The organism is Legionella nigrisilvae (genome assembly GCF_977063395.2).
In genome coordinates this window covers 1-57,671 of the sequence record NZ_CDRUGZ020000022.1, presented here as the reverse complement: position 1 = coordinate 57,671, position 57,671 = coordinate 1, and the positions used below count along the sequence as shown (strand labels likewise).

The window sequence follows — 57,671 nt, the reverse complement described above, 5'->3', positions numbered from 1 at the left end:
CTACCGCGACAAGACATCTTGCTGATTTGCTTGAAAAAGGGTGTATTGAAAAATTACCCGGAGGAGGCCGGAGCACGAGGTACCAAATTAAAGCAAGCTTTGTGGAGGAAAAGAAGAAAGATAATTACAATAGCGCTGCTTTATCTAAGGAAAGTTAGTTAAATGTTGGAAAGAGATTTCACATGTAAGCCCCGTATTACGGTCCTTGAGGAATAGTGGGGCCGGCTGTAACGTTTTCTTTCACCTCAGGAGCGGATGACGATCTAAGATCCTGAAGTTCCCCTCTGAGATTTTGTTGGTATTGGCTCTTATTCTCAGTATCTTTCAATTCTTCAGATAATTTATCTAATGCTTTAACTGTTTGCTTTAAAGCTTTTTTCGTTTTGCTAAAAATGCCAAACTCATGATTTTTTTTCATTTCATCAATTGTTCGTATTATTTGCATTCGCAACGTATCTATATCCTGTTTATTTTTGGTATCGACAATCGTAATATTCTGAAAAATAATCTTTAAATGCTCTTTTTTTTCTTCTAATTTTTTTACGCCACTGTGCTCTTTCCCATATTTGCTTTCGGCTTTTTTCAGATCCTGTGCAGTTATCAACTGTTGTCGGTTTATTTCTTGTTTAGCTATGGCTAAATCTGTCTCCGCCGAAGAATTTATAAGGGAGCCAAACTTAAATTGTTCAATAAAATCATGAAATGTTGTGGTTTGCGCTTTCCTTTGCGCTTCCGTTAAGAGTAATTGTGCCTTTTCCCACGTATCAAACACTCGTTGTGAAACTAAAACAGCCCCTTTATCATCCGGCTTGGCATCAATCCAGTTGTGTGATCCTGGAGGATCTTCTTTTTTGAGTACTAGATCATTAGTAATAACCATCCTCAAATTGTCTCGGCTATGATTTTTGAACCATTTTTCTGCGAATTTTGAGCCCCATTGCCCGAAAGTAAATCCTTTTTTACCATAGGCTTTGGATTCAGGAATATCAGTGTTATTCAAATTAAGGGAGCGTGACATATCTCCTTCGGGAAAATTTGAAGTTTTCCAGGCTCTTCTACTCCCCATATAAGCAACCACTTTACGGAATAAAGAGGAGTCTTCACCATCTACCCGACAGAATATTGGCTTTGTATCAGGTAATTTTTCAATATCTTTAAGTAATTTGGGACCTTTTGCTGGATTGAGATTAGATGAGAACGTTTCGGGAATGACTACCCCAAGTAATGGTACTTTCTCATCGGATTCTGTGGGAGCGAAAACAGCCTCGCGCATTCTATCTTTTACATCTTCTAAAATACTGCTTTTTGAGTGTAAATCTGAAATTCCCGTATACCCCTTATTATTGGCAGCCTGAATGACTAATTTTCTCATTTGAGAGACTTCGCGAATCACTCCACCGTCAACTGATACCACATCATTTCCCGATGTATCACCTTCTTGCTTAGGAAGAAGTTCAGTTGCTTTCTCTACAGCTGCTTTAGCAGCAAATGATTTTCCGCTTCCGGAAGGTCCTGACACAATAACAACGGGACGTTGTATCCATTTCTCCCCTTTAAAGTGTGTTGTAGAAGCTCGAAAAACTGCATTCATATATGCATGGCTATTCATTTCTTCTTCTAAGGCTAGTTTGTACAATTCAGCACCTTCTTTACCAAGAAAACGCTCCATTGAAATAGTTGCCTTTTCAGGATTTGTTTCCCGAAGCGCTAGATCGCCATGATAGTTGCCTTCTGGTGAAGCATTTTTTTTGGCAACCAGTTCTATTAATTTAGTTCTAAAAAATGTTCTATCATTGAATGTTTTATCGATTAAATCTGTACTATTTCCATGTTTTGCTGCATATTTTTGAACTTTGTCTTCATACTGTAAGTTATATTCAACAACTCCTTTATATAAGTTGCCTGCACCTCCTTTTGATAAGCGTTCACTTACAAAATGACTGTCTATTGCTTTTTGATCAACATTATCTGGCTCTTTTTGCTCTACATTAGAATTTTTTGAGATAGGTCTATAATCCCCAATCTGAGCTCTTAACTGCTCAGGTTGTGTGTGCACATTTGGATCTTTGCTAAAACTCATAATTTTCCGCCCCATTTATCGTGGTTCGATTGTTAATATCTTTTAGTAATTATAGTTTATGAATAACTGATGATCGATTTTTGATCAATTTAAGGCTCACTATTAACAGTTAAATTCTCCTGCATAATTGAATTAATAATGAACAGAACGAGATTAATTTGTCCTATAATAATACTAACTTCATTTAAATTCTTAACCTTATGGACCAAAAATTTTTTAAGATGTACGATTTAACGGCATCTAAAGAAAATACTCTAAAACGATTTTTTAATTATTTTCCCGAAAAAGAATTCTGGCGATTTTTTGTGGAACGCAGTAGATATGATTTTAGAACTGAATTGTATCGAAAATTGTTTGCTAAAATGAATGGGGTATCAGAAGAAAGTGCAAAAATAATTCCAGTTTCTGAAATTGAAGAGTGTGTAAAAGATATCACTGTTGGACAAGTATATGAGCTTGCAGATAAATTGAATGATCATGAGGCTTTAACCGCTCTAAACAATTTATTTCATGCGCAAAATAGAAAAAGTGAGCGAATTACCTCACTTTTTAACCAACATCAAGCATGGCTGGGGTTTGAGGATAATGAACCAGGCTATTTACTTAATGTAACAAAAGGATTCTGCCTTGTTGTTCAACATGTAATGTCTAATGAACCTTTAACATTAGAGTTCATTAAAGAGCTCCATAAAACCAGTACTCAGGAAGTGAAAAATATGCTCGAGCAAAAATCAGGTGAGTTTCGTAGTTATGGAGCCTCATGGCAAATGGATTCTAAATTGGACTCACTTGAAGGATTAACCGAGACCATTGATTATCTAAAATCAGTTGAGAAAAAAATGGGAATCGCGGGTTTAGATATTTCTATACTAAGTAAAGATGGGAATGAAAACATTTCAAGTTTTCTTACTGAAGATACTCATTTGCTAGCTACTAGAATATGGAACCAGCTAAAAGATGGGGCTATTATTTACTATAATTCTCGAGAAAAAACAGCTTTAGATTCCAGTAAGTTTTTACATTCAGTATGTTCAGACCATATTCTAGAATTAGAAGAAGCATTAAAACACTTTGACTCAAAACAGGGTAAACTGACTGCCATATTTACTTATTTAAAGCATGATGTGCTACATCATCCTTTTCAAGATGGGGTCGGACGTACCTATTCCATGCTTCTATTACAAGATTTATTAATGCGGGAAAATTTTTTGCCAGTCTTAATTCTTAATTCCAATATAATTCCAGGTCACTCCGTTAGAGAGCTCGTAGAAGAATATTTACGAGCAGAGAAGGAAATGGAAAAAATATTAGATGTTCCAGACTATATTTCAAGTCATGAGATGGTAAGTCCTAATGTAGATACAGTAGAGATTTTATCCCGCTTAAGTGCTGAGGAGGCTGGCATTTTCAAAGAAGCTTTTACTTTATTTCAGGAAGTAAAGGGACATTATTTAGAGTGGCATAAAACAAAAGAAGAGGGGAATTCGATTTTTAAGCCTCCTCCAACCTAGATAGAGACAGTGGATAGTGTTTTTTAAGGATTATTTTTACTGCTATAATAATCATATTGAGCTCACGGAGGAGGGTATAATATGTTTACTGGTAATCTTACACCTATTATTTCATTGGTTGCTGGAATTTTAATTCTGCTTATACCACGATTATTAAATTACATTGTAGCTATTTATCTGATTATTGCTGGCATTTTAGGTTTGGGTGTTTTGCATTAAGTTGATAGAAGCGTTCTATTTTAGGTCTTAGTTCTATTCAAGTAGACCTTATAAGACTTTTTATATCATCAAAAGATATTTGTTATTACTCTTCGCTTTTATCCAACTTGTGACCATCTAGATGTCGTTCCGCGCGCTCATTTTCTTGTCTCGCAATCTGCTTATCTTTTTTTGTCCTTCCGAATTTAACGCGATTTTCAGAGGCTGTTTTTTCTTTTTCCAAACGAATTTTGGTTTTTCTCTTTTTATTAAGATTAACAACGTTTCCCATAATAGTCTCTATCAAATAAGGTTGTATATACTATAGCGCATAATACGCGCAAATTATCAAAATACAAAATACGCCTAGGATTTGGAAATTATTTTTGGGCAAAGATAGATTCAGATGAATCTCATCAGTCAAGACTGATTAAATCCTACAATTGTTTTAACTACAGCAGGAACTGTCTTTAATTTATCTCCGGACAGTTCCTAACAAGCTATTGTCATAATTTTGCATTTTCTCTCGGATATCCCTCTTCTTCAAGATACTCCACCTCTGCGGACAGGGGTTCTACGGGGTGATAATCTGGTCCTAACAAACCGTTGCGCGTGGTGTAAGTGGCTTTTCTCGTTGGCATGATTCGCAATCCATGAAGATTCATGTCGACCAAGAATTGAGTCAACACTTGTTTTGCGAAGGGATTGGCCGGACAATGTCTTGGCCCTGCGCCGAATGAGAATAAATCCTCATCGCCTTCAAGCCATCTTTCGGGTGAAAACGATCGATTTGGTCCCTGCATAGGTCGAAAAAGGAACATCAACATTTCACCTTTTTGAAATGATACAGTTTCTCCGTTAATATTAACTTGAAAAGGTTTGAGTACCGCTCGAGGAAAATTGGGAATAGGAGTTGCTTGCCATAATGCTTCCTGAACGACTGCGCGCACATAGGGTAACTTTGTCATGTGTTTGTATGTGAATGGTTCTGTCCCCAAAACCCGAGTGATTTCCTCATACATCTTATCTGCCACATCAGGTCTTTGACTGAGTATATCCAACATGTAAAACATCGTCGCACCTATATTCGAGGAGGCGAAAATTGTAAGAGGCCCGTGTTCTCGTATAAATCGATCCTTTTCGATAAGATCCCTCACAATCTTTGCTTGTGGATTGTGTTCATCAAAGTGGGTACATTCATCAAAATTCATCTCCGGATGTAATTGTTCGGCACGAAATATCCCCAAATCCCATATGTAATTATTCCCTTTGCAAATGTTTTCAATATTTGCAAAAAGAAGTTTTTGGGCAATATCAGCCATCGCTCTGCTTGTTACCCGAAAGTCAGCTCGTAAACTTGGATGGGCTAAGCGGCTTAAGGGATCCATACTTGCTTTTGTAATTAGACGGGTTGCATCCATGAAAATTTTGTGAGTATCTGGTGGTAAAGCTGACAGATCATGGGTGCCTACAAAACATGCGGCAATGCAACCTATTGTATGCCATGCCACACAGGCATAAAGGTCTTCAAAGCCTCCATTGGATGCCAGTTGCATCGAGTCAAAGGTACGATTGTTTACTTCTGCGATTTTTTTGAAATTTATGGATCCACGAGCAATGGTGTTCAAAAAAACTTTGCGCGGTTCAGAAGCCGCCACTCCATCTTCCGCGAAAAAAACCCTTCCTACCATATGAGTAAAAGGTTCAAGGATATCTCCCCGGCCAAGCTCTGGATGTTTTGTCAGTAGTTCTTTTGCAATTTTGCCATCAGTTACCATATATACGCATTGGGTTCCAATGTAAATTTTGAAAAACTTTTGTTTTGTACGTGCGGCCATCTCATAAAAGAAAGGCGAAGCTCCCTGATCAAATAAACGCCCTAAGTTACGCCACCCTTGTTGGTGTTGGGGTAACGCTTTAGAAGATGTCTCTGCCTCGGATATTTCGGCCAATGCTTCATGCGGAGATGTTGCTGTATTTTGGGAATAGGGACATGTATTTGTATTTTTCGGGTTAAATAATTTCGCTTTCATTTTTGATTCTTCCTTCAATTATTAAAAAACTAATGTTTTTATTTGGTCGAATCCATAAAGTCTATGATCGATGTTTCTATCGATGATTTATGCTTCTAAAATTAAAAACTTTGTTTTTTAAAGCAGGTAATAACATAAACATACATTATTTTCTATAACCGGCTGATTATTAATTTGATTATGAACTTTCTCTTTATTATTTAAGCTGACTGACTATAAAACTGCACACTATTAAATCATCCTATAGGGTAGATAGATGCATTAAGTTAGTAGTACGACTTCCATTTTGCATTCTTCCGTCTTAATTTTTAGTGACTGTTCGCTATTTTTGCGCTGTGTCGATAGGAAAAAAAATCATAAAAATGATGAATGGAACATTTTTTTGCTGCAAATCTGGATAAAATACTGTACAATATATGACTAATTTTTATCCATTAACTTTAATAAGAGCGCTATGACTGATTTAAACCTTTATAGAAATATTGGTATCTTCGCCCACGTGGATGCCGGAAAAACCACTACGACAGAACGTATCCTTAAGCTCACTGGTAAAATCCACAAGATTGGTGAAGTTCATGATGGTGAATCAACAACCGATTTTATGGTACAGGAAGCGGAGCGGGGTATTACCATCCAATCAGCTGCAGTCAGTTGCTTCTGGAAAGGTCATCGCTTCAATATTATCGATACCCCAGGACACGTGGACTTCACAGTAGAAGTATATCGTTCACTAAAAGTTCTCGATGGTGGTATCGGGGTATTCTGTGGTTCTGGCGGCGTGGAACCTCAGTCTGAAACCAATTGGCGTTATGCGAACAATTCAAAAGTATCTCGTTTGATTTTCGTAAACAAGCTGGACCGAATTGGCGCCAACTTCTTGAAGGTAACCGAGCAAATTAAAAAAGTATTAGGTGCCCATCCACTAATTATGACATTGCCTATTGGCTTCGAAGACAGTTTCGTAGGTGTTGTCGATTTATTAACTCGTCAAGCCTATGTTTGGGATGAATCTGGTCAGCCTGAAAACTACAAAGTTACTGACATACCAGCCGATATGCAGGACGATGTTGAAATGTATCGCGCGCAATTAATTGAAACAGCGCTTGAAATGGATGACGAACTGTTAATGGCTTATCTGGAAGGAGAGGAACCCTCAATTGAAGAAATTAAACGTTGTATCCGTAAAGGTACTCTGGAATTAACATTCTTCCCAACTTATTGCGGTTCGGCCTTTAAAAATAAAGGAATGCAACTATTATTGGATGCAGTAGTTGACTATTTACCAGCTCCACATGAAGTTAATCCACAACCTTTGACTGATGCTGAAGGTAAACCAAATGGCCAATTCGCTATCGTCTCTCCAGATGAGCCATTCCGCGCCTTAGCATTTAAAATTATGGATGATCGTTTTGGTGCTTTAACGTTCGTACGTATTTATTCAGGAAAATTGAATAAAGGGGACACGATTCTTAATTCCTTCACCGGTAAAACGGAACGTGTTGGCCGTATGGTTGAAATGCAAGCTGATGAGCGTATTGAATTGCAAAGCGCTGAAGCAGGGGACATTATAGCGATTGTGGGGATGAAAAACGTTCGAACCGGTCATACTCTTTGCGATCCAAATCACGAGTGTACACTGGAAGCGATGGTTTTCCCTGAGCCCGTTATTTCTATTGCAGTCACGCCAAAAGATAAAGGCGCTACTGAAAAAATGTCTATTGCTATTGGTAAGATGGTTGCAGAAGATCCCACATTTAGAGTGGAAACTGATCAAGATTCCGGTGAAACCATTCTCCGTGGCATGGGTGAATTACATCTTGATATTAAGGTGGATATTCTCAAACGTACCTACGACGTTGAATTGATAGTTGGTCAACCCCAGGTTGCTTACCGCGAAACCATTACTAAAGCAGTTCAAGACAGCTATACCCATAAAAAACAATCAGGTGGTGCGGGTCAATACGGTAAAATCGACTACACAATTAGTCCAGGCGAGCCCAACACTGGATTTACTTTTATCACATCTGTTGTGGGTGGAAACGTTCCCAAAGAATTCTTCCCTGCAATTGAGAAAGGGTTCCGCTCAATGATGGACTCAGGTACTTTAGCAGGTTTCCCTGTATTAGATGTTGTAGTGGACCTGACTGATGGTGCTTACCATGCCGTTGACTCTTCGGCAATTGCATTTGAGATCGCGGCAAAAGGTGCATTTCGACAATCAATACCCAAAGCTGCTCCACAATTACTTGAGCCAATCATGAAGGTTGATGTTTATAGTACGGAAGACGATGTGGGTAACGTGATTGGTGACTTGAACCGTCGTCGAGGTATGATCTCAGGCCAAGAACCGAGTGCAGCTGGCGTCCGCATTAAGGCTGATGTTCCTCTTTCAGAAATGTTTGGTTACATTAGTACATTGCGTACTCTGACCTCTGGTCGTGGCCAATTCTCAATGGAATTCTCTCATTATGCTGCTTGTCCAAACAACGTAGCTGAAGCAGTTATTGCTAAAGAGAAGGAAAAGAAAGCTGCAGCTATGGCGTAATATAGCCTGTATCATTAAAAAAGCTCCATCAGAACAAACTGATGGAGCTTTTTTTTAGTCCAAATAAACGAGTAACCTTTAAGGAGAATCTCAAAGGGGTTACTTTTCAATGTAGCACCTATTTATAAAAATTGTGCGTCTGCGAGCAAATAGTCGAAATGTGACTTAGTTTACCAAACTATAATTTTAGAGATTTAGGAGTTGGTTGCCGAGCTGAGTTCGACTTTGAAGTATTGTTGAAATTTATGTTTTCCAGATCCACTACTAATTTTGAATTTTTATTTCCAATTTGATTTATAAATGGACAGATAATATACTAATTAAAACAAATACCTCAGGTATCTTATATGCAAGAGAAATCGGATTTAGTTTATCCTTCCTGTTATTATCAAATTGATCGAACAGAAGCTGAAAAACGGCTTAAAAATATGCCGTTTAGAACGTTCGTATTACGTCCAAGTAGTCAAAAAGATGCAATTGCGGCAATGAGTATCGTTGTCAGAGGGCGAGATAATCAAATCAAGGTCACCCATTTTTTAGTGAACAAAAATCCAGAGGACAATACCCTTATATTGCAAAATCACCAGGGTTCTTACAAAGATCTGACCACAATGGTAAATAGACTTCTAGTTCGACATTGGATTCCTTTTAATCAAATTGAAGCGGTAAAGGGAAGAGATAAATTACCTGGATGTTCGCTACTATCGCTAAATTGGAAGCAATTGGAGCTTAATGAAGAGCAAATTAAAAATGCCTTAAAGGATAAAAAAATTGGAACATTTGTTTTCTCACTGGGGAAAGAAAATGGCGAATATCCTTGGGTTATGAGTTTAAAAATCAGTACGTTTACTTATCTTGATTTTGGTATTTATATTAAAAAAAATGGTTTCTGTGAAAAACCACTTCTGGATCCCTTGGGAAACAAATCTATAATTGAAATTCCAAAGTCACTAGATGAAATCATCAGCTTAAATGCAGGCAAATACTTTGTAGATGAAGTCACTTATAATTCTGCTAAAGGCGAACTTATAAGTTTACCCATCTTTACAGAGCCCTTTAAACTTAAGAAAACAACAATTCAAAGTTATATTCATTCAACTGAAACAGGTGATTTAGATCAAATAAAGCAACTTTTTGGAACCTTGTCTAAGATTCAAAAAAGGGCACTGTTAAAACTTCCTTTTTACATTAAATTAAACTCAGCTGAACGAGATTTTACCCAAGGCTACACCGCGAAACCGATTGATTTAGCATCACATCAGGAAATAAAAGATTTTTTAACCAAAGAAGAAGAAAAAGTAAATAATTTAACACCCAATGCGCTTATGGGGTTGTTTAAACAATATGCGCTACCAAAAGATTTGGCTAAGCAAATTGCTGAGTACTTGGATTTTAGCGATGGATTGCATCTATCTCAAATAAATAAAGAAGCGCACGAGACAACGAATCCTGGGGTAGAGGAGAATAATAATCCCAAGCATTGAACGAGCTAAGCTAGTTGTTGAGTACACATGATATTCCTTGTATGCACGAGCACTTATAAAAATCAGATTAAGAGCTTTTTCGAGTCGCTGTTTCATTTGAGCCTTTTGAAGCTCTGTAAAGCATATTTGAGTCTTAATCTAGGTCTGGATGCTTGGGAGTGAATATAAGAGCCTATTGTAATACAGATTGGTTCGGAAGGAGATGCTGTCGCAATAAAAAACAGGCGTGTTTGGACAGGCAATAATAAACTCTATAATTAGCATCCAATTTATTTCAATTTTTCTAATAAAATAATATCAGTGCCACGGATTTGTGATATTTTTTTTACGCTAACTGATGTTTGCTGGAGTATGCTTTGTATCTCAGAAAATAAATCCAGCCCATGATGTTTTAATGAGCGTAATAAAAAATATGCCTTCCCTTTGTCAGCGAGCGAATTTTCCAGTGCTCTAATAAAACTCTGAAAAGAACTATCTAAATAAAATCTACAACGATTTTTAAATTGGGAAGGAGAGAGAACTCCGTGTTCTGGGTGGAAATAGGGGGGATTGCTGACGATCAAATCAAATTTTTCTTCCCATTTCTTTTCACATAACTCATCATAATTTAAAAGTTGCCAACGAAATTTCAATTCGGGTCGATTAATGTGGGCCAAGTTATAAAAAAAGTATTCGGTATAAACATCCTGAATCTCAATAAAATCAATCTGCCGGATTGCAGGTAGATGCCATGATAATTCGAACCCAATGACACCGCATCCTGCACAGAGATCTAATACTCGTAGCGAATCAATATCGGTATGAGATTTCAATTGTGCTGCGACAAATTTGGCAAGATAAATTGAATCAAGACTGAAATGATATTCGTCAGGTTGCTTGTAATTATAAGTGAAATCTATATTCAGTTCGTTTTGCATAAATCATTTTGAATTATTTTTCGCAATTATAGCCCTAATGAGCTTTATTTTGTCTATTGTTCCCTACTTATATTCATGTTGATGGCAGATAATGGGTTGTTAAAGATGAATAATGTGACACTGCTTGCGAAGAAGCAATGGCTCAGTGATTATTTGGCATTAGGTAAATTGTAGCTTACTGGTTTCAACATCATATTCATAAATTTTATAAGAACCCACTATACCTATTTTTTTTGAGCAACGTAGCTCTTTAGATTGAGTAACACTATAAATAAAGTTTGCCAACTCATTGATATTTTACTCTTTCCCTTTACCGTACTGTTCCCTTAATGCTAGTTGCTCTTCAGAAATTTGATGCGGCGCTCCATCATTTCCCAACCACCAATCTAAGGAAAAGGTACTATACCAAGATTGGTAAATGATAAATGTTACTGATTCTTCATTAAGTAATTTTTCAATAACAAACGTATGGTAGTCCTTGCCTATTTGGAGTAGAAATAACCTATCGTCGCGTTGATTGTTTATAAGTCGTTCTTGCATTACCTGTTGAATAAAATATAAACTTGTGAATTGCTCTGGCTTTTCAAATCCTTTTTGTTTTCCACATAGATAATTTATCAGCTCACGTGCCAGATCCTTACAATAATGTTTTTTGAGTTTTCCATCCCTTATTCCTTCTTGTACTCGATCTAATGTACTTTTTGCACTTAATTGCTCGTAGGTATTATCTAAAAAAAATCGATGCATGGTTAAAATATTAAGTCTGGTGCTAAACTCTTATCATTTTATATTAATTTTCTAGATTGTAGCGATCAATATGGAGGCAAACTGCTTTAATTTTGGTTGGATAGAAATAAATAAGACGCTACATTCCTTTTATCTAAATAAATCTGGATTGGTTTATACTTGATTAAGAGTACGTCTTAGAGAGATCAATCCCCGGGGATAGGTCTTGCATTGCTGTTTCAAGTTTATCTAATACCGACTCTATACCATATTCTGAAGCCTCAAAGATTAATCCAGAGAAAACTGCTTTTTTTGCCTTAAATAGATTGGTGGCAACTTCATCTCGAATCATTTTGCTCTTTTTTGACTCAAGCGCTTTAAGAGCCTGAAAATATTCTTGCATCTCTATGCTGGGATTAATATATTTTACTCCTTCATTAATAAGATTTTTTGTCGTGAATTGAAACATTTCATAGTTCATTGCTTGTCGATACAGTGGATCGGCAGCAATATTCTGACAACTTTGTAACAATGCCAGGAGGTTATTAGCAGTCAAATGAATATCTTGCTCGATAGTTAACGAGACGAGCGTTGTCACATCCTTACAAAAGGCATTGAGTCCTTCTAATATACTAATATTTCCTTGCTTATCAAAATCCGCCCATTTACTAAATGTTCTTACTTGTTGATGAGCCCCATTGAGGACCTTTTCTATCCATTTAAATTCATAGGCGTCAATTTCCTGTTGTGCACCCGCTCTATCAATAGTCAGTAAGATCTTACTATGTACTCGTTGGTGCTCTCTACCCACTCCTTTGATGGATGTTTCTTTGTGCGTTAGATATGCATTTCTTTCATGGCTAGGTTTTATAAATTGCTCATGTACTACATTTTTATTGGCAATCACATCAATATATAACCCATGGTCATCAAGTAGCTTTTTTTGTAATTTTTTAGCAAATCCTAATCCTTCGCATATACTCATTACCAGTGTCAACCGGGGTATTACATTTGGATTTTTAAAATCTGGATTTGTTAGGAGTTTTCCAAAATAGATAGCAACATCATTTAAATCATATATTTTTGCATCGCCTTGTTGTTTATCAAGAACCATATCGACTAATTCTTCTCTCCCATGAGCCGAAAAATATATTTTACTACGGTTTGTAATCGGTCTAGGAAAGAAATCAGGATTCTGCAACGTTTTAAGATCACACCCATCTGGTAGTTTCACGAGTATTGTCGGGCTTTCATGAATGATAAGTGTATCAATATTTGCCGTAATTTGATCTTGAGTCAAATTGATGTAAATGAGTTTATCATATTTGGTATCCATGACAGAACTCCATAAGTGATTCCGTATATTCTTAGAGTATAGCTTTTATAGAGCTGAGTAGTTTAACGACTGTCTTGGAACAACTCGTTTAAGACAGTCATCTTTGCATTGTCTCTAAGGCTACTTACCAAGGCTGCATTTTGAAAGGAGATGGAGTGAAAATTTTTTGTTCCTTCTCATTCATTTCATACTCCTCTCCTGTAGAGGGGAACGGTTTAAGTTCCATTGAGCGCGGATTAGGGACAGCGCTCTGATCGTTCTTAAGTTTGTCCTTTACCTGTACTTTAGGTAGTAAATTATTCGCTAATCCTCTAATAAATTCATCGTATATGGCCAATGTTGGCATAGTAATACGAAGAGAAGTTATAGTACCTTCTTTGTCTAGAGAAACCTGTGCACAGGCCTCTGCAAGATGATGTTCTTCTGTAAACTTATGGAAGTCTTTTATAATCACTTCGAGGAATTTTTTTAATTCTCTTCTTTGTTCTTCAGTTAATGAATTATACTCACAAAGCAACTTAATAGTTAGCGTTTTTGATTCGCGATCATTGTCAACCAACAATCGACCTTGAATGATTAATTCCTCAATTATTTTCGAGTCAAAACGTTGTTCATCTAAAGGTTCTAAATCAGAATTGCCTATCAATTCATCAGTAGTGATAACTAATTTACGTGGTTTAGTTAAAAAGTTATCTTCACCAGGATTTGCTTTTTTTTCAGATGCCTTAATAGAAGTAGCATCACTATTCTCACTGCTATCACGGTTAGCTCCATGACCCGAGCAAACGCGCTTTGGTGCTATTTCTTTAAAACAAACCCGACAACGTACCTTTGCTGCTTCCTCAGCAGCTTCTTTTTTTTCTGCTTCTTTTCTAAATTGTTGTAAAGCGAATGCTATAGATGATGTTTTAGGTTCATTGGCTATTATGGATTCAGCAACAGGTTGATATATTTGGTTAGTTTTTTTCATGAGAATACTCCGGTACACGTTCATAATGATAATCTGAATAAATATTGATTATTTATTTGTTAGTATACCGATTTAATAAAAATCAATTGTATATAAAATGTACATTCGATATTGGTTTGTTTGCTTCCCTCCGTATATCTATGTAAAACTTACCAAAGAAAAGATTTCAAAAATTCGTTTCAATTTGTTTTATAGAGGCTGAGACAAAACCAATGAAAGATAAATCAATATTGCTTGTGGAAGATAATATTAAGCTCGCCAATTACCTTAAAGAAAGCTTACAAGAAGCCGGTTATGATGTCTCTATCGAAAAACGTGGAGATAAAGCGGTCTATCGCATTATCCGTGAGCAACCTGCTTTAGTACTATTAGATATCATGCTACCTGGAATGAATGGGGATCAAGTATGCCACACCATTAGAGAAGAATATTTAGGAAAAATACTCATGTTAACAGCAGTTCATGATATTGAAAGCGAAGTATCCTCTTTAAACCTTGGAGCAGATGACTATTTAACCAAACCTTTTGCAGACGAAGTTTTAAAAGCAAGGATAGAAGCTTTGTTACGTAGACCTAATTTAGTTAATAATCAAAATCAATTTCAATTTGGAAATTTTTCTATCAATTTTAGTACTAAAAGTGTATCTCTCTTTGGAAAAGAAATTTCAATAAGTACAACTGACTTTGAAGTTCTTGCTTTGTTGGTAAAGAATCATGATAGGCTGCTTAGTAGAGATAGTATTATGTATGCTCTTTCTGGGCACGAATATGATGGGGTTGACAGAAGTATTGATTTAAAAATATCACGTTTAAGAAAAGCATTAAATGATAATAGTAACAAGCCTTATCGTATAAAAACAATTCATAAAAAAGGATATGTTTTTGTATCAGAAGCTTGGGTATAGAGGGTTAATTGCAGTAAAAACAACAGCTGTACAATTTATATACACTTCGCTCAAGAATTCTTGATAAGATTAAAACATCAAATTTATTTTTAAGCGGAATTCGACAATATGGCTACTCCTCCTTTAATGATTGCACTACAGCTGATCGCTCAAATTGGTCATGTTCCATCTGTTAGTTATGGTTGTGTTGAAACTTCAAATCACGATGAGCATGAGTTTATAAGAACCTCAATATCTGTTGGCAAAAAATCTACCGACTCTGGAATGGATGTAGATGATAAAACTAGGTTTCCAGGATCTTCGCTTAGTAAAATTGTTTTTACTTATTTAGTGTTGCAGTTGGTCAAGGATAAACACATCGATTTGGACGAACCATTATATAATATACTCCAATATAAGCGATTCTTAGTGGCTGGAGAGTACCCCACAAAAGCGAAGGAATTAACGGCTCGACATGTATTATCGCATACTACAGGTTTGCCCAATTTTGGAGGAAGTTTATCTTCCACCCTTATTTTTGACCCTAAATCAGAGTTAGGTAAGGGATACTCTTATTCAGGCGAGGCTTTTCTGTACTTGCAAAAAGTCATAGAAACCAAAATGGGTAAAGATTTAGAGATGTTGGCTAAAGAATATGTTTTTGATCCCTTAGAAATGGAGCGTTCTACATTTATACCCCCCCTTAAATCCGACACCAATGTGGTAAGTGTTCATACTGAGCTAGGAAAACCGGTTCCAATTTATGTGGGCGACCCTTCTGTTAACGCCGCTGGATCGTTATTGACCACGGGTGAAGATTTTTCGAAATTCATCGCTGGCTGGTTAGAGAATATAGATGATCCCATCCTAAAGCAGGCATTTGAACCCAGGAGTACGGAGGATCTAATGACTTGTGGCTTGGGCTGGCATCTATATAGACAAAAAGACGAACTAGTAGCCTATCAATTTGGTGAAAACCCTAATACGCGAGCTTTTATTGCGATCAATGTAACCACTAAAAAGGGAGCCGTTTTTTTTACCAATTCAGAAAATGGAATGAGTATTGCAAATCAGGTGTTCAATTCCCAAGCTTTAGTACGAATTGGCACCCTGCAAGAGCTTTATAAACACTTACATTATGCTCAAAGCGACGAACCTGGGTGGCAGGAAACAATTTTAGGAAAAATTGCTGAAGTTGATGGTAAATTTGAAGAGGCGAGAGGTTATTTTGAAAGGGCCGCTGAGGTTGCACCCACAGACGAAACCAAATTACGACGTCTACAATGGTTTAATGCGATACATGATCTTCCATTAGAAAAAGAATTTACTACCTCCTTGAAGGCTTTTGTTGGAAACTATGAGAATCGTTATAACGATGATGTGGAAATGTCCATACGAGAGGGGAGTTTGATCTTCAAGCAATTTGATGAGGAGATTAAATTGATACGAATAACTGAGACTGATTTTTTGCCAGAAAAGGACCAAACGTTCAAAATAAGATTTGATGGAGAAAAAATGAGCATTAGTTACGTGCACGGGGGGTTGGATAAATGTTTATCCAAAAAGGCTTCACCAAAATCTCTATTGACCTATAAGGAGGAAATGCAACAATTGAGAGAATCTCAGCCTGGTTATCTCAGCGCAGAAACAAAATCCCAATTTTATTTATGATATAAGAGGCAAGAAGGTAGCGTACTAAAAATTTAGCTGATAGGAACTGATTCTAAAGTCCCTAATCCTGCATTCATTTCTAATGATTAAACGTTTCGTCTTGGTAGCTCAATTGTAAATCGAGCGCCTTTTAGTATAGGAGAGTGTGTAGCGAAGACTTTTCCTGAATGAAGAGTAAGAATTTTTTTTACAATAGCTAATCCTAAACCAATATGTTTATCGCCAATTTCGATGTTTTCAGCAATGTTGTATTCAGAAAAAATGTCATTCATGCTCTCATTTGATAAGCCAGGACCATCATCATCTATGTGAATATAAATATGATTATTATCCTGCGAGAGGGTCACAGAAATATTTTGTACTGCAAATTTCATGGCGTTTGTAATCAAATTAGTAACCGCATGTTTTAAAATATTTTTATCGATACATGCTTCTAAATAATTTAACTCATTAGTATGTAATGTAATTTTAAATCTGGATAAAGAATAAGGTTCTAATAACTCTCTTAACCAGACTATCATATTTGTGCTAGATGGTTTTAATTTTAATTCGCTGGAATGCATTTTTGAGTAGATCAAGAAGGTGCTGACGATGCGGTTCATATTTGCAATATCTTCCTGGATGCTATGCACCTGTTTATTGAGTAATACATCCTCTGTGTTTTTTCTTTTGATACTATCAGTTGCCATCTGTATGGTTGATAATGGTGTTCTAATTTCATGCGCGACAAATCGACACATTTGTTTGTGTGATTCAATCAGATCCTTTAATCGCTCACCCATATGTATGATATTTATATAAAGACCATACAAAACAGAGGTAGCTCCTATTTTCTGATGAAAGTCGAAATTTCCTTCACTAAATTGCTTTGTAATCTGATATACCTTTTTCATATTTTTCACAAAAAGCAGAGAGAAAAATGTAATAAGACAAAGGGAAAAGAAAAAGAAAGCCCATATAAAATAGTACATTACATCACTAATTCTCGTTGTAACTGGCAGATAGCTAAGTGGGCCAATTTTGAGGATTCCACCATTAAAACCATAATAAAAAATACTAATTTGTGAGGAGTTTTGAGATGTTTCAAATACAAGACGCTCTGTTGATAAAGAATTATTTAGGGTGCTGGGCAAGAGGTTACTATTGGGTTGATAAACATGGAGTGGAAAGCCATATATCTTTTCTAATTTTAATAGTTCTTGATCCCAGTTATTTTTGGGTTTTAATAATAAATATTCCACGATTTGTTTTAAAGTAGGGCTCATGTAATGAAAAATAACTTGGGCTGGATCTGAAAAGTAATAAGATAATGCATAGGATGTATTACCAATTTTTTTTAATGCTGTATGTTGAACAAGAACCAGGTTGAGAAATTGATACGTTGTACCGGATAAGTAAATTATCTGACCTCGATTTAATTGGTTTTTCTGGTTAGAGGTAAGTTTTAGACGGTCGATTGGTATAAGGTGAACATGATTATCAGTCTTGTTCTTTATTATCCCATCCCAGTTTGATTCTGGGGTATTAATAAGTTCATATTCCAAACTAGTTAAAAGTCCTTGTGACATTGTTTTTCCGGCATTAATAACAATATCTGTCTCAACTGACTTTAAATATTTAAAAAAAGCTAAAGCAAAAATTAAAAAAATTCCAAAGAACGCGGTCAAAATTTTAATATATACATTAAATTTCATTACTAAGCACTCTACGTGTTGAACGAGTTGTTTGTGGCGCAAACGCCTCGCCAATAAAATAGAGTGGTCGTTTTTGATTCATTTTTGGTTATATCCAGGTTTATATTATATCAATCTTATAATTAGCCTAATGGTGAATCAAGAATCTATCGATTGTATACAATGATGAGACGATGAATTTGTGGTGCCAGAAACCCAACCGATCTTTTGTTTATTATCGGGAATATGCTCTTCTATGCGTTTAATCATGTAGGGGAAAAACGGATTGGATGAAAGTCGAAGGATGGAATCTAAACTCATGATGAGGACATTTCGTTCACCACGCGAAGCCGTTGTTCCTAATTGGATGCCATATTTTTTTGAATCTGGAAAAAGTCCATATAAACTGTCGGTTACCGGAAAGGGGATGGCAACATGTGACAACGAGTAAACATCGGGAGGATAGGCCAATCCTATAGGTGAGACATGTTCATGTACTGTTCCAGCTTCAGTGACACGCTCGACAGCATCAATACTGTCGAAACTTGCATTGGTGATGATTACAGTGCGAAATTTTCGTGGAGGCGCATTTAAAAGCTTTATCACTGCTGTATCTGCGGAAGGACGTAATAACAGACCTAATTTAGCAGCGCGATTCAAATCAAATAATACTAATTCACTACCATTTGCAGGAAGGTTTGCATAAAAAGCAGTAATTATTGCATGTGTACTCACGGTAAAATCCATTACAGACTGGAACGTCAATACTGGTGGAAGTTCTATAAGTCGATCTTCCTTGGCAAGGCGTACTATTTGTTGTTGTAATGCGGCAGTTAGACGATGAGACTGGCGTGCTCCATTGACCGGAAAAGAGTTGTATTTAAATGGATTGAACTCAGGAAGGATACTGAGCCAAGCGGCTTTTGCAAAAGGAGGTAAGATAGCCGGGAGAGCAGCAAATCCAACGAAGCGAGCGAAGCGCGTGATTCCTATCATAGGTGAAATTAGGATAATTTTATCGGGTCGTGTTAGCTGTTTGTTTTCAAGAGAATCAAGAGCGTACTTTAAAGCCAGTGCGCCGCCATTCGAAAAACCTATGAGATGAAGAGGTTTTGAGGACCCTATGCGTCTTCGTGCTTCTCGTACGGCTAGCCTGGTGGCCGCTAACCAATCTTCCCATTTAACATCTGTGAGCGCAGCAGGTACTGTGCCATGAGCAGGTAGTCTGATAGCAATAACAACATAACCATGAGCTACATATCGTCTGGCAATATGGCGCAGACTATAAGGTGAGTCCGTTAGTCCATGTAAAAATACAGCTGCTCCAATAGCGGTACCCCGGGGTTCAATTATATAGGAGTGATTCCAATCAGTGGAAAATTTTTTCGGATAAACTGGGCTTCCAGAGAAATATCGATTTATTGGAACACGTTCTTTACTCTTTAATTGTTCAGTGACTTCGATCCGTACAGCATCAAAAAGGGCATCTTCTATTCTTATATATTGAGCCCAATTAAGTTTATCCAGTTCTTGGGCATGTTTTTCTTTTGGAACGTAAGTATGCCATAACTCTAGGGCCGGTCCCCGTTGTGAATCGAATATCCTTAACCCAAGCAAAATTAAAAGAGCTAAGCAGACAAACTTAATTACCGACTTAAATAATTTAAATAATCTAGCTCTCATTGATGGGCTCTTTTAATACTCACACTTAAGATTTTTAGGATACCATTTAGTTTTAATAAAGTATCCTCATTAAAATACGACGACACTCTGCTAAAACTCTCTGATGGAGACTCAACTCTCATTCCGTCCTGGAGGTGCATTATCTTCTGAGTACTGCTCCACGACCGCCAACTAACGCATGTATTATTCACTCGGTATGTTCAACTTTCAAAAATTTTATTGGTTTTGACTATACTTAAACGCAGAGAATAAGAACAAACTCCGATTTGTTTGGATTTTAGAGGTTCGAATGAAAGAATATTTGCATCATAACCATTTGTGTCAAATTAATTATGCAGAAGGACCTAATAATGGTATGCCTTTGTTATTGCTACATGGTGCCACCCGTCAGTGGCAAGCGTTTGCGTCCATTACTCTTGAGCTATGTGCTTGTTTTCATATCTACGCTCCGGATTTTCGCGGTCATGGCAAATCACAAAAAATAACCGGTCATTACTTTTTAGAGGATTATTTGACGGATATTCAATTTTTTATTCAAGAAGTGATAAAAGAACCTGCCATAATAATTGGACATTCATTAGGTGCAATGATTGGGGGCATGCTTGCCGCAACCCAACCCTCTCTTGTGAAAGCTCTTGTTCTTATGGATCCTCCTTTAAATTTAAGCGCTCTTCGTCAATTAACCCTAGGCTTTAGGGAGCAAATAAATTTTATTATTCAAGCACTTCGATTAAGCAAACTAGGATTACCCATCGATCAATTTATTCCAGAACAAGTAAGACATTGTGATCCTGAAATGCTTTTAGCAATGATTGATCAATTCGATGAGGTTTTTAAACAATACAAGGTAGAACGTTTGTTTAAACAAATAAAAAATCCAACATTGTTACTGTATGGTAATTCTGCCCATGGAAGTTTAGTAGAACTTGAAGATGTTCGAAAATTACTGGATATTAAACCGGATTTACTTCCTATCCAAATTCCTAACGCAGGGCATTCTCCCATTCGCCAAGATAAAAAAGCTACTTTAAATGCGATCATGCAGTTTATAGAGAAAGAGCGTTTAAAAATTTATTAATATTATTACGGTACAGAGTACGAAAATATTAATTTATATCCAAGTTTAAGAATAAATTCATTTGTAAAATCATAAAGTCCTATTCTGATAATCAAAATTTGTGTTATGGATTCTTAATATACACTTAATTTATATATTGTACTATGTAAGCTCTTTAATTATTCAAAGGGTGTTTAATGTTATCAAGGTATGACGGTCGATTCTTTGTGGCAACAATTGAACTAAAAGAAAGAATAAAATCAAAACAGGAAGTAAGCCCAAATGATTTTACTATAATAGCTTATTCGAGTTCAGGTACCGATGAACAGTCTATCTCGTTATTAGAACAAACAATGGCTGCCTTCCCCAAAGAAATGGTCAGAAATTTAGTATGTTTACATCCCGGACGGCTTATTGAGCATGAGATACTTGCCCAGTTACAAGCAACCATTAAATTGGATAAACATGTTGATGACGAAATGGATACATTCGGACACGCCTTCACCAAAGTGCAAAAAGAAATAGCAGGAGAAGTGTATGACCGAATTGTTTTTAAGATCACTTTAATGCATGATAATCTTCAGATGGATATTATAAATTTATTCAATGACTTAATAAAAGGAAAGTTAAAAGAAACTTATCCTTTTTCGCCTGAGGAATTCGAAAATTTAAAATTTTATTATTCGTCCATTTCAGGAAAAGAGACTTGGGAAAAAGATAAAGAACTACTTAAGGCGATCTACATTCAACGAGCCATGGCATCGATTTATACTCAGAGAGCCCGAGCTATAATAGAACCTATGGTAACAGGAGCTATTAACGAACTTTGTGATCATGGTGATTTTGAACCTTTAGAATATGTTAAAAAAGAACAAGCTATAGCTCTGTTTACAACTGGAGGAGTTGCCTCGGGGAAAGGAAGTTGCCTTAAACTCGTTTCAAAAGTTATTGAAAAATATGAACCACCTATTGAATGGAATCAATTGGTACATCACAATGCGGATAGACTTAAGCCTTTTCTGCAAAAACCAGAAGTCGATCCTCTGAGATACTCTCAATTTACCTACGAAGAAGCCTTATTGGTTAAAGAAAGAGTTATGCAAATTATTGCCAAAAAGAGCAATGAATTGGAAGGAAAAAGATTTCCTTGTTTTCTTCATGATCAAACCAAATTAAAACCGGATGAACTCCGAGAAGCGAATCAGCGATATGGTGAGGTAGATATTGTTGCGATTTCCACTGATGTAGCCGCTGCAATCGGACGAGCACATGGTCGTGGCAAAGACACTCAACGATACGAGCATACAGAGGGTCTTCTCGGATCACATCAAGCAGTTCCTGGGGAAATGATGAAGTCATTAAACCAAGAGGAGTTAATTGGTTCTAATGTATCTGTGGCGATGTTCGATAATAATAGTACTACAAGAGAGTTGACCCTGTTTGCTTCAATTAATATGAGTATGAAAGAGATTATTATTTATAATGATGAGATGATGTACAATTGGATTAAGAAAGAAAATATTAATTCTAAAGCAAAACCAGGGGAATCTTTATATTTAGAAAGGCCAGTTCGTTCAATTGAGGAATATTTCGGTCCATTGATTGAGAAAGGTTTTGAACTGGAGTTCCCAAAGGATGAATCAACTCTGGCTTTTAAAGTATAAGTTACCTATAGCTGACTAAGTCTAATGTCATAATTTATTCACAAGGAGTTAACATGATGTCGAAAAAAGCGAATGGTGCAAAAAAATCTAGTGAGGCACCAAAAAAATGGTCTTTTTTAGATAAGTCCAAACAGGTTTTGGATGAAGAAAAAAACTTAAAGAACTCAGAAAAAGAAACCGTTAAGGATAAAGAGGAAGGCATCAAAAACTCAGATAATATGGTTGAAGCGGAGCCAGATATCAATCAGTTTTTTAAACATACATAAGATTGATTTTAAGTAAAATGGCTGCGTTTTATTTGAAAAAAAATTTGTCCTACTCTTTAGGATAGCTGTATTTACTAATTGAAGATTATTTTGCCGTATTTCAATCTGCATAATATGTTTTCTTATAATCGGGTGCATTTAAGCTTTTGTAAAGCATGATATGTAAAATAATTTGCCAATTTAGTCTAATATTTAAGTGTGCATATGAACACAAAATCAATGGGCTATTAACTGATTAAAGATAGAATTGGTAATGATTATGGTTGAAACTGAAACATCTGATATCGCATTGACTTATGAGGAACTTACAAAGTTCTTAGAATCTATGTTTGAAGGTTCTCACTTAGCCGAGAAAATGGAAGATTTTGGACACTGTAATGGATTTTCGAGCTTATTCATGAATGCTATGCGTCAGGGAGAGAAGGGTAGAACAGATTTTTACCGGCGAGTTGAAATCATTAGAGAATTACTTAAGATAAAGAAGCAAGCCTCCTCAACCACTTCTTTAAATACAGCCTCTAACCACATGCAGGAAGTTATTCAAGAAATTGTATCGTCTCTAGCACAGCCCAACAGCCAACAATCTTCTTTTTTTAAAAATGATGATCTGCCTATCCTTAACGATTTAAGTTCATTTGCCCAGGAACTCGTGGTTTATCATGATCCTGCGTCGTTTCCTGTTTTGTTTGAGGGTTCTCCCAAAGAGCCCGTGGGTCAAGTAGCTGAACTGGTTTATCCTTTAATGTACACTCCAAAGGAATATAAAAAGTGTAGCGTCGAAAAGTTTTCGGTTGGTATTTATAGTAAAACAGAATTTTTTAAATACTTTGAACAACTTCATAATGTATTAGAAATAAAGCCAAAACAAGAAGATGAATTACCTAATCCTGCAGTTTCCTTTTTAATGGGGACTACTACGCATTCAATTAGTATTGGATATGAAACAACAACCAAAAAATGGTTTATATCCAACAGCGAGGACATAAAAAAGGAATACTTATTAGAGGGAACAACTAATACTCAAAAGCTGGCAGAATGGGTTTTCAACGCTTTAGTAAGGAAGGATGTAGATCAATATATTGCTTTCTCCTCCACACTATTTGCGGATACAACACGAGGCGAAGTAATAAAGGAAACCCTTAAAAAAGATCCTGTTTGGCAGGCTATTCATGATCCAACAAGGAAAGATTGCATTAATTACGTTAGTTATAATGACGTAAGATTAATTCATATCCTCGTTGCAGAGGCAGACTTAAGCATTATCGCAAACTATCTTGATTCTGTAAAAAACCAGGCTACAAGCAACCCCCTTTTTTTTAATATGCCCAATTATTTGGAGCAAATACTAAACGCTCAGGATAGATTTGGATACACACCCTTAATGTTCGCTATTGATAAAGCAGATCTCAAGCGAGTTGAATTACTGCTTCAATATAATCCTAATTTAAATATAAAAAATAAAAACAATGAACCTGAAGGCCAAACAGCATTGGAATTAGCTCAACATAATTTAAAGCAATATCTTGAAAGTGGTGGAACCAATAAGCAAGTCATAGAGTCGTACTCAAAAATAATAGACGTTTTAGAAAATCACCTAAAACTTGACACTATAAGCATAAAAAATTGAATCGAAGGTCACTGTTTTAGGAGAGTTACAAGTGGCCACTAACTAAATCATGCTTTAAATGATGCATGGAGCATATCCGCATTGCAAATTGGATTAAACACAGGGGAATATTTTTCATTTTGCAAAAAATCCGTTATCGAAGATTGTATGCTTTTTGGCTGTTCCTTAGTGAGTTGCTCTTTAATGTAGTGTTCGATTTCTTCGTAATTTTCGATTGGCTTTTTTATCCAGGGTTTCACTTTATCTTTGGGTATTACAAAGTTGAGTATGAGCTTATTTCGGCTGGTCTGGGTATCTAAACATATGGTTAAATAATATTTCTTTTGATTAGCTGAATATCTAGCTAGATAGTCACCTGGGTTAGTAAGTAAACGTTTTGCATCTTCCAAATTAATATTGCCGTGATATAACGGAGCTTTCATCTCCTTTTCAATTTCTTTATTTATTTTGAAGAACGATGCTGCTTGGGAATAATTCCAAAACTTGGATTCACTATGTTCACTGGTGCTTTCATTTAAGTGTTGTTTGAGCACATTCCCATAAAATAATAATGCACGGGCAAGCATCATGGCCGTGTAAACTCTAGATAATTGTTCAGAGAATCCTGCACTACAAGCTCCATGCTCAATAATTTCATTTAGCTGAGAACATATAGGGGCTCCTAGGTTTCTCAAATTAACAAAATTAGAATCAGCAAATCTATTTAATGCCTTCATGAGGCTCGACTCTTTGGGAGTAGATACTTGATAGTCTTCTTCCAAGAAGGTGTGAAATAAAAATACTGCAAATTCAAATTCATGAAATTCGGAGGTGTTTTCTGCAAATGCCCATCTGTAGTGAAGGTGAATAGTTTTAGCTTTTGTTAAAATGTTTCTAAACAGATTGCAAAACACTTCATTGAATAATAGGACATCTTTTACGGAAGAACCTAGAGTTTTACTCATTTTATCCATACAACGTTCATATACGTTAGGAAACCTGGAAAATATACGCAGCATTTCATCTTCTGAAAAACATTCAATCCACTGCAAGCTATGCTTTGTAATTTCTTTGCTGCCGATATAGTCATCTAACAAGCCCGTTTCATCAAGACGGGCTAGAAGCATCGCTTCCGAGTAAGTCATATTATCAGAAGTAATGAGGGTTCTAGGGCTCTGCTGCTTTTCTTTTTCCTTTCCAGGATTTTGGCTTTCAATTTTCTTTTTCATATATACTATCGTTTACTTGCAAGGGCGCGAGTCAGATTTTCTGTAAATTTTGACCACTTTTATCTCAAATTAGAAAAATTTTTTATGTATTTAAAGAAACTTGTCTATTGTCTTCAAAGTTCGCATCAGAGTGAGATAATAAGGCTAATTCATTTTTCAAATGGATAAGTTTTATTATGCTTGATTTGGTCTCATAAAATGGCTGGGCTGCTGTCCTAAAAAATCCAGGGTAGGCGGTAAAGGACACTACGTAACCAACAAGATTAAGGGCTGATTTTAAAAAATCCACCGCAAGCTCCCATCCTGTCCTATTATCATTAATTAATTTAATTGCATCATCCACGTTTCTGAAAAAATTAATTAATATATCCTCTGTTTTCTGTTTCGATAGTGTTTGGTCATCACCGAAGAGTTGGAGATGAGCATTTATGAAGGGTTCTAACCCATCAGATATTTCCTTGAACTTGCAGTATATTACTGCCTTTGTTACGACATAATGGGGTAGTTCTGGTTTCTCTGTAAACCGTCCCGAATATACGAGCTCATCAATTAAATCCTGGTTTTTTTGGCATAGCTGCTCCCTGTAGACATTGAGTTCTGCTCTCATCTCATCTAATATTTTTTCCTGCCGCTCGCTTTCGGCAAGAAAACTCCGATCAATTTCTGCTTTCTTTTTTAATAGTTCTATTCTAAACATAGCCATATGTAGTTTCCAAAAATTTAATTCATCTTTAAACCATCATGAGTAACCTCTCATACAGTTCAACTTAAATAACATGCCAATTAAGTAGCTGAATTTGCTAAGGTACTGGATGTTGATTAGCTTCATTGCATATCCTAATCACTTAAAAATTAAAATTAAAATGAATAAATTGTATAGGAGGTATACAATTTTTTTATGAGGTTGGCTAACCAATATGATTGTTAGGTTGAGGAATTAAATTAAAGCAAAAGCTGACATGAAGAGATACCACTTAAATTAAACTTAGATCAGACTCAATTAGATAGAATTGCCACAGTGGAAAAATTATTTAAAGAAGAGAAATAGTTTTATTATTTAGAGCGGATAACAAGATGGATAGCCGGTCATAATGATGTATGTCAAAAGATGGAGGTAGTTTGTTATTCAGGGGTAGGGTAGAGATTTCATTTGCTAGTTCTCCATTTATCACCGTTAATTTTTTCTGGGTGGAATTAATCACGAAACTGGCGTTATATAAGCGAGTTAGCATACGGACTTTGCGTTTTGTCTCTGCTGCTCGAATTAAGATGCGTGCAATTTTTCTAGCGATTCGTTCCTCCAATACTGACTCATCTTCGAGATTTTTCTTTTTTTCGGTAGCCCACCATTTTTGAAAAGAACCCTTTCCATGAATGGCCTCAAATTGTTTTAAGAGTTGATATCCAATAAGAAAAGATGTTCTCATTGTCAATTGTTCCATATCCTTACTCTTTATAGCGTGCATGGCGCAAAAAATTCGCCAGGCGCTTTTTAATTGTACCGGACTAATGTACTCCTCTCGATATTCTATAGCTGCTTGCGTTTTAAGCGCATGAAGTAATTCCATTAATACCATTAAGGAATCATGGGGCTTATAAGGGCCGTTAAAGAACGTATTATCTTTACTTTCTGTAAAGGCTGTGAAGTCGTAATTATAAAAAATAAGTTTTCGGTTGTCTGATTTTAATAAAATATTATAGGGTGGTTCCCATTTTTTTATTTCATCGGACTCGAGTAGTGCCGCTTCTAGTGCAGTGTCACATTCTGTCGTTTCGATATCCCATACTTGGGCTAACATTTCTAGTTTGCGTCGGTCTCTATTTTTAACGCCACGAAAGTACGAATTGACTCGTGCTTTTAAAGAGGTTGCTTTCCCGATGTATAATATTGTTTTGTCTTGGGCAAGCATGTGGTAAATACCAGGTTTGGTGGAAAGGTTAAGTCGCTCTAATCGTTCGATGTTGTATTCATACTGCAATTCACTTTGAGTGGGGTGTTTCATGTTGAGCCAAGCTTCTAAGCTGGCATAACAACCTACATTTGCTGCAAGGAGTTTTGATTGAAGATGTTGCCAGACATGAATGGTCATGGATACGTGAGAATAAATTTCATTTTTAGGAGTATTAGGCCATTTTAAAAAACCCGCCACTGCCTTTAAGTTATGACTTGGAAGGTGTGGTAATAGGCGTTTTGCAATTTTTTGAGAACAGATTAAATTAAAATTTAACTCAGCTTGACCATGGTCTAGATAAAATTGCTTTAAAAAACTTTTTTCAAACTGAGCATAATGCGCAATGATGATGGGCTCCGGCCCTACTTCCCCTAAAACACGCTGCAATGATTCAAACACCAGCTGGGGTTCCGCGCTGTCTTGCAGTTCGCTCTCAGTTAAATGAAGCATCCTTTTAATTTTAGGTGGGATGATCGCTTCGTGTGGAAGCTTTAATGTCCATTTTTCAATGTGAAGATCATTAAATGAGCGAGGATCTACAATGCTCCAACCAATTTGCAAAAGATGACCGGTATTCGGGTGCATACCAGTCGTCTGGCAATCCAGGATAAGAATTTGTTTTTGTGATAATTCAGTCATCAGCGCACAGTTCCTTATGGTTTCCCTGAATGATTTAACGGTCCGATATCTTCATCTCTCCAAAAGGATTGCACCTCTTTAATAATTGATGTTGAGACGAGCTCTTGCGGACTTTGCGCATACCAATCCTTGGGCATGCACTGACTATAGGTGGGTTGTAAAAAGCGATTATCCATTAAGACGATCAAACCTTTATCGGTCTCAGATCGTATGACCCTTCCTGCTGCCTGAATGGCTTTGGCCATTGCAGGATAGGTGTATGCGTATTCTTGGCCTTCTTGATAATGAGTCTCATAATAGTGCTTCATTTGTTCTCGCTCCCAATCAAAGGAGGGAAGAGGAGGACCTATGATAAAGGCTCCTATGGCTAAATCACCCACATAATCAATGCCTTCAGCAAACATTCCTCCTTGTACGGCGAAAAATAAATGATTTTTACCCTTGTGATGCAATTGTTTTAATAGATGTTTTGTTTCTTTGGTCTCCATTCGTCGTTCCTGACGTAAAAGGGTAAATTGCGAAGTGGTGGGCATTTGTGAATAAATTTGCTCTAAAAATTCAAAACTTGGAAAAAACACAAAATAATTGCCAAGTTGTAATTCTGAAAGGCGAAGGATGACCTCAATAATTTTAGGAGTATTTGATTTTCGGTCTCGATATTTAGTCGATACTTGCGGAATGAGTAATAGTTTACGTTTAGTAGATGAAAAAGGAGAAGAAAACTCTTCAGTATGCAAGAATGATTTGTTTAATCCAATAAGTTGGCTGTAATAATCAAAAGGTTTTAATGTAGCTGAAAAACCAATGATTTGATGAAAATGACAGTAATGCTCTTTCAAAAAACTCGATGCATCACAACAACTAATTTTTAATGCATGGCGTTTGGGATTAAACGAAATAAAGAACTCATCACGTCCTTCGTTCACAAATTCCAGTGCTGCAGTAAAATCAGACCAATAATTGACTAATTTTAAGATAGGGTCGTCTGTTTCGATTATTAAATCCGTCTCTAAGTAATCAGTAAGCAACTGGTTCAGTCGTTCCTCTTGTTGTTTAAATAGTTCTTCAGGTACTTTAGTAATATGGGGTTCATACACATTTGGTAAGGCACATCCATCAATGATGGTGACGCATTGATTAATGATATCGGTAAGTTTTTTTTGAAAAGGGTGAGGGTATCTATCCAATGCATTTAAATAATACTCAAAAAATTGTACTTCAAGAGCAGGTGAAAAATAATCCATACCCCGGCTGGGTAAATTGTGCACTTCATCAATGACTAGGTTCGGCTTTTCTTCTTCGCCTAGTTGCAACCCGACTACGCGATCGGGGGTATGAGTAGAAGAAAAAACGTAATTGTAGTCACCAATTACCACATCAGCATAGGGTATACTTCCCATTTGCAGCTCATAAGGACACGCTTGGTAGGTTTTTGCGAGTTCTTTAAAAAAAAGTGAGTCTAGGTTTTGTTGTTTTTTAATTTGCTGCATTAACTTGTGTTCTGTACATTTTGTAAAATGATTTTCTGCAAATTCACACTGCTTACTGGTACAAACAGGCTCATTTTTCATGCATATCTTTTTTTTGGAAGTGAGAATTAATGAGGTGAATGCTGCACCTTTTTCTTGAAGAAGTTCAACTGCATTAAGTGCAATTTGATGCTGTGAGTTTTTAGGTGTGAGATAAAATGTTTTTTGTCCTCGATGTAAAGATTCTTTCAAAGTAGGATATAAAATGGCCATGGATTTACCAAGGCCCGTTGGAGCTTGAATCAACATAGGTTTTTTTGCTTTCATTGAAGAGTCTACTGATTCCATTAACTCTTTTTGATGCGGCCTAGGTTGTTCAAATGGAAAAATAAGTTTAGTGCTCTGCTTTATACGTTGTTTTATCCGTTTTTTCGATTCTTTGATTTCTCGAATCAATTCATCTAATCGGTGATTCAACCACTGTTCAAAAGCATCTTTATTAAAGTCTAAAACAAGAGAAGTGTTTTTTTTGTTTCGCAACGAAAGAATTAATAAATTAAGTTGGGGTGTGTTTTTTGTTTGTAACCAGTGAATGTAGCCATAGACTTGCAGTTGTAGCCAATAAGGGTGGGTAAAATAGTTTTCCGACAGTATATCAATTAACTTCTGAGGCTCAAACGCGGTTTTAATTTCTTCAATTCTTGGATTTTCTTCATGATAAATGCCATCTATTCGCCCGGAAATGTAAAAGCGGTAACGTTTATAAGAAAGCAGGTGCGATATACTTACTTCTGCCGTGTAATTGGGATGTCTCTTTAGTTGTTGAAGTTGAAAATTTTGATGCGCTTTTACTGCAAGTTTGGAGGTCAATCCAAAACCTGAATAGGTATCAATACTTCCCACGCGAGGAGAGGGAAGGGCTAAATCAATAACGGATAAATTGTAAGTCTTCATTACCACATAGGAAATTGATGCACCACCAACAGTGATGAGAGAGCTTAGTCATTAGAGTAAGCGGCATGATAACATAGAGCAAATAAAATGGCTCTTTTTTATACTTTAGATTCATCACTTTCATGTGTGCAGTAAACGCCCATTGCTTTAGCACTTATTTGGAAAGTTTTTTTCCCATAATAATCTATTATTAAAGATATTAAGATAATTTAGTTATTGTTACATCTACTTATATAATTATCAGGGAGCAGCTATGGAAAAATTTGAAGGAAGATTGGCGTGTGTGATTCAGGCGGATGGCACTATTGCACGGGGTTATATGATTGATACATGTGAATTTAACGGTATCAATGAATATATTATAACCTGGAAACTGCCTTTGCAGGGTGGGGGAGTAAAGACAAACTTCTCTGGAACTATAGGTAGCGTTCTTGATGAGCCAGTATCTCCGGGGTTAATTACCGTCTCTTTGATGCAAAATGCATCACAAATGCGGGTAAATACCTTTGAACCTAATGGTAAGCCCGCAGCTCGCCCTTTTCATATTGCATGCTTTCGTGATTAAAATGCCGGCTCTCAAAAATCCACTGGCTATTTTGGTTTGCTTTAAAACCAGTGGATAGAGCTAGGTGAACAACGAATGAATATGCTGATTTGAGCAAGCATCCTTGCACGTATTCCAAGAGCTTCGAAAAGATAAAATCACCCAGTGAACTGAACAAATATGAGAAAAATAGCTATATAGAATAAATAGACTGTTAAATAATGTATTTAAAATAAGGATATTTCATGCAAGATTTTATTAAACCGGCCCTTTTTAATGCTCAATTCATAAGAAATTTAGGCTATACGACCTATCAGGGTGCCGAAGTTGGGGAATGTCTTGCGATAGCAAATCAAATAGTATCTGGCTGTAAGGATAGCTGGTATGACCGTTGGGCCGACTTTGGTGATCGCAATTATAGTATGGGTGAAACTTACCGTAAGCAGGGGTTGCATCTGGATGCGAAATTGGCTTTTCTAAGAGCGTGTACTTATTATCGGGCTGCGTTTTTTTTCCTTGAAGATGAACCTTCCGATCCCAGGATAGAACAAGCATTGCAATACAGTATTAGTGCTTTTCATGAAGCCCTTGAATTTTTCGAAACTCCTGTAGAAAAAGTAAAAATTCCTTTTGAAAATATTACATTACCTGGTTATCTATATCTTAATTCTCTTTCAAATCATCCTAAACCCATCCTCATTGATACAGGCGGAGGTGATAGTACGAAAGAAGAATCATATTTTAGTACGGCAGCAGAAGCATTAAAGCGCGGTTTTCATTGTTTGAGTTTTGAAGGACCAGGACAGGGTAGTATGCTGCGATTTAATAAAATACCGTTTATCCCGGATTGGGAACGAGTTGTTGAAAAAGTTGTTGATTTTGTCATTAAACGTCCTGAAATCGATCACACAAAGATTTTTTTGATTGGTCGAAGCTTTGGTGGTTATCTTGCTGCTCGCGCTGTAACCAAAGAAAAACGAATCGCAGCATGTATTGTAGATCCAGGGATATTTGATGCAAGTGGTCCCCTCGAAACTAAATTTAATTCTGTTAAGGAAAAAATCCCTGGCTTAAAGGATGCCCCTTTAGAACACGTTTTAACGGAACTTATGAAAACAGATGAAAATTTAAAATTCATGATAGAAAGTCGAAAATGGCGATTTGCTGCTAAAACAGTTGGAGAAATGCTCGATAAAACTCGTGCTTATACTCTGCATGGATTAGTAAAGAACATCCAATGCCCCATGCTGGTTTGTGATAATACCTTAGAATATATTACCTTAGGCGAGGCAAAAAAACTTTATGATGAATTACAATGTACAAAGGAATACATTCTTTTCAATGACAAAGAAGGTACTGGCGGCCATTGCGAACCGCTTGCACCGAGAATATTTAGCGCAAAAATCTATTCTTGGTTAAGTACGTTATAAATTTTTTCATGAAGGTACGAAGAATGCATCAAACCAAATTATGATGAGACTGTTTGGTGGGTAGGGTAAAGAAATGGTTATTTTAAGTGTGTGTGCAAAAAGGGTAGGAATTATTCGTTGTGGGAGTAGGGTTGATATTAATACTTTTTCGGTCATTATAATTTGTAAAACAGTATTACAAATATCAAGAAGTTTGATAAAGCCTCAATAAAGGAATGCAAAATGGACTTAATACTGAGAAATTGGCTTGGATTAATATGCGCTTTTTTGTTGGTTACTAATGGTTTTGCGCAGACTTCTGCAACTCCAATTATATGCGATCAAGACTATGCGCTATGTACTTCTGCTCGCTGTATTCCCACCCCAGGGAGCTCGACCAATGCAATTTGCGATTGTGTAGTCGAAAAAGGTAAAAGTGTAGGCTATAAAACATGTAAAGAGAGAAAGCCTGTTCAAGATAAATACAAAGTGACATCACTCATTTCAACATTTTCATTTGAGCAATTTGCAACTAAAAGTTCAATGAATTGCCCAGAAGGTTCACCCTGGACAAATTGTGTTGATATGTTGTGCACAGTTGATCCGCAAAATTCAAAACGTGCTTTATGTAACTGTACGATAGAGTGGACTCAACCGTTTGTTACTTTTGGCGGTGATTGTAATACAAATACCTGCGCTACCGGTTTTTGGTCTGGGGCTACTAAAGCAGATGGCATCATTCTTCGTAAAGCATTAATGCAAAAAGCGCATTCGAAACCAAAGAAAAAACCCATGATTTGCCCTGCTCAATCATCAGAAGCAAATTAATGATAAAATCATGACTACTATAGATATACTAAAAGTTTTGATCAGTCAGCATACATCTGAGGTTTTGAGTCATTTACCTCTGAATGATATTGTAGAACAATTGAGCATAACGTCACGGAAATTCAAAAAACTCGATAATAAATTATTTGATTGGAGTATTTATGAAAACGATTAGTAAAAGAGATCAACATAATATCACCCCAGACCAAGCAATTGATTTGCTGCGAAAGGGTAATCAACGGTTTATTCAAAACTTGCGATTTAATCGAAATTTACTTCAACAAGTTAATGAAACAGCTGATGGGCAATACCCTTTCGCCACAATTTTAAGTTGTATTGATTCACGAACACCAGCAGAATTAATCTTTGACCAAGGACTAGGAGATATTTTTAGTATTCGAATTGCTGGTAATATTGTGAATGATGATATTATTGGTAGTTTAGAATTTGCATGCAAAGCAGCTGGATCTAAATTAATTGTAGTACTAGGCCATACCAATTGTGGTGCAATAAAAGGGGCTTGTGATGAAGCTAATTTGGGGTATTTGACTCAGCTTTTAGAAAAAATAAAACCTGCAATCCACCAGGAAAAAACATTTAAAGAAAATCGAAACGGAAGTAACCTCCCTTATGTCAATGAAGTTGCCAAAATTAATATCAAAAATAGCATTAAAAATATTCTAAATAAAAGTAGTATTATAAAGGAACTAAAGGATCAAAGAACCATTAAAATAATTGGCGGTTTATACGATGTTTCCTCTGGCGAGGTCAAATTTTTTGATGAGTAAAATTGAGTTGGATCCTGCATTTATTTGCTTTTAATAAGAAATGATATTATGTCCCTTAGTCATGACAATTAGTTCATGATTGCTTATCCAAAAAACTTCCATTTTTTGATATCCATTTAGGAGATTTATATGAAAAAGAAACTACTTCCTATTTTAATTTCTGCTCCTCTTATGACTATGGTATCAGCAGGAGCCATAGCTGTTGAGGCTAAACAAAATAATCAAGTTCAAAAAAGTAATCAACAAGCAACTTTGGATCCCTTCGATAATGATCCTTTTTTTCAATCACCAAATGATATTTTGAAACAAATGGAGCAAATGCAACGAGCTATGGATCAATTTATGAAAAGTCAATTTTCACAAATGCAACATAACTTGGCGAATCAATCCAATCAAATTCCATTTGGTAGTACAAATACTATTGAAATTAGAGAAAGTAAAAATGAGATTACTTATAAAATAAAATTACCAAAAGATGCTGATAGTAAAGTCGATGTTTCTGTCAAAGAGGGACAATTGATAGTGAGCTCCAATGTAACGCAAAAAATTACGAGTGAACAAAATAATAGCAAAAGTGTAAGTTATTCTCAGAGTAATTACAGTCAAGCATTTCAATTACCGAAGGGTTATGATCCAACTTCGATGACCACAAAAATGAAAGATTCAAATTTGATTGTTACTTTCAAAAAATCAATTGCGACATCTTCTATACTCTAAAAAATGAATGAGCTGAAACTCTTTAGTAACGCCAGTTTTTGCGGCGTTACTCCAGTCATTTCATTTCTATGAATTTATGAGTAAATTGGTAAGGGTCAATAGAAATTATTTTAGATTTAGTAAAAAAAATTTCTGTGTGATCAGCCTACTGAAAAATAAAAAAGGAACATAATATTGTTCTTGACTATCCCTCATTTCGTGAAGGACTAACAATGTATGGAGAAAAAATTTTGAACAAAACAAACGGAATTAAATTGATTATTTGGATTTTATCTTTTGAATTGATAGGTTTCTTTTTAGGTTTATTAACCCAAGCAAATATTTATTCTTGGTATGACAGGCTCCATAAATCAACTCTAACTCCTCCAGGGTGGGTTTTTTCCGTCGTTTGGTCCATATTATATGCATTTCTTGCCATTGTTGGGTTTAAGTTATGGCAAAATCGCAGCAAACCTCAAATTAAAATAGTAATGCCTCTATACATAATACAACTCATCATGAATTGGCTATGGACCCCAATTTTTTTTCAACTGCATTGGATAGGGTTTAGTTTTTTATGGATACTCGTAATGATTAGTTTGAATGCAATCATTATCTTAAAAATTAAAGATACGGAAAGAGGGAGTGCTCTATTATTGACTCCTTATTTCTTATGGCTTATTTTTGCGAGCTACCTTAATGGAATGATATGGATTCTCAATACACTGGCCTAGACGAGCTGAATTCATATAAGCAAACCTCTTGCGTTTAACCTTTGATTCGCTTAAATCTGCTTTCTTTACATTGCTTTAAAAGCAAGGGTGAGAGATGTTAGAAAAATATACGCATAGTTGTAATTCTATTTATTCTACGGGGGAATAGTTAACGAGAATTTATATACTTTGTACTTCACAAGTAATTTTTGTGCATCCCGACAGTGAGCAGATGCTTCAGTTTTTGCCATTTTTCATCAGCTTTTTTATCGGAATTTACTGGAATTATTGCTTACATTTGTTGTGCAAATCAATGAATGAAGCCCTGTTTTTGCTGCAGCCGCACCCATACTTCAAGACTGCAGTGATAACAAAAAACGAGCAACAATTAAATCTAAAATTGTTTTCATGATTGATTCTTTTCTAAAATAAAAACCAACCTATACACGACCAAGCAAATATAATATTAAAAAAATTATTAAAATAGTCCCTATAATACCTGAGGGTGCATAGCCCCACTCTCTACTATGCCCCCATGTTGGCAAGGCACCAATTAAAATGAGTATTAAAACCACAAGTAATATTGTACTAAGCATTTTGTTTCTCCTTGAAATTTACATGCTTATATCAACTGTAGCATATAAAGGCAGTAAACGCTGCGGAAGGGGGGGATTTTGCTGTATCAGTTAATCTTCAGCCTCAACTTTATTAGAAGCTACTTCAGGTAATATTTCCCTCACTTCTGCAATGTTTGATCGATCTTAGGAAAATACTATCGGTTTTACCTAATGAGGCTAATCTCCACGCAAAGATATGAAGAATCAAATAGTAGTCTAGAATTAATTAAAGCTTGTTTAAGTTAATAACATCAATGCATCGTTAATACTAGGAGTAATAAAATGAAGAAAATGGAATGTTCTAAGATCACCTGTCTCTGGACGCTTCGTTTTGAAGTATTAGGCGTTATTCTATTAGCTATCGCAACTGGTTTAACCATATCTACTCACAGTAGTCTTGGCATAGTCGCATTATTTGCTGCAGGAGTTGTTTTATGTCTGTTTAATAAGCTGTGCTGTTATGTTTGCCCATCAAAACACGTATCTTGTCCAGTTTGTGACATACCTCATTCTTATCACTCAGAAGAATTTGAACAAACACCGGAGGAAGAGAGTGAAGCAAAACAAGCCATGGATAATGAGGGGGGAAATCAAGCTAATAGGGCAAAATAATCTATTCATAGAAAAAAAGGGCTTCGAATTGCAGCGAAATATCTAATTTTTCTAGAGCATAGTGAGAGCGGATCACCTATATCTAGAACACTCTATAGGAAGTATCACCTTTCATTTTGATAAACATGGGTAAATAAATAACACCAACCGACCTAAATGCGAGCAATAATCAGCTATAATTTACTAAGGTGGTTGTAGTTTAATGATTAAATTGAAAATACAGTTTCTGGTTAACAAACAAGGAGTATAAAATGCCTATTGGAATTTTGTTTTGGGTTCTGATGCTCATTTGGTTACTTTTCGGATTATATTGGCATCGAAATGAGTTTTCTGGTGGCAACTATGGTATCGTCGGTGGCAATATAATGTTATTCATTTTATTAGCCATAATAGGTTGGAAAGTTTTTGGCCCCATCCTTCATTAATCTTGCTCCAAGAGTTCAGTGTTGAGATACGACTATAAAATATGCCCCTATCAAAAAGGGTTTTGTAATCCTTAGTGGAGAGGCGTGCTTTTATCTTTCATATTTAAGATACTCCGCAGGTACTCGATAGATTTTTTCGTGACTCTAAAAATCAATGGTACTTCATACTACCTATTTTCGAGTTAGTGTAAATATCTCACTTAATCAGTATTACACTCTCAATAAATTCGCGATAGATTAATTAATCTGCTAGTCTAGAATTATGTGTTGTAACAATATGGAGATAATCATGACTCAGGACCACTCACACAATTGGATGGCAGGTGAACTGCAAAAACCATTTCAAGAAATGCTGGATCTTAATGTTAAAACATTACAAGGTATAAAATATTTAACGTTTGAAGATATGTCCTCTATGAAACAGCCTGGGGAATTACTAGATAAACAGGTTCAACTCATGATTGAAAATAGTCATTTGATTCTAGATTATGTAGGACAATCATTTCAACTTTTAGAGGATGCTCTTTTATCACATTCTAAACAAATTAAAGAAAATACAATTCAATCAATTAAAAGCTCAAGAATTGAGCCGTCAAAAAATCGAAAGTTTAGCTCTGAAATGAAGAAAACGGTGAAACCTTCGGCGCAGAAGAAAACTGCAAATAAAAATAAAATTACTGCTACTAAGAATACTTTGATGAAATCAAAAAATAAAACTGCATCCACCCGTGCACCAGTACCGAATAGAGTGAAGTCGGAACAAAAAGCAACGAAGATTACACCTAAACAGGATGGATCTGCTCCTATGACAGCTTTACCTGAGAACAAGAAAAATATACCCGCGCGCAAAACAATGCTGTCAGAGAGTAAGAAGGATATCTCAATACAAAAACCCATCATTTCGAACGAGAGCCCAAAAGATTTGCCGGTGCTCACTAAGGCTGTTTCTGATAAAAAGGAAGGTAAGCTTAAAAAAAGGATGACTAAATTAGAGCGTAAGATGGGAATGCCAGAACCAAAAACTGGTTTATTAAACCAGATGAGTATACCGGATGACTCAACGATTAATCTACCGGATATACAGCTCAGTACATTTGAGCATCACCCAATCCACTCTGAGCATCCATTAGCTGAACAGGAAGGTAAGGGAAAAAATCCTTTTAAAAAGTAAATGAATAAGACTTCTCACTGGCCTGTGGAAAATAAATGTTAGGGAAGCAGATGTTCATTTGCCTCGGAGAAACCCAACTTTCTACTTCGAGGGTTTCTCCGACGAACTCGCCAATCGATGACGAAACTAAGAAACTGGGTTATGTAGCTATATTATAGTTAAGCCAAAAATGCAGGCTACTCCCCAAAACAACGAAAACATGAAAGACTTCATGATATCCAAAAATTCTAGGAAAGGGATCCGGCCACTTAAAAGCATAGATCAAAGCACCTAGAGTATAGGTAACCCCTCCTATTACTAACAACTGGATATTGGTTGGGTCTAGCGAAGATTTAATTTCGGGAAAATAGAGAACTCCAATCCAACCCATAATAATATAAAGGAACGCTCTAAACCATTTCGGTACGTGAGGCCATAGGGTCGTTATTAACATTCCAAATAGTGCAACCAGCCAAAGTATGGAGAGAAGATGCAATCCTGATGCTTTATTTAACTTAAGTAGACAAATGGGAGTTGCTGTTCCTGCGATTAAAACAAAAATAGCAGCATGATCAATCCGTCTTAGTAATAAATATTTTTGCCGACTCCACAGGCGGGTATGATAAAGTGCGCTCACACCATACTGCCCAATAAGGCTTCCACTATAAATTATACTGGCATAAATGGCGTAGACCCCATTACTGTAAAGGATTAGTATAGTGCATGCATAAAGGGTGATAAAAAATGCTGCTAGATGTATATACCCACGTGCCAGAGGTCTCATACTTAATGGTCTTCAACTTATTTAAATTCTTAAGCAAGGGATTGCCGAATAGAGATTACCCAAACTTTTTCATTTTCATTTGGAATATAGATTATGCCTGCTTTGCTACATAAATGTCTAGGTGGCTAAGATGCTGATACTTCTGCTGTGGATATTTTTCCAATCATAGCCACATTAATTTCTTTTTAATAATTTCTACTAATACTAGATAGAGTAGTGTTGCGCCTGTAAGAAAAAGAAAATTGAAAGAAGGGAAATAATCTACGCCAACACTGAAAATTATTATCGTATTGATAATGCCAGCATTGATCATATTTCCAGTAAAAGCTGATAATAAAGCTGCTACAACCAAAAAATAACTAGAGGGTTAGTCGAATTAGAAATCGATTCAATGATAACTGAGCGGAAAAGTTTGCGACCTAGAACATTTTTACCCTATAAAATTTGTCTTTTCTGGGCATCTACATTGGTGAGACCTTGTGCTGAGTTATCTTATTTAGAACTTGGTCATTATCGAGAGCCACCAAAAGCAACTTGCTTCTGTCCAAAAATGCCCTTTAGTTATTCTTGCCAATAGAAAATTCGTGTTAGAGATTTTTCCTTTCATGACTATTCATTTTAGATGACAAGTTTATTAAGTTTACGGTATAAAATCTCTATTATAAAACATACATCATTAGGGTATCAGATGGACAATATGGCTAAAAAAGCAACTCTTTATCGAATGGTAATGCCTAAACACACATGCCCTTACGGTTTGAAATCGAAGTTCCTACTAAATTCGCAAGGATATAGCGTTGAAGACAATTGGCTGACTAGTCGTGAGCAAGTAGATGCATTTAAAGAAGAGCATCACGTGAAAACCACTCCCCAAACTTTTATCAATGGTAAACGAATTGGTGGATATGATGATTTACGTCGATATTTCGGCAAAAAAGTACAAGATCCTAAGGAGAAGACTTATCGCCCTGTAATGGTTCTTTTCACAGTAACCGCATTAATGTCACTTGCGACAAGTTATACTGTTTTTGGTACTATATTTACAATGCATTCTGTAAGTTGGTTTATTTCCTTCAGCATGACAATTCTTGCGCTTCTGAAGCTTCAAAATGTTGAAGGTTTCTCAACTATGTTTTTGAATTACGACATTTTGGCCAAGCGATGGGTACCTTATAGCTATATTTACCCTTTTGCAGAAGCATTGGCGGGAATATTAATGATTTCAGGTGCCTTATATTGGATTTCAATTCCAGTTGCTTTGTTTATTGGAACAATAGGAGCTATTTCCGTGTTTAAAGCAGTATATATTGAAAAACGGGAATTAAAATGTGCTTGCGTGGGTGGTGACAGTAATGTTCCTTTGGGATTTGTTTCACTAACAGAAAACTTAATGATGATAGGGATGGCTATAGCAATGGGAGGAAGTTTCATAATATAGGAGTAAATATTTTAGTGACATTTTAATACTCAATAGTAGGCCATCCTAGTTTTTTGTAATGTAAAACTGAAATTGAAAAATCAATCCTAAAACACTTTTTGAAATTGTCTCGGTTTTTCCATTGGCTGCACAGGACGTTCAGATGTAATTGCAATAGCCGTGTCTTTAATCACCGTAGGAAAAGACCTAATTTTATTTGACAGGCTAATTTTTTTTCTTTAATTTTTTTCCCCGCATCCTCTTGTGCTTGCTTTTAACTGCTGAGTTTGCAGATTGTTGCTTATGCTTAATTCTATTAACATCTGGTTGATCTTTGACTGTATTTCTATGCTTATGAAATATAAAGGCAATATTAAGAAAAATGATTCTGTTCGTTAAAACAATTGAACTAGACAAAAATTTAGACGATAGTTTCCCTAGCATTGAATAAATTCGAGAAAATCATTTTGTTCTAGAATAATGCGTCATAGATAGTAAATAATAGAAAGAAGAGACATATAACATGAGATACAGTATGGCTCTTCTATGCACACACTAAATTTTATATACGCGGACATAAAATTCTGGGAACACCGTATAAGTGAAGTAGTATAAGTAGGGAATATAGATATTGTGGATACGCATCCTAATAAAAAAATTTTGTGTATGCTATTTCATAAAACTCCGAGGATGATGAATTTATCGACTTTTTGGTCTTTAATGTTTGGCGTTTGTATTTATTTTTTGTCCTATCAGGCTTTTGGAGATAATGAACGCGATTTCAATAATAAATTAGAGCATTTAGTAAGTTGGTTATGGGGTACCCCCGTGCCCTCTCAGGTCAATTTTTTCCCTATAGGGACTCATTTTCTTCATACCAACAGAGTTAATAATAAGCAATGGCTTGTAGGAGGTGTCTATCGAGGTATCGCGGCGGGGACCTTTATAAATTCATTTAATCGGCGCGTTTTTTATCAGGGGTTTAACCGACAAATTTATAGAAATAATCTTTTTAATTTGAGCTACTTGTTCGGTGTTATGGAAGGATATGGTAATGAATTTAAAAATTACTTCGGCCCCATCTTAGGCCATGATCCAGGGCCATTAGTGGCGTTGAAACTCGACTTACGCTTGTCGGAACATTTATCGATTGACATTACAACTTATGGCGTAGGTATTCTCGGTGGGATTAGCTATATTTTTTGAATTATACAATGAATTTTTATATCATCTTAATTAAGAATTTCATGTATATATCAAAAAATCAATTTGCACCCAGGCTTTTTTTGAGCCACACTTTGGCATTTTGGAGATTATTGAATAACGAAATGAAGAAGTTAAGGGATTTAAAATATTTATTAGTAGTATTTTTTTATGTGTTGTTATTACTTGCTTTTTTAAGTATTGATTCAGAGAACCTAATTATAGGATATGATTTTATTTGTTTATTCAGCATTCTCTTTATAGTTGATTTTCTAACGGGTATCGTTCACTTTTTTTTGGATTATTATCCTTTAAAGACAAAGATTATTCCTATTTATAACTATCGTGGTGATAGAAACACAGAGAGATTTAATTACTTAAAAAAAGAAGCTTTTCGAAACTATAATATTATCGATAAGATTTCTTACAATTTTAAAATTCATCATAATAAGCCAATGCATTTGTCGAAGAAAATATATACCCACTTATGCTTTGAAACCATTGTTCCATCATTATTATTAGTGTGTATTGTATTTTTACTGAAACCAAACCAATCAGATCTCAAGTTAATACTATCTTCGGCTGCTTTATTTATTTGCAATATTCAATACATCCACACCTGTGTCCATGGTCGAGATACATTTGTATTTGTACGTTCTCTAATAACGTGGGCACAAAAATACCATATTATTTATCCCTTCAAAATACATGCGGAACATCATAAGTATATTAGTGCCAACTTTTGTTTGTTGACAGGTTGGGGAAATGTTGTACTTAACCCGATAATAAAGATTCTTTTACAAAAAACTAATATTCGTGAGCGTAGTGGGCTCTTTTTAAGTAAATATTAGTCCTGCGGCTAGTGCGTCACGTTTAAAGCATCACGGCTGTACACAGGAACCCAAAGGTTAATCACCCAAAATCTTGCACTCCCTTAGTCAAACCTGCGTCGGTGGAATTCGCGGGTATTGGTAATCGATTAAAGGTTGAAGAGGTAGAAGACACCTCTTAGCCTACTATTATTGAAACACGGGAAAAGCCTACACGAAAAGGCTCTTGTGGGAACAAATTTGGATGCTTGTTGATATTCCCAAATTAATTCTCACCAGGTTCCCCGATGATCCCCGAGATTCAAATCCAGCCTTGTCTTGAAAACAAGCTTTTTAATATCCTATTCTGCACGAGCTAGGCTCGTTCTCTGATATTTGATTCACTTGTGGGAGAGATGCATTATGTACGTTTTCTGACATTAATTGCTCTCGTTGTTCCTGAGTTATGCTACCTGCAAGGGTTGGATTTGTGAAAAATTGTTGCAGTAGATTTTTATCATTAACTCTCGAAAGTACGTCATACACATTCAAATTTGCAGCCTTTAGTTGTAACTTTGCACTGGCTAGAAAATGAGGATAAGAAAGCATAGTGACGACAAACTCCTCAGATGTTTTTGGGGTGCTTACGTATTTAAATTCACGATCTTTTACTGCATTATCTCGATGATTATTTTGAAATTCTTCATATGATTGAACACCTGATTGTCGTTGAATTGCTTCTTTGAAGAGGGGACTTTTAAGCATATGATGAATTATTTTGGGATCATTTACGCTTTTGCAGATTTTCAGCAATTGTCCGGATTGCAGGTTTTGATTATTCATTTTTGCGGGATCCACTAACAGTTCTGCTACGATAACATTTGCAGTAGTGGGATGAATCGTGTTTTGAGGCATATGTAGTAAGCTATGATGTTGTTTCCTAATCTGAGCCTCATTTCGTTCACCACATATGCTGCTCATATATGCAACTAATTGCTCTTTTTGCTGAGAAAAAGATATATTAGGCGAAATAGCACAACACATTTCAGCAGTAATAGCCCCACATGAACCGTTCATCCCTTTAGCTGCTTGTGTGATATTTGCTTGAGGATAAGTAGCTGGTTTAATGACATGGACTGTAGGTTCGCCACCCATATTGAAAAATGATTGCTTAATTCCCCTAACGGCAGCGTTCTCCCAAGCGTCATAACCGTCTAAGGAGTTAATAACCATGATTTCATTTTTGCTAGGATCGTCAAAACTATCAATTCTGAGAGCAACCGTACCTACATGGCCGGCAGTACTACTGTCCATTCCAAAATGATATACAATCGTTACAGGCAATGAATGTGGAGGATTACTGTATTTAAGATTTTGCATTGCCATTTTTGAATGTTCTTGGAGAATGTTTTTAAGACCTTCTGGATTATCTCTGGTTGGATCATAATCACTTGTTCCATTGCTATCTCTAATGATAGGAGGCATAACGCGACAATGAAACTTATTGACCTCTTTAGGAATACTTACATCTAAAACAACAGGTCTTTGATTATTATCAAAGAAAAAAAGTGTTGGTATTTCTTTTTGTTTTTGATCTTCAAGTCCATCCTTTTTACTAATAACCTCCATAACTTCATCGGGATGATAAGCTCTCACGTGTGAATTATTTGGAGACCAAAAATCAGTTTGATGCGTCTGGGGTTGAATAAACTCTTGAACGCGAATAGCAGGTTTCGAATACATTTAACACTCCTGAGGAAAAGCATGTAATCAGTATATAAATTTAAGATTAAATACCTCTTACCAGACCTACGTAAAATGCGCAGATTAAAAAAGAACAGTATCTTTGAATCCTAATCAATTCTTCTGATTCTAGGAAAAGTAACCGTCCTGGACACTTCTAAGATATTGAGAAAAAAGAATAATTTTATATTATTATAAAGAAAACTATTTGCATAAAGCACACACAGTCGATAGCTCTGAATCTTGTTAGAGAGAGGAGAATTGTATTCAATGACAAAAAATATTGGTGAGTCTGTTCGTGCACGTCTAAAAAACATAGCAGTCAGAGAAGGTTCTGATTTTAATGCGGTATTGATTCGTTACAGTCTAGAGCGTAATCAGCATACTCTAATCAGTTTTTGTCGAAAGGTACTTTGAATTCAAACTTCAAGACAAAAAAAATAATTACAGATAAGTTGAGATCAGATTAAATCTGGGTAGAGATAATCAATGAGATGACACCATTGGATGAATAATATTTCAGTTAGGCCCAAAAGTACTTGCTGGTGGTTCAACAGAATTTGTTAAACCTTTTTCAATATGATCTAACACAAATTTTGCTTCAGCCACTAGTTCAATCGATGAACTCTTGCCATACTTTGTAGTAAATGCTGGGAGGGAGTGATTCCGTGAAATGAAATACTTAATCTCATCTGGGATTGACGGAAATTTACCCGGCAATGATGAATTGCTCATTGGATCAATGTACTCAACCAACTGGATTTCACTATTCTTGATATTAACTCTTAATAAAGCCAAATGCTTTTTTCCATTCTCATTGAGATCCATTGGTATAAAATAAGTACCGTTCTCTTTTTCCAATATCTTGCCAACTGAACTCAATAAATCTTTGTAATCTTCTTCTTCTCCAAAAAGAGAATCGCTTAAATTGACACTTACTAAAGGTTCAACATTTTTAGAGTTTAAAGTTCGGATATTATTCATAAGGTCTTCAAATGAACTTTTAGGGTTAGGTTTATGCTCACCAAATACTGAATATGAAGGGACAAAATGATTTTCTGCATTACTTTTTTGTAAATATTCCTTTTTTATTTCTTCAGGAATATAAACACCCCGAATTTCACTCAATAATTCGAAATATTTTTGATTAATTTTAGCCAGTGTTTCTTGCGACTCTCCATCGAAACTTACTTTTATATCACGTAATTCTTCTTGCATTTTAGTCAAGGTCTGAGCTAACTCTTTTGATAATTCATTGATACAATATGAATATTTTCCAGCAACCACATTAAATTCTTTATATATATTCTCATATTGTCTTTCATCTATACCCATTTCTTTGAAAAAAGGGGAAAGGTCTACATTCATGAAATAGAGTAGGGTTAATAAATATAAAGGCCCTTTATACCATGGTATTAATCCGGTTGGTTCAACTTCATGTTTACTTATCTCTTTCATATCACTTGTTAAGAACAAGTTCCAAAATTGTTTTTTATCTACACCACCCAAATTAATATTCTGAACAACGTTATCCCATAGATATTTAATTACTGCTAATTGCTCCTTACTAACGGAGACCGTATCTGATTGAACTATACCTGACTTTCGGGTGCTAGCTACCCCTGTTTCTTTACCTTCTAAAGCAATTTTGGAAACAGCGTCAAACCAGTTATCGATTTTATGGCGTTCTTTTGGGGAAGTCGAAGGGGGAATAAAAAATTTTTTTCTAAACATATTACACCTTACCTCTAGTATTACTTTAGATCAGTATTAAAAACTGTATCCAAATAATATTTTTCAATTACTTTGGTCTTGCTCTTGGAATATTCTATACTTTTTAGTATAGTTACTGCTCAAAATAATTCCAGTTTGACAAAATAATGAATGAGGCTTCCTTATGATAATTGTTTCACCTTGTAAAGGGCCAGGTAATTGCGGTTTTCACATCATCCTCATCTCCCTCCTGTATTTAGTTATCAAATCTAAAACTGAACCTGAATTATTAAAAGAAATTAATAACTCAGAAGTATTAGGAGAAATTTTAAGTCAGCTTCAGGATAAAAGTCTTAAATCTCAAAAAAATGTAGATATTTTAAATGACCAAATTAATCAAATGATAAGCGGAAAAACATCCTGTTTTGATTTTTTTTCAACTATGACTGAAGCGATGAAAAAAAATTTCTTGAAAAGCGATTGGTTAAATAATCTTGTTAAAAATACCCTGTTAGCTGCTGATTGGTATTTTATTCCTAATAATCCATATCTTAATTCTGAAGCTTTACAGAATCTGGCTGATAAAATTAAAAAGTATTTGTTTCTGAGTAGAACTTCAATTTTTGAAATGAATGACGAGGATAGCTTTAAATTAGTTAAAAAATATCTCTCTTCTATAGACAAATCCTTTTTTGATGAGTTAGTAAAAAAAGTTACTTTTGAAATTTACGGTACTCGTTCAGCATGGTTAGATTATGATTTTTTAACTAAAGTTAATGAAGCACTTTTCCCAAATAGCAAAATTTTATTCTCAAAGAAATGGATTAATTTATATAACAATGCTTCAGATGATCATTGGAGTTTATCCATTGAAAAAGAAGATGAGACGTTAATGATTTTAAAACAAGCTATAGAAAATTTTATTGAAGTATCAACTTGTAACAAAACGATAGAATTCAGTCCTTTCCTCTAGACTACCGCCCGACTCGGGAATACTCTAAGGGATTGATAAAATACCGCCTGTAGCCATCAAATGAGCCATTTGTCATCGTGTTGGATTGTGACTTTGCAGCAAAAAAGCATTGAGTCATTAAGAAAAACAGGGTTGCTACATGACACCAGCAAAAGAATTACCCATTGTCATTAAAAAATCACAGGAAGAAGTTGAGCAGATCGTTGCATTGATGCACTCATCAAACCTACCTGAGGGAACAAAAACTCAGAAACTCAATAATAAATTAAATCTTTAAATTCCATTAAAAATAACAATAATTAACAAAATGCATCTTTTATTAAATATTCATATGTATAAATTTAGGCTATAACCTAATTAATTTTCTTGACCCAACATAAGTAGACCCACCTTGTGGAAAATGGAGGAGAAATTAGAAGCGACAAAGGTCGCTTTTAATTAATCGGTTAAAAATAATTTGTTAAAATGTTTATTAAGGTATCTGAATAAGGGTTAAGTACAAGTTGTTGCTTTTGTGCTTTAGAAAGTTTTTTTATATAACGTTCTATCCGCATTGCAATTGATTTATCACTTTTTATCTTCCAGCATTGAGCAATTGAGATAGGTTTAAAGCTCCGTGTATATTTACCACCTCTACCTGTGAGATGATCCTGAAAACGTTTTTCGAGGTTATCAGTGTATCCTGTGTAATAACTTTGGTTGCTACAGAGCAAAATATAAACCCAATAGATTTTCTCAGCCATATTTCAAAAATCCATTAAGAATCTTCTTCACTGGACTATAAGAAATTCCCATCATTAAAGCAATATTCATTTCGTGCTCAATTGAACGAATCTTATTTCGCAGTGTAATTCTGCCTTCCATTCAATCGAGGAAGTTTTGGTTTTAAGCGGTTTTGATTACACAAAGCTAATTTCAAATGTATCTTAGGGTATTTGAGAAAAATTTTTCCAGCACCTTCCAAGCAACGGCTGCATATCCTTCAATACGCATTCCTAGTTTCTAAAGCTGGAGTCCTGGCAATTCAAACTCAACTTTTCTCTCTGGTATGTAGCCCTCTGGGTATGTATAATGAGTCATTAATGCGGGTGCTCCACAGTTTCATTTACTACAATGACGCTCTTTGATTATCTTTATTATTTCATCATTCATATGAATGATAAGTGGTTTTTTTATAACTTTACAAAGTGCAAATCAAATTTGGAACCATGCTGCTCTTGAGCATCCTTGCGCCTAAAACTCGAGAAATTGTTCATTCTTATTCTCATCGTTAACTTGACGATGGCCTGAATAAGCTTGTCTGTTCGGAGTGATATTTGTTTAGCAGTTCTGCACCTACTTTTCCTCCTTGACTCTTGCTAATCTCGCGCATAAAACCATCCCATCCAGGGAGTTTATCTAGATTTCCGGATTCAATGACTTCTTTTGTTTTTTGCGAATGATCCTGGTTTATTTTGTCAAACTCTGACCTTTTGCCAATAAATAAATTTACTTCAATGCCTTTTTCTTTAGCTGCTTTAACGAATTCAAAAATTTCTTCTTCAGGAGTATCATCAGGAAAGAAGGCTAAAAGTTTAGGTTGGTAACCTTCACATGCATTTTTAGGATGAGCAATTGTTTCTAACACCACATCCCTTATACAGTCCAGTTCTTCTTTAGTCGCATTTTCTGGGCAAGTAGTAATCCATCCATGAGGAAAAAATTTATTCTCTATAGTAAATTTAGCGCCTGAGTTTTTTGATATAAATTCAATATGTAGCGGGTTAACCTGATTCTGTTCATACATTTTTTCAAATAGCATTTTACTAGGGCGCATTTCAAATAATAAATTCTGATGTATTCTCTTCGTGTTTTCGACCTCGAGCGCGGCTAGGAGTCCTTCATATCTTTCTTTTGCAGCTTTTTTTTCTTCTTCTACCTTTGAGTTCATAAATTTTCTCCAAGTTGGATAGTAAACTTTATTTAAGTATAATTCAGATTTCCTAGAGGAAAATATCAATTGGATTATCGGTCGCGCGGGCTGATTTATCTTTATGATTAGTTATGGGGCAGGTTAAGGGAGTTATTGGGTGATACTCCTTCGAAAATAGGCAACTATCAGGGGCTAGTCCAAAAACAAATCAAGAAAAAATTTTTACCTCTCCAGAATACCAGCCTGCAGTTTGAGAGGTAAAATGAAAACCTACAGGCTTGATTCAGCGTTTCTATCGAATAATCATGGGTTTTAGTGTTGTTCCTATGGCAGTATACAGAAAATCAATTCTAAATGGATGAATAGGATATCAAACTCAATCCAGATTTTCTGGGTAATGAGAGCATGAAATTAAAATTCCTCGACGAAAATCCGTATATAATTATATATGTAATTCAGAAAGGAGTTTGATCATGGCAGACCATTTAAATGAGGTATCTAACATTCAAGTAATCGTATTGATGGATAATGTCTCAGATATATTTACCAAAAGCCATGAAGAAATTCGGTGGAATGAATACCAATATCAATTCGAAGTAAGGAAACGCCGAAAATTTTCCAGTTCTGATCTTTGCCGTGCTTGTTCCGGTTTATCACTTTTAATCAAATTATCGGTCGATAATAAAAAATATACCTTACTTTTCGATGCGGGTCCTGATGGCAACTTATTTCTTGAAAACGTTGAACGATTGGGTGTTAACATTAAGGAAGTGGATGCTGTCTTTATTTCACATGGGCATTCCGATCATTATGGAGGGCTCATTAAGGCATTAGATGCCATTGGAAAAAAAGATATTCCTGTCTATGTTCATCCTGATTTATTTACTCCCAGAGCTTTTGATGTGAAAGATGACCGGGTTGTTGAAAGTTATTTAATTACTAAAAAGGACATTGAAAAATATGGGGGTAAAATTATTGAAAGTAGAGATCCCATGTATATTATGGATAACCTTGCTTTAATCAGTGGCGAGGTCCCTAGAAAAAATGATTATGAAAAAGGGGCGCCAGGTGAAATGAGAAAATTAAATGATCAATGGCAGCCCGAACCTCTTGTCATAGAAGAACGTGCAGTTATCTTTAATCTCAAAAATAAAGGACTATGTGTTTTTACGGGGTGTGGACACCCCGGAGTGGTAAATACCTGCCGGCATGCTATTAAACTCACCGCGTTAAATAAAATTTATCTCGTCATGGGTGGATTTCACTTAGCAGGACCAACTTTTGAACCAAGGATTGATCCAACGGTTGCTGATTTATCCAGCCTTAATCCGGATTATGTTATTACAGGACACTGTACGGGAAGCCAGGCGCAATCTGCGTTCACAGAAACTTTTAAAGATCGCCACATACCGTATAGTGTAGCAACGGTTTTTAACTTTTCTTGTTAGAAGATTTCCTTAACTGTCGCTATTGGGTGGAAATGTTTTCCAGTAACACCGAATTATTTAAGAGATTGGATCAACATACTCTTTAATAGAAATTTAAAGAACAATTATTAGTATGCCAACACAAGATGAAATAATACAAGATACGGAAGTTGTGTTTGAAGAGTGGAGAGAAGGCCTAAATACTTTCAAAGAAATAACTCCAAAAGATAATTGTTGCACTATTTTGGAAAATATTCTCTTTGAGTTGATTGTTATTCTATACACATAGAACAGTATGGATACAAAAATAGTTTTGGAAGAATTATGCTGACTCTGAAGATCATGATAAGTTTTTTGCATACAAACAAATGATTAAATGAACTCTAGTATCAATTTAATTTCTGTATCGAGGGAGCATTCAGTCGATAGGTATCAATACATAAAACCTCTGGAAACATCATAGAGCTGTTTGATCAAATGATAGTAAAACTCATTCAAAATTATGATGAAACAAGAGTGATTTTTCAATCACAAGGGGTAATTCTTTTGCTGGCGTCATGTAACAACCCTGTTTCTCTTAAGGGCGATGTATCGACAAAGGAATCATTAAGAGCAAGTTAAAAGATGAGCATATTATATAATTATTGCCCCTTTTTTAAAGACAAATCAGGTATGGCGATTAATCTTCTTCTCCTTAAGGAAAAAATGGAGAACTGAACGTTGAATTCACATTTATAAATACGAGATAACTATGAAAGAAAAAGTTGAAGAATTTTTTGAACCCAGCATTGAAGGTACGTTATTTGAAAAAATTTGTCACTTAGCAGAACTGAAGGATGAGGAAGGATTAAGGGAATTAAATTCTAGACAGGGCATAGAGTTCCCACACGGTAATTATTTACCGGTAGGTTATTTAGCGAAGCAGGGAAAACAAGACGCAGTGATGCTTTTAATTGAAAAATTTAATGCTAATAGACATCACGCAGTCCTGTGTGCTGCTTGGGGTGGGCAGGAAGAATTAGTAGATTTACTATTTAGCAAAGAAAATGATGAGGATAAAATATCTGTACTACTTTATAATATTACGAGAGGATTTGTTCGAAGTTATAATCGTGATATGTATACAATGATGCGTGAATATCTCCATCCTTCTAATAAAATTTCTGCATTAGTAAATAGGTTATCTGAAGATCTATTCGATCAAATTAGCTACGATGAACAATATTTAGAACAGACCGCCTTTTTGTTGGAATCTAATTATTTTGTTACAGAATACTTTTTAGGTAAGATTCAATTTTCGTTGGAAGGAATAGAGCCTAAGTATTTAGGATTAAAATATCAATGTATAGGAAACGAAGGATGGGGATATCTTCAAAACCTGCGTTCTTGCATAGTTGATTATCAACTTGAACCTTTACAAGCAGAAAAGCTATTAGCAGCGACACAAGGTCTCCAAATTTGGCTTTTACAGGCAGTGCGACAACTTTCTACTGGATTATACATTGATGAGAATGATAAGTTGCAAAACACTGATAATGAACGGCCCACACTACCTATTGAACTACTATTTCACATCACAAAAATTGCGTTTAATTTACCTGAAGTTTTTGATGCCCGTAAAATTATGATTGCTGAAAATAGTCGATTAGCTAACATGGTTATTAAAAAACAGGAAAACTCCATGAGTTATAGCCAATACTCTGTTATACCTCAGGTATTATCCTTTTTTGGGATGAATGGGCCTATAGAAAAGAAAAAAGAAATTGAAGCTTTAATAAGAAGAGAAGAAGACCGGAATCAAAAAAGGATATCATGTATTCCAAACCCCTAGTATAAAATTATAGGATTAGTAGTTACACCATCTACTTAACTTTGCAGGAAAGAGAGTATGGAGTTCAGTAACTTGCTATACTACGAATTTTGCATACTGCCTAAAACGACAGGGAAGTTATATTAAACTATGTTACAAATTTGCTACAGGCTTTTTAGTTGATGGTAAATTATATGTATTATTTTTATTCAGAATTTTTCAAATAATGTATCTTTCTTGTTGCGATTTACGCAAATATCCCAAAATTGAGGAGTTAATCTTCAGTCGTTAACCATTTTTACAGGAATAAATTTTGTCCAGAGCAAACCTGTCCGAGAATGCGCTCCTTGTCCGTAATCTGTGCCGTAGAGTGCGATCCTGGTATCACCACTTCGCCGAAGAGGCTTGGAATAAACTTATGTGCTACAACAGGCTCAGTATTACAAAAACTAATGCAAAGACAAAGGAATAAGAAATGCTAAACAAACCCACCCCACTACAACACAAATCGCATTCAATCTCGAGCCTAAAGCTTCATTATATATTTTATAGATTATGTTAATAACATGACTAATTCCAAGATATTGAATAAAAACACTCATAGAAATTAATCCTATAGAAGTGGAAGTAAAGTTAAGAGTGAATGTAATTAAAAACTGTAAGAAAAAAAACAATGCAAATAATATAATATAGGTAATATTTATACTCATTAAAAGACAGGTTAACATTTGAACCATTTTTCTTTTTATATGAAAAGTTATACAAATAATTATAGTGTATATAATAGTTATAAATGGAAGCAGAAATAAAGTTTCATTTGCAATTCTTCCAATAGGAGTTACTACTAATGCAAAAAATAAAACAGGAGCGTACAAATCGATGCAATAAATTACTAAGTAACTTAAAATAAAAGTAATAAAGGTAGAAATAAATAATAAAAATGGAGAATAGGGTGAGTTTTGGGGTTTTTCTTTATAAATAAAAATTTTTAAATAAAATCTTATTAATGCATTCATTTATGTCCTAGTAAAATTTATATTTCATTATTGAATTTGGGAAAGAGCAACCTAAAATGAATGTCACTAATAAAGATGACTCCCGAGTTAAATGTTACTTTACTTTTCTAAGGATGCTACGCTAGCTATAATGATTTTGACTTATGCTGTTGCGAGATAGTCTGTTCCAAAATGATCAAGATAATCTTTATAATTTCCCAGGTAATTTTGAGCCCCATATCGCTCGGTTAAGACAAGGACCCGGGTTGAGATGCTGTCAATAAAATGGCGATTGTGGCTTACGAATAACACAGCACCGGGAAAAGCTTGAATGGACTCTACTAATGCGTCAATTGATTCAAGATCGAGGTGATTGGTTGGCTCATCAAGAATAAGAACGTTGTTTTTTTCTAAAATCAATTTGGCCATAACTAATCTTGCCGATTCGCCACCACTTAGCAGCCCAATCTTCTTATCAACGTCTGAGCCGCGAAATAAAACCTGCCCTAATATTTTCCTGATCTCCTGAGATGTGGCGACAACCTGCTCTTCCATCCACTCCAACACAGTTTGAGTCGGCTCCAACTGCACTCTATAGTCCTGCGAAAAATACCCAACTTTAACGGTATCGCTCCATTCAAAACAACCTTGATCCGGTTGAAGTTCACGCAATAAAATTTTTAATAAGGTCGATTTACCGATGCCATTAGGGCCAATAATCGCGCATTTATCGCCGCGATTAACATGAAACGCGACCTCTTTTAATAAAATTCTTTCGTTAAATTGTTTATGAATATTATCAACTTTAATAACTGATTTACCAGACGGTTTTTGTTGTTGAAAATTAAAATACGGTTTAAAAATATTAGAATCTTTTATCTCAACCAATTCGATGCGATCAATCATTTTTTGACGTGACGCTGCTTGAGTAGCTTTACTTGCCTTTGCACCAAATCGATCGACGAAGGATTGCATTTCATCAATTTTCTTTTGTTGATTTTTTAATTCACTTTTTTTCAGGATAAGTCTTTCTTCTTTAGCGGCAACAAATTGATCATAATCACCATGGTAATTTTGAATGGTATCGTAATCAATATCTAAAATATTGGTTGACACGTTGTTGAGGAAACCACGGTCATGCGAAATGAAAATGAGCAACCCTGTAAAAGACGTTTTTAAGAATGACTCAAGCCATGCTATCGATAAAATATCCAAGTGGTTAGTCGGCTCGTCGAGCAGCATGATATCCGGATTTTGATACAAAACTTGCGCCAGCAAAACACGCAGCTTATAACCGCCAGATAAGGCGCTTAGTGGGCCATTATGGAATTTTTCTGCGATGCCTAAACCAAGTAATAAATTTTTGGCAGTGGATTCCGCCTCATAGCCTCCTTGTTGCATGATAAGCTCTTCAAGCTCACTTACGCGATAGCCGTCCTCTTCGCTAAAGTGCTCACTGGCATAGATTTTATTCTTTTCGGTGAGTGCATCCCATAAGATCGCATTTCCTTGAATCACCACATCAAGAAGCGAATCGTCTTCATATCGAAAGTGATCTTGCTTCAATATTCCCACATTCAGACTCTTCGCCTTTTCAACACTGCCACTGGTCGAGGATTCTTCACCCGCTAAAATTTTTAAAAACGTAGATTTTCCTGTCCCATTTGCTCCAACTATGCCATAACGCTTAGTCGACAATAAAATCAAATCAACATTTTGAAATAGGGATTTTTTTCCAAAATCCATCCCAAGGCTTCTTACTTCTAACATGTGAACAACCTTAATCTAGGCATTTACTTTACTACATGATTTCAACTTGTTTGGCATATTCGCCTCGCTTACCCTCGGCCAAGGTATAACGAACGCGTTGCCCTTCGATTAATTCTTTGTAACCATCGGTCTGAACTTCAGTAAAATGAACAAACACCTCTTTATCTTCTGCATCGGGTGTAATGAAACCATAACCCTTAATTTTATTAAAACGCTTTACTGTACCTGTTTGCATTATTTGATTCCTTGCTTCGAAATGTTATGGTAGAAGTCGAACACTTACTTTCCGACCTTTCCCATTTTTTAAATATCTATAAGCTTTTCCCTGGCTTTGCCCCCATTGCGATATAAGGTTTTGAAAGTCCTTCTAGGTTTCTGGAACATCATGCTATGAAAATTGTTCACTTATATACAGCAAAAGGGTAAGAAAATGAAGACTATCTTAACATTAACTGGGCTTACTTTAAACAATTAGTTAAATTTTTCAAATAAATTTGTAATTTAATTAATTGTTCAAAGAAAGGAGAAATTCCAGCTATAATAGTCTGGATAATATGAAGAGATTGTCAACAAGTCCTAATGCAAATAAGCTCATGATGTAGTTCTGGCACGCGAAAACGGCGCCAGATCATTGGACTAGTTCGGCGAAGAAAAGGTCTTCATTGTGTAAGTGAGGCAACTAAGTTTTCTTCAGATTTAACTCCATGGTCATCATAAGTCTTATGAACAAAATTTTTGAAAAAGACATCCGCTGAATTACCTGAATAATTAACTAAAATCTTTTTTGATAGGGTATGAGCACTATTATCAACAATATCAATAGGGGTATACATTTTTCTTTCTCTAGCTTTTTCTTTTTCCATCGCTTGTTGTGCCGCAAAAAACTGTTTCGTTATAGGGAATCCAATTTGAGTATCCATCTCGTTCTTTTTTTATTACGCGAAGCATTTTTAAAGCAGCATGCAGGGAACCATTAAAAGGAATCGCGTGATCATCTTTGGTTTCTTCTGTTCGTTGAGTTTTATGTGTACGAATCAACATATACTCTTTATATTCAGCTGGAATTTCTTTAAAAGCTTGATAGGCATTAACTTCCCAATCTGCCCAATGCAGAAGAGTAGGGGCGACTGCTTTAATTACGGGATTTACAACCGCTGCGAATAAGGATTTATTAGTTGCCTCAAGATGACTCAAAACTAGTTTTTCGGTTGAAGAAAAAGAGCGATCATTAAATAAATTAACTTTGTAATCCAATTGATGAAAATACCACGCAACAATGGTAGAGACTGCACCACCAATAGAAAGACCATTCAAAGTAATATTTTCTGGTGGCACTCCTTGATCTAATAGACGCTGTACTTGTGCAATACCATCAGTTATAAGATGGCGTATTGAACTCGCACGTCCATTGCTTAGACTAACACTACGATAATTGAAGCCAATAACATTTGTTTTTAATTCACGGGCATTATTCTGCATTTCTCCTATATTTTGCTCATAGGCTTTAAAATTACAATTAAAGTTAATAATATAGGTTCGATATTGAGAAGGAAGTTCTTCTTGAGATGAATGATTTATTTGGAGTGTATCTAATTGTACTCCATCATGTGTTTCTATAGTGTGTCGTTCATGATGTAACTCATTGTCATCTAAAACTTCAGGGTTCTCAATCTGAAACTCTGTAAAATCAATTGATTGAGCAACTAAGGCCGCTCTACCTATGAGTTCACCCATAAAAGTGTTTGAGTCACTACTTTGGACTAGTGGCAAAAGAGGATGATTTGCTAAATGTTCGGGTAAACTCTTTTGAGCTGGTGCTACACCCCGGAGTGGTAAATACCTGCCGGCATGCTATTAAACTCACCGCGTTAAATAAAATTTATCTCGTCATGGGTGGATTTCACTTAGCAGGACCAACCTTTGAACCAAGGATTGATCCAACTGTTGCTGATTTATCCAGCCTTAACCCGGATTATGTTATTACAGGACACTGTACGGGGAGCCAGGCGCAATCTGCGTTCACAGAAACTTTTAAAGATCGCCACATACCGTATAGTGTAGCAACGGTTTTTAACTTTTCTTGTTAGAAGATTTCCTTAACTGTCGCTACTTGGGTGGAAATGTTTTCCAGTAACACCGAATTATTTAAGAGATTGGATGATTCGGTGTATGATAAGAAATTCAAGGGAAGGATAGCTTCGTCGCTTACTTTGTTTGCTCCTCATCGCTTCGCGACGCACTGAAGCGCGTCCAAATGCTTCGTCGCGCTTCTTGGTCTTCTTAAATTAGTTTGGATTAAAGCATTGAACAGCTGTTATTTCCTGTTTAGTTGCACTGGATTCATCGCTTCTTTTAAAGAAACCGCAGTATTTGGTTTTACTGGGTAAGTCGTTGTCATCGTATGAAACCTTTTTTGGGGTATTTTGCAACCATGTTTTATCACACTGTATTCTAATCTCACACCCTGCTAGTCGAATTTTTTCCTCGTATTCTCCTGGCGATTGAATGGTGGAAAGATTTTCCCTAAAGTTACTTTTGGTTAATTCTTCGGAGGGAAATGCTTCCATTTCTTTTTCAGTATAAGGGGAAGATTCTTTCTTATCTTTATAAAATAGGAACTCCTCAATTGCATCACAAAAGGAATTAACACTAGTGAGACGGTAATCCGCCCACAAAATAGTTGATGCCAAAAGTAGAATTTTCTCGTAATGTATGTGCAAGGAGATTCTGCATGAAGAAATCAAAATTTAGTGACAGCCAAATCCTGTCGATATTGAAGCAAGCTC

The 57,671-nt window shown here is 35.7% G+C and carries 55 protein-coding genes (1 of these 55 running past the window's edge); 30 read left to right on the top strand and 25 right to left on the bottom strand.

Features of this window, described 5'->3' with window-relative positions:
- Window positions 1-158, top strand: partial view of a Fic family protein gene (locus ACWTE2_RS13455; RefSeq protein ID WP_454785752.1) — the 3' end only. Its footprint begins 1,036 nt before the window's first position; 158 of the gene's 1,194 nt are visible here — the last part of the coding sequence; its start codon lies beyond the left edge, outside the window; its stop codon occupies window positions 156-158.
- Between the two features lie 38 nt (window positions 159-196).
- On the opposite strand, the gene ACWTE2_RS13450 is transcribed toward ACWTE2_RS13455, so the two are convergent.
- Window positions 197-2,080 carry a hypothetical protein gene (locus ACWTE2_RS13450; protein ID WP_454785751.1) on the bottom strand — a complete coding sequence of 628 codons (1,884 nt, stop codon included), beginning with the start codon at window positions 2,078-2,080 and terminating at the stop codon, window positions 197-199.
- Between the two features lie 221 nt (window positions 2,081-2,301).
- Between ACWTE2_RS13450 and ACWTE2_RS13445 the strand changes: the two genes are divergently transcribed.
- Window positions 2,302-3,591, top strand: coding sequence for a hypothetical protein (locus ACWTE2_RS13445; protein ID WP_454785750.1), 1,290 nt, complete (start codon window positions 2,302-2,304; stop codon window positions 3,589-3,591).
- Between the two features lie 81 nt (window positions 3,592-3,672).
- Window positions 3,673-3,810: a DUF3096 domain-containing protein gene (locus ACWTE2_RS13440; RefSeq protein ID WP_182393470.1), complete on the top strand. Its 138-nt coding sequence runs from the start codon at window positions 3,673-3,675 to the stop codon at window positions 3,808-3,810.
- An 85-nt stretch (window positions 3,811-3,895) separates the two neighbouring features.
- On the opposite strand, the gene ACWTE2_RS13435 is transcribed toward ACWTE2_RS13440, so the two are convergent.
- Both ACWTE2_RS13435 and ACWTE2_RS13430 read right to left on the bottom strand, forming a co-directional pair.
- Window positions 3,896-4,081: a DUF4169 family protein gene (locus ACWTE2_RS13435; protein WP_454785749.1), complete on the bottom strand. Its 186-nt coding sequence runs from the start codon at window positions 4,079-4,081 to the stop codon at window positions 3,896-3,898.
- A 214-nt stretch (window positions 4,082-4,295) separates the two neighbouring features.
- The gene (locus tag ACWTE2_RS13430) at window positions 4,296-5,822 is read right to left on the bottom strand and encodes a cytochrome P450 (RefSeq protein WP_454785748.1); all 1,527 of its coding nucleotides are present in this window, start codon (window positions 5,820-5,822) and stop codon (window positions 4,296-4,298) included.
- Between the two features lie 454 nt (window positions 5,823-6,276).
- Here ACWTE2_RS13430 and fusA point away from each other — a divergent pair, with 454 nt between their 5' ends.
- Window positions 6,277-8,367: an elongation factor G gene (gene fusA / locus ACWTE2_RS13425; protein WP_454785747.1), complete on the top strand. Its 2,091-nt coding sequence runs from the start codon at window positions 6,277-6,279 to the stop codon at window positions 8,365-8,367.
- A 347-nt stretch (window positions 8,368-8,714) separates the two neighbouring features.
- Window positions 8,715-9,851, top strand: a complete 1,137-nt coding sequence (locus ACWTE2_RS13420; RefSeq protein WP_454785746.1) for an SH2 domain-containing protein — start codon at window positions 8,715-8,717, stop codon at window positions 9,849-9,851.
- A 269-nt stretch (window positions 9,852-10,120) separates the two neighbouring features.
- On the opposite strand, the gene ACWTE2_RS13415 is transcribed toward ACWTE2_RS13420, so the two are convergent.
- From ACWTE2_RS13415 to ACWTE2_RS13400, 4 genes are all read right to left on the bottom strand, one after another.
- Window positions 10,121-10,768, bottom strand: a complete 648-nt coding sequence (locus ACWTE2_RS13415; RefSeq protein ID WP_454785745.1) for a methyltransferase — start codon at window positions 10,766-10,768, stop codon at window positions 10,121-10,123.
- Between the two features lie 297 nt (window positions 10,769-11,065).
- A complete protein-coding gene (locus tag ACWTE2_RS13410) occupies window positions 11,066-11,515 on the bottom strand; it encodes a hypothetical protein (RefSeq protein WP_454785744.1) in 450 nt (149 codons plus the stop codon).
- A 163-nt stretch (window positions 11,516-11,678) separates the two neighbouring features.
- The gene (locus tag ACWTE2_RS13405) at window positions 11,679-12,830 is read right to left on the bottom strand and encodes a hypothetical protein (protein ID WP_454785743.1); all 1,152 of its coding nucleotides are present in this window, start codon (window positions 12,828-12,830) and stop codon (window positions 11,679-11,681) included.
- A gap of 124 nt (window positions 12,831-12,954) precedes the next feature.
- Window positions 12,955-13,800: a hypothetical protein gene (locus ACWTE2_RS13400; RefSeq protein ID WP_454785742.1), complete on the bottom strand. Its 846-nt coding sequence runs from the start codon at window positions 13,798-13,800 to the stop codon at window positions 12,955-12,957.
- Between the two features lie 212 nt (window positions 13,801-14,012).
- On the opposite strand from ACWTE2_RS13400, the gene ACWTE2_RS13395 reads away from it, so the two are divergent.
- Complete coding sequence (locus ACWTE2_RS13395) at window positions 14,013-14,705, top strand: response regulator (RefSeq protein ID WP_454785741.1); 693 nt, start codon at window positions 14,013-14,015, stop codon at window positions 14,703-14,705.
- Between the two features lie 108 nt (window positions 14,706-14,813).
- On the top strand, window positions 14,814-16,355 hold the full coding sequence (locus ACWTE2_RS13390; RefSeq protein WP_454785740.1) for a serine hydrolase domain-containing protein: 1,542 nt from the start codon (window positions 14,814-14,816) through the stop codon (window positions 16,353-16,355).
- Window positions 16,356-16,441: 86 nt separating this feature from the next.
- Here the strand turns inward: ACWTE2_RS13390 and ACWTE2_RS13385 are convergent, their stop codons facing one another.
- Both ACWTE2_RS13385 and ACWTE2_RS13380 read right to left on the bottom strand, forming a co-directional pair.
- Entirely contained in the window at window positions 16,442-18,049 is a 1,608-nt protein-coding gene (locus ACWTE2_RS13385) for a sensor histidine kinase (RefSeq protein WP_454785739.1), read from the bottom strand.
- A 138-nt stretch (window positions 18,050-18,187) separates the two neighbouring features.
- Entirely contained in the window at window positions 18,188-19,711 is a 1,524-nt protein-coding gene (locus ACWTE2_RS13380) for an alpha/beta hydrolase (protein WP_454785738.1), read from the bottom strand.
- 289 nt (window positions 19,712-20,000) lie between these two features.
- Here ACWTE2_RS13380 and ACWTE2_RS13375 point away from each other — a divergent pair, with 289 nt between their 5' ends.
- From ACWTE2_RS13375 to ACWTE2_RS13360, 4 genes are all read left to right on the top strand, one after another.
- Window positions 20,001-20,789, top strand: a complete 789-nt coding sequence (locus tag ACWTE2_RS13375) for an alpha/beta fold hydrolase (RefSeq protein WP_454785737.1) — start codon at window positions 20,001-20,003, stop codon at window positions 20,787-20,789.
- Between the two features lie 176 nt (window positions 20,790-20,965).
- Window positions 20,966-22,432 carry a hypothetical protein gene (locus tag ACWTE2_RS13370; RefSeq protein ID WP_454785736.1) on the top strand — a complete coding sequence of 489 codons (1,467 nt, stop codon included), beginning with the start codon at window positions 20,966-20,968 and terminating at the stop codon, window positions 22,430-22,432.
- Window positions 22,433-22,485: 53 nt separating this feature from the next.
- Window positions 22,486-22,698 (top strand): hypothetical protein, encoded by a 213-nt coding sequence (locus ACWTE2_RS13365; RefSeq protein ID WP_454785735.1) that lies wholly within the window; start codon window positions 22,486-22,488, stop codon window positions 22,696-22,698.
- Window positions 22,699-22,957: 259 nt separating this feature from the next.
- Entirely contained in the window at window positions 22,958-24,325 is a 1,368-nt protein-coding gene (locus tag ACWTE2_RS13360; protein ID WP_454785734.1) for an ankyrin repeat domain-containing protein, read from the top strand.
- Between the two features lie 47 nt (window positions 24,326-24,372).
- On the opposite strand, the gene ACWTE2_RS13355 is transcribed toward ACWTE2_RS13360, so the two are convergent.
- The 4 genes from ACWTE2_RS13355 to ACWTE2_RS13340 all read right to left on the bottom strand — a co-directional run bounded on the left by ACWTE2_RS13355 (window position 24,373) and on the right by ACWTE2_RS13340 (window position 30,547).
- Window positions 24,373-25,533, bottom strand: a complete 1,161-nt coding sequence (locus tag ACWTE2_RS13355) for an SH2 domain-containing protein (RefSeq protein ID WP_454785733.1) — start codon at window positions 25,531-25,533, stop codon at window positions 24,373-24,375.
- A gap of 82 nt (window positions 25,534-25,615) precedes the next feature.
- The gene (locus ACWTE2_RS13350) at window positions 25,616-26,236 is read right to left on the bottom strand and encodes a hypothetical protein (RefSeq protein WP_454785732.1); all 621 of its coding nucleotides are present in this window, start codon (window positions 26,234-26,236) and stop codon (window positions 25,616-25,618) included.
- A 328-nt stretch (window positions 26,237-26,564) separates the two neighbouring features.
- Complete coding sequence (locus ACWTE2_RS13345) at window positions 26,565-28,124, bottom strand: GIY-YIG nuclease family protein (RefSeq protein ID WP_454785731.1); 1,560 nt, start codon at window positions 28,122-28,124, stop codon at window positions 26,565-26,567.
- Window positions 28,125-28,138: 14 nt separating this feature from the next.
- Window positions 28,139-30,547 (bottom strand): ATP-dependent DNA helicase, encoded by a 2,409-nt coding sequence (locus tag ACWTE2_RS13340; RefSeq protein WP_454785730.1) that lies wholly within the window; start codon window positions 30,545-30,547, stop codon window positions 28,139-28,141.
- Window positions 30,548-30,800: 253 nt separating this feature from the next.
- On the opposite strand from ACWTE2_RS13340, the gene ACWTE2_RS13335 reads away from it, so the two are divergent.
- From ACWTE2_RS13335 to ACWTE2_RS13305, 7 genes are all read left to right on the top strand, one after another.
- Window positions 30,801-31,112 carry a hypothetical protein gene (locus tag ACWTE2_RS13335; protein WP_182393489.1) on the top strand — a complete coding sequence of 104 codons (312 nt, stop codon included), beginning with the start codon at window positions 30,801-30,803 and terminating at the stop codon, window positions 31,110-31,112.
- 224 nt (window positions 31,113-31,336) lie between these two features.
- The gene (locus ACWTE2_RS13330) at window positions 31,337-32,521 is read left to right on the top strand and encodes an alpha/beta hydrolase family protein (RefSeq protein ID WP_454785729.1); all 1,185 of its coding nucleotides are present in this window, start codon (window positions 31,337-31,339) and stop codon (window positions 32,519-32,521) included.
- A 222-nt stretch (window positions 32,522-32,743) separates the two neighbouring features.
- On the top strand, window positions 32,744-33,328 hold the full coding sequence (locus ACWTE2_RS13325) for a hypothetical protein (RefSeq protein WP_454785728.1): 585 nt from the start codon (window positions 32,744-32,746) through the stop codon (window positions 33,326-33,328).
- Between the two features lie 10 nt (window positions 33,329-33,338).
- Entirely contained in the window at window positions 33,339-33,503 is a 165-nt protein-coding gene (locus ACWTE2_RS13320; RefSeq protein WP_454785727.1) for a hypothetical protein, read from the top strand.
- A complete protein-coding gene (locus ACWTE2_RS13315; protein WP_454785726.1) occupies window positions 33,490-34,116 on the top strand; it encodes a carbonic anhydrase family protein in 627 nt (208 codons plus the stop codon). The genes ACWTE2_RS13320 and ACWTE2_RS13315 overlap by 14 nt, the downstream gene beginning before the upstream one ends.
- A 129-nt stretch (window positions 34,117-34,245) precedes the next feature.
- Window positions 34,246-34,833: an Hsp20/alpha crystallin family protein gene (locus ACWTE2_RS13310; protein WP_454785725.1), complete on the top strand. Its 588-nt coding sequence runs from the start codon at window positions 34,246-34,248 to the stop codon at window positions 34,831-34,833.
- 230 nt (window positions 34,834-35,063) lie between these two features.
- Window positions 35,064-35,546 carry a TspO/MBR family protein gene (locus tag ACWTE2_RS13305; protein ID WP_483099549.1) on the top strand — a complete coding sequence of 161 codons (483 nt, stop codon included), beginning with the start codon at window positions 35,064-35,066 and terminating at the stop codon, window positions 35,544-35,546.
- A gap of 419 nt (window positions 35,547-35,965) precedes the next feature.
- On the opposite strand, the gene ACWTE2_RS13300 is transcribed toward ACWTE2_RS13305, so the two are convergent.
- Window positions 35,966-36,121, bottom strand: a complete 156-nt coding sequence (locus ACWTE2_RS13300) for a DUF3309 family protein (RefSeq protein WP_182393494.1) — start codon at window positions 36,119-36,121, stop codon at window positions 35,966-35,968.
- Between the two features lie 303 nt (window positions 36,122-36,424).
- Between ACWTE2_RS13300 and ACWTE2_RS13295 the strand changes: the two genes are divergently transcribed.
- From ACWTE2_RS13295 to ACWTE2_RS13285, 3 genes are all read left to right on the top strand, one after another.
- Window positions 36,425-36,754 carry a hypothetical protein gene (locus ACWTE2_RS13295; RefSeq protein WP_182393495.1) on the top strand — a complete coding sequence of 110 codons (330 nt, stop codon included), beginning with the start codon at window positions 36,425-36,427 and terminating at the stop codon, window positions 36,752-36,754.
- Window positions 36,755-37,005: 251 nt separating this feature from the next.
- Window positions 37,006-37,179, top strand: coding sequence for a hypothetical protein (locus ACWTE2_RS13290; RefSeq protein ID WP_454785723.1), 174 nt, complete (start codon window positions 37,006-37,008; stop codon window positions 37,177-37,179).
- Window positions 37,180-37,468: 289 nt separating this feature from the next.
- Window positions 37,469-38,350 carry a hypothetical protein gene (locus ACWTE2_RS13285; protein WP_454785722.1) on the top strand — a complete coding sequence of 294 codons (882 nt, stop codon included), beginning with the start codon at window positions 37,469-37,471 and terminating at the stop codon, window positions 38,348-38,350.
- A 139-nt stretch (window positions 38,351-38,489) separates the two neighbouring features.
- Here ACWTE2_RS13285 and trhA read toward each other — a convergent pair whose 3' ends face one another.
- Entirely contained in the window at window positions 38,490-39,113 is a 624-nt protein-coding gene (gene trhA, locus ACWTE2_RS13280; protein ID WP_454785721.1) for a PAQR family membrane homeostasis protein TrhA, read from the bottom strand.
- 697 nt (window positions 39,114-39,810) lie between these two features.
- Between trhA and ACWTE2_RS13275 the strand changes: the two genes are divergently transcribed.
- The 3 genes from ACWTE2_RS13275 to ACWTE2_RS13265 all read left to right on the top strand — a co-directional run bounded on the left by ACWTE2_RS13275 (window position 39,811) and on the right by ACWTE2_RS13265 (window position 42,584).
- Window positions 39,811-40,551: a MauE/DoxX family redox-associated membrane protein gene (locus ACWTE2_RS13275; protein WP_454785720.1), complete on the top strand. Its 741-nt coding sequence runs from the start codon at window positions 39,811-39,813 to the stop codon at window positions 40,549-40,551.
- A 612-nt stretch (window positions 40,552-41,163) separates the two neighbouring features.
- Window positions 41,164-41,736 carry a hypothetical protein gene (locus tag ACWTE2_RS13270; RefSeq protein WP_454785719.1) on the top strand — a complete coding sequence of 191 codons (573 nt, stop codon included), beginning with the start codon at window positions 41,164-41,166 and terminating at the stop codon, window positions 41,734-41,736.
- Between the two features lie 122 nt (window positions 41,737-41,858).
- Complete coding sequence (locus ACWTE2_RS13265) at window positions 41,859-42,584, top strand: fatty acid desaturase CarF family protein (RefSeq protein ID WP_454785718.1); 726 nt, start codon at window positions 41,859-41,861, stop codon at window positions 42,582-42,584.
- Between the two features lie 312 nt (window positions 42,585-42,896).
- Here ACWTE2_RS13265 and ACWTE2_RS13260 read toward each other — a convergent pair whose 3' ends face one another.
- Window positions 42,897-44,285, bottom strand: a complete 1,389-nt coding sequence (locus tag ACWTE2_RS13260) for a hypothetical protein (protein ID WP_454785717.1) — start codon at window positions 44,283-44,285, stop codon at window positions 42,897-42,899.
- A 270-nt stretch (window positions 44,286-44,555) separates the two neighbouring features.
- Here ACWTE2_RS13260 and ACWTE2_RS13255 point away from each other — a divergent pair, with 270 nt between their 5' ends.
- Window positions 44,556-44,702 (top strand): hypothetical protein, encoded by a 147-nt coding sequence (locus tag ACWTE2_RS13255; RefSeq protein WP_454785716.1) that lies wholly within the window; start codon window positions 44,556-44,558, stop codon window positions 44,700-44,702.
- A gap of 102 nt (window positions 44,703-44,804) precedes the next feature.
- On the opposite strand, the gene ACWTE2_RS13250 is transcribed toward ACWTE2_RS13255, so the two are convergent.
- Window positions 44,805-46,019 (bottom strand): hypothetical protein, encoded by a 1,215-nt coding sequence (locus tag ACWTE2_RS13250; RefSeq protein ID WP_454785715.1) that lies wholly within the window; start codon window positions 46,017-46,019, stop codon window positions 44,805-44,807.
- 163 nt (window positions 46,020-46,182) lie between these two features.
- Between ACWTE2_RS13250 and ACWTE2_RS13245 the strand changes: the two genes are divergently transcribed.
- A complete protein-coding gene (locus tag ACWTE2_RS13245; protein WP_454785714.1) occupies window positions 46,183-46,971 on the top strand; it encodes a hypothetical protein in 789 nt (262 codons plus the stop codon).
- 139 nt (window positions 46,972-47,110) lie between these two features.
- On the top strand, window positions 47,111-47,248 hold the full coding sequence (locus tag ACWTE2_RS13240; protein WP_454785713.1) for a hypothetical protein: 138 nt from the start codon (window positions 47,111-47,113) through the stop codon (window positions 47,246-47,248).
- 169 nt (window positions 47,249-47,417) lie between these two features.
- Here ACWTE2_RS13240 and ACWTE2_RS13235 read toward each other — a convergent pair whose 3' ends face one another.
- Both ACWTE2_RS13235 and ACWTE2_RS13230 read right to left on the bottom strand, forming a co-directional pair.
- Window positions 47,418-47,714 (bottom strand): GIY-YIG nuclease family protein, encoded by a 297-nt coding sequence (locus ACWTE2_RS13235; RefSeq protein ID WP_454785712.1) that lies wholly within the window; start codon window positions 47,712-47,714, stop codon window positions 47,418-47,420.
- Window positions 47,715-48,241: 527 nt separating this feature from the next.
- Complete coding sequence (locus tag ACWTE2_RS13230) at window positions 48,242-48,901, bottom strand: hypothetical protein (protein WP_454785711.1); 660 nt, start codon at window positions 48,899-48,901, stop codon at window positions 48,242-48,244.
- 455 nt (window positions 48,902-49,356) lie between these two features.
- Between ACWTE2_RS13230 and ACWTE2_RS13225 the strand changes: the two genes are divergently transcribed.
- Together ACWTE2_RS13225 and ACWTE2_RS13220 are read left to right on the top strand one after the other, a co-directional pair.
- A complete protein-coding gene (locus ACWTE2_RS13225; protein ID WP_454785710.1) occupies window positions 49,357-50,331 on the top strand; it encodes an MBL fold metallo-hydrolase in 975 nt (324 codons plus the stop codon).
- Between the two features lie 730 nt (window positions 50,332-51,061).
- Window positions 51,062-52,141 (top strand): hypothetical protein, encoded by a 1,080-nt coding sequence (locus ACWTE2_RS13220; protein ID WP_454785709.1) that lies wholly within the window; start codon window positions 51,062-51,064, stop codon window positions 52,139-52,141.
- Between the two features lie 428 nt (window positions 52,142-52,569).
- Here the strand turns inward: ACWTE2_RS13220 and ACWTE2_RS13215 are convergent, their stop codons facing one another.
- From ACWTE2_RS13215 to ACWTE2_RS13195, 5 genes are all read right to left on the bottom strand, one after another.
- On the bottom strand, window positions 52,570-53,136 hold the full coding sequence (locus ACWTE2_RS13215; protein ID WP_454785708.1) for a hypothetical protein: 567 nt from the start codon (window positions 53,134-53,136) through the stop codon (window positions 52,570-52,572).
- A 141-nt stretch (window positions 53,137-53,277) separates the two neighbouring features.
- Window positions 53,278-54,861 (bottom strand): ABC-F family ATP-binding cassette domain-containing protein, encoded by a 1,584-nt coding sequence (locus tag ACWTE2_RS13210; protein WP_454785707.1) that lies wholly within the window; start codon window positions 54,859-54,861, stop codon window positions 53,278-53,280.
- 55 nt (window positions 54,862-54,916) lie between these two features.
- Entirely contained in the window at window positions 54,917-55,120 is a 204-nt protein-coding gene (locus ACWTE2_RS13205) for a cold-shock protein (protein ID WP_454785706.1), read from the bottom strand.
- 424 nt (window positions 55,121-55,544) lie between these two features.
- The gene (locus tag ACWTE2_RS13200; RefSeq protein ID WP_454785705.1) at window positions 55,545-55,748 is read right to left on the bottom strand and encodes a hypothetical protein; all 204 of its coding nucleotides are present in this window, start codon (window positions 55,746-55,748) and stop codon (window positions 55,545-55,547) included.
- Window positions 55,729-56,619 carry a hypothetical protein gene (locus tag ACWTE2_RS13195; protein WP_454785704.1) on the bottom strand — a complete coding sequence of 297 codons (891 nt, stop codon included), beginning with the start codon at window positions 56,617-56,619 and terminating at the stop codon, window positions 55,729-55,731. Before ACWTE2_RS13195 ends, ACWTE2_RS13200 begins: the two co-directional genes overlap by 20 nt.
- Before the next feature lie 8 nt (window positions 56,620-56,627).
- On the opposite strand from ACWTE2_RS13195, the gene ACWTE2_RS13190 reads away from it, so the two are divergent.
- Window positions 56,628-56,972: an MBL fold metallo-hydrolase gene (locus tag ACWTE2_RS13190; protein WP_454785703.1), complete on the top strand. Its 345-nt coding sequence runs from the start codon at window positions 56,628-56,630 to the stop codon at window positions 56,970-56,972.
- 198 nt (window positions 56,973-57,170) lie between these two features.
- Here the strand turns inward: ACWTE2_RS13190 and ACWTE2_RS13185 are convergent, their stop codons facing one another.
- Window positions 57,171-57,575, bottom strand: coding sequence for a hypothetical protein (locus ACWTE2_RS13185; RefSeq protein ID WP_454785702.1), 405 nt, complete (start codon window positions 57,573-57,575; stop codon window positions 57,171-57,173).
- Window positions 57,576-57,671 lie beyond the last annotated feature (96 nt).

Bases quoted from the DNA above. Each gene is read 5' to 3' on its own strand.
- ACWTE2_RS13450 (WP_454785751.1), bottom strand. From the start codon at position 2,080: ATGAGTTTTAGCAAAGATCCAAATGTGCACACACAACCTGAGCAGTTA.
- ACWTE2_RS13445 (WP_454785750.1), top strand. From the start codon at position 2,302: ATGTACGATTTAACGGCATCTAAAGAAAATACTCTAAAACGATTTTTT.
- ACWTE2_RS13440 (WP_182393470.1), top strand. From the start codon at position 3,673: ATGTTTACTGGTAATCTTACACCTATTATTTCATTGGTTGCTGGAATT.
- ACWTE2_RS13435 (WP_454785749.1), bottom strand. From the start codon at position 4,081: ATGGGAAACGTTGTTAATCTTAATAAAAAGAGAAAAACCAAAATTCGT.
- ACWTE2_RS13430 (WP_454785748.1), bottom strand. From the start codon at position 5,822: ATGAAAGCGAAATTATTTAACCCGAAAAATACAAATACATGTCCCTAT.
- fusA (WP_454785747.1), top strand. From the start codon at position 6,277: ATGACTGATTTAAACCTTTATAGAAATATTGGTATCTTCGCCCACGTG.
- ACWTE2_RS13420 (WP_454785746.1), top strand. From the start codon at position 8,715: ATGCAAGAGAAATCGGATTTAGTTTATCCTTCCTGTTATTATCAAATT.
- ACWTE2_RS13415 (WP_454785745.1), bottom strand. From the start codon at position 10,768: ATGCAAAACGAACTGAATATAGATTTCACTTATAATTACAAGCAACCT.
- ACWTE2_RS13410 (WP_454785744.1), bottom strand. From the start codon at position 11,515: ATGCATCGATTTTTTTTAGATAATACCTACGAGCAATTAAGTGCAAAA.
- ACWTE2_RS13405 (WP_454785743.1), bottom strand. From the start codon at position 12,830: ATGGATACCAAATATGATAAACTCATTTACATCAATTTGACTCAAGAT.
- ACWTE2_RS13400 (WP_454785742.1), bottom strand. From the start codon at position 13,800: ATGAAAAAAACTAACCAAATATATCAACCTGTTGCTGAATCCATAATA.
- ACWTE2_RS13395 (WP_454785741.1), top strand. From the start codon at position 14,013: ATGAAAGATAAATCAATATTGCTTGTGGAAGATAATATTAAGCTCGCC.
- ACWTE2_RS13390 (WP_454785740.1), top strand. From the start codon at position 14,814: ATGGCTACTCCTCCTTTAATGATTGCACTACAGCTGATCGCTCAAATT.
- ACWTE2_RS13385 (WP_454785739.1), bottom strand. From the start codon at position 18,049: ATGAAATTTAATGTATATATTAAAATTTTGACCGCGTTCTTTGGAATT.
- ACWTE2_RS13380 (WP_454785738.1), bottom strand. From the start codon at position 19,711: ATGAGAGCTAGATTATTTAAATTATTTAAGTCGGTAATTAAGTTTGTC.
- ACWTE2_RS13375 (WP_454785737.1), top strand. From the start codon at position 20,001: ATGAAAGAATATTTGCATCATAACCATTTGTGTCAAATTAATTATGCA.
- ACWTE2_RS13370 (WP_454785736.1), top strand. From the start codon at position 20,966: ATGTTATCAAGGTATGACGGTCGATTCTTTGTGGCAACAATTGAACTA.
- ACWTE2_RS13365 (WP_454785735.1), top strand. From the start codon at position 22,486: ATGATGTCGAAAAAAGCGAATGGTGCAAAAAAATCTAGTGAGGCACCA.
- ACWTE2_RS13360 (WP_454785734.1), top strand. From the start codon at position 22,958: ATGGTTGAAACTGAAACATCTGATATCGCATTGACTTATGAGGAACTT.
- ACWTE2_RS13355 (WP_454785733.1), bottom strand. From the start codon at position 25,533: ATGAAAAAGAAAATTGAAAGCCAAAATCCTGGAAAGGAAAAAGAAAAG.
- ACWTE2_RS13350 (WP_454785732.1), bottom strand. From the start codon at position 26,236: ATGGCTATGTTTAGAATAGAACTATTAAAAAAGAAAGCAGAAATTGAT.
- ACWTE2_RS13345 (WP_454785731.1), bottom strand. From the start codon at position 28,124: ATGACTGAATTATCACAAAAACAAATTCTTATCCTGGATTGCCAGACG.
- ACWTE2_RS13340 (WP_454785730.1), bottom strand. From the start codon at position 30,547: ATGAAGACTTACAATTTATCCGTTATTGATTTAGCCCTTCCCTCTCCT.
- ACWTE2_RS13335 (WP_182393489.1), top strand. From the start codon at position 30,801: ATGGAAAAATTTGAAGGAAGATTGGCGTGTGTGATTCAGGCGGATGGC.
- ACWTE2_RS13330 (WP_454785729.1), top strand. From the start codon at position 31,337: ATGCAAGATTTTATTAAACCGGCCCTTTTTAATGCTCAATTCATAAGA.
- ACWTE2_RS13325 (WP_454785728.1), top strand. From the start codon at position 32,744: ATGGACTTAATACTGAGAAATTGGCTTGGATTAATATGCGCTTTTTTG.
- ACWTE2_RS13320 (WP_454785727.1), top strand. From the start codon at position 33,339: ATGACTACTATAGATATACTAAAAGTTTTGATCAGTCAGCATACATCT.
- ACWTE2_RS13315 (WP_454785726.1), top strand. From the start codon at position 33,490: ATGAAAACGATTAGTAAAAGAGATCAACATAATATCACCCCAGACCAA.
- ACWTE2_RS13310 (WP_454785725.1), top strand. From the start codon at position 34,246: ATGAAAAAGAAACTACTTCCTATTTTAATTTCTGCTCCTCTTATGACT.
- ACWTE2_RS13300 (WP_182393494.1), bottom strand. From the start codon at position 36,121: ATGCTTAGTACAATATTACTTGTGGTTTTAATACTCATTTTAATTGGT.
- ACWTE2_RS13295 (WP_182393495.1), top strand. From the start codon at position 36,425: ATGAAGAAAATGGAATGTTCTAAGATCACCTGTCTCTGGACGCTTCGT.
- ACWTE2_RS13290 (WP_454785723.1), top strand. From the start codon at position 37,006: ATGCCTATTGGAATTTTGTTTTGGGTTCTGATGCTCATTTGGTTACTT.
- ACWTE2_RS13285 (WP_454785722.1), top strand. From the start codon at position 37,469: ATGACTCAGGACCACTCACACAATTGGATGGCAGGTGAACTGCAAAAA.
- trhA (WP_454785721.1), bottom strand. From the start codon at position 39,113: ATGAGACCTCTGGCACGTGGGTATATACATCTAGCAGCATTTTTTATC.
- ACWTE2_RS13275 (WP_454785720.1), top strand. From the start codon at position 39,811: ATGGCTAAAAAAGCAACTCTTTATCGAATGGTAATGCCTAAACACACA.
- ACWTE2_RS13265 (WP_454785718.1), top strand. From the start codon at position 41,859: ATGAAGAAGTTAAGGGATTTAAAATATTTATTAGTAGTATTTTTTTAT.
- ACWTE2_RS13260 (WP_454785717.1), bottom strand. From the start codon at position 44,285: ATGTATTCGAAACCTGCTATTCGCGTTCAAGAGTTTATTCAACCCCAG.
- ACWTE2_RS13255 (WP_454785716.1), top strand. From the start codon at position 44,556: ATGACAAAAAATATTGGTGAGTCTGTTCGTGCACGTCTAAAAAACATA.
- ACWTE2_RS13250 (WP_454785715.1), bottom strand. From the start codon at position 46,019: ATGTTTAGAAAAAAATTTTTTATTCCCCCTTCGACTTCCCCAAAAGAA.
- ACWTE2_RS13245 (WP_454785714.1), top strand. From the start codon at position 46,183: ATGATAATTGTTTCACCTTGTAAAGGGCCAGGTAATTGCGGTTTTCAC.
- ACWTE2_RS13240 (WP_454785713.1), top strand. From the start codon at position 47,111: ATGACACCAGCAAAAGAATTACCCATTGTCATTAAAAAATCACAGGAA.
- ACWTE2_RS13235 (WP_454785712.1), bottom strand. From the start codon at position 47,714: ATGGCTGAGAAAATCTATTGGGTTTATATTTTGCTCTGTAGCAACCAA.
- ACWTE2_RS13230 (WP_454785711.1), bottom strand. From the start codon at position 48,901: ATGAACTCAAAGGTAGAAGAAGAAAAAAAAGCTGCAAAAGAAAGATAT.
- ACWTE2_RS13225 (WP_454785710.1), top strand. From the start codon at position 49,357: ATGGCAGACCATTTAAATGAGGTATCTAACATTCAAGTAATCGTATTG.
- ACWTE2_RS13220 (WP_454785709.1), top strand. From the start codon at position 51,062: ATGAAAGAAAAAGTTGAAGAATTTTTTGAACCCAGCATTGAAGGTACG.
- ACWTE2_RS13215 (WP_454785708.1), bottom strand. From the start codon at position 53,136: ATGAATGCATTAATAAGATTTTATTTAAAAATTTTTATTTATAAAGAA.
- ACWTE2_RS13210 (WP_454785707.1), bottom strand. From the start codon at position 54,861: ATGGATTTTGGAAAAAAATCCCTATTTCAAAATGTTGATTTGATTTTA.
- ACWTE2_RS13205 (WP_454785706.1), bottom strand. From the start codon at position 55,120: ATGCAAACAGGTACAGTAAAGCGTTTTAATAAAATTAAGGGTTATGGT.
- ACWTE2_RS13200 (WP_454785705.1), bottom strand. From the start codon at position 55,748: ATGGAAAAAGAAAAAGCTAGAGAAAGAAAAATGTATACCCCTATTGAT.
- ACWTE2_RS13195 (WP_454785704.1), bottom strand. From the start codon at position 56,619: ATGGGTGAACTCATAGGTAGAGCGGCCTTAGTTGCTCAATCAATTGAT.